The organism is Alishewanella sp. WH16-1, assembly GCF_001441695.1.
Classification (GTDB): domain Bacteria; phylum Pseudomonadota; class Gammaproteobacteria; order Enterobacterales; family Alteromonadaceae; genus Alishewanella; species Alishewanella agri.
Genome location: NZ_LCWL01000123.1, coordinates 1 through 51,575, shown reverse-complemented (window position 1 = coordinate 51,575; position 51,575 = coordinate 1). Strand labels below are relative to the sequence as shown.

The following is a 51,575-nucleotide window of genomic DNA, read 5'->3' as shown; positions in this document are numbered from 1 at the left end:
CTTGTGATCAAGAGACAGGCTTTACCGGGGCTTTTTTATTGCTAAAGTCAGCACCAAAGTTGCAAGGCTCCCGGCCTTGCAGTAAGGTAGCGCCGCGCTATGACTCTGATCAGGTAGATATGATGTCCAGACCCTTTGCTACTGTTCTGTTACTTGCCAGCCTGTTTGTTGCGGGTTGCGATCAATTGAAAACCCTGACCGAAGCCGAGCAGATCGCGCGCAGCATTCAACAGGAAGTTAAACGTAACGAACAGGGTCTGGATGCATTGATCGCAGCCGCAGATAACACCACCTATGATGGTTTCGCCTGGCGGCGCGGCGAACGCATTCAGATCCGCCAGCGCCTGACTGAGGGGGAACAACAGGGCGAGCTGCAGTTACTGGCCGAGGCAGAAGCGCCTGAAATCATTGCCACCGCGGTGGCGAATAACCTGCCCAGCTTTAGTATAGTGCGCTATCAGCAAGGCTGGCTGGTGGTGTTTAATACCTATCTGACCGAACATTGTCAGGCGGTTTATGCCTATGCCTACCGCGGCCAGTTACCTGAGGTGCCGTCTTGCAGCGAAGAGCGCTTTGCCGAAACGGCCAATGGCCAGTGCCAAAGTCCGATCACGGCCAATTGGCAGCTATTTAAAGAATGGTTTTTTGCCGAGTCGCTGGTAGCAGAAGGTAACCCCAAATGCATCAGCAAAGCCGAACAAGGCTGGCGGGTTAGCGGCAATTAATTTTGCAACCCGAACCGACGCCGCAAAAACGCCCCCCAGCTGTGCTTGAACCGCTATCAAAAGCAAGACATTAGCGACGCTGTAACTCCTGGCGCAATAACGCCGCTCCGGCGCTAAGCGCAGCCAGCTTTTGCCGGGCAATATGACGCGGCAAAGGTGCCATACCGCAATTGGTGCATGGATACAGCTTATCAGCATCAACATACTGCAAGGCACTGCGTAAAGTCGCTGCGACCTCGGCAGGCGTTTCAATCTGATGGTTAGCAACATCAATGGCACCTACCATGACTTTTTTACCTCTTACCAATTCGAGTAACTCCAATGGGACGCGAGAGTTGTGACATTCCAGAGAAACGATATCAATATTTGATTCTTTTAACTTGGGTAAGATTTTTTCGTACTGGCGCCATTGCTCACCTAAGGTATTTTTCCATGCGGTGTTGGCCTGAATTCCATAACCATAACAAATATGCACCGCGGTTTCACAGCTTAGCCCCTCGATAGCCAGCTCAAGTGCCTCAATGCCCCAATCATTGACGTCGTCAAAAAATACATTAAAAGCCGGTTCATCAAACTGGATGATATCCACTCCAGCCTCAACTAAATCTCTCGCCTCTTGATTTAAGATGCGGGCAAACTCGAAGGCTAACTGTTTCCGGCTGTGATAATGCGCATCATACAGCGTATCAATCATCGTCATCGGGCCGGGTAGTGCCCATTTAATTGGCTGGCGGGTTTGCTGACGCAAAAAGCGGGCATCTTCAACAAAAACAGGAGCTAAGCGTGCTACTGGCCCCACGACTGTCGGGACACTGGCATCATAACGATTACGGATCCGTACTGTCTGACGCTGCTGAAAATCAACACCCGCCAGATGCTCGATAAAGGTGGTGACAAAATGTTGTCTGGTTTGTTCACCGTCACTAACGATATCAATACCCGCTTGCTGCTGCTCCTGTAACGTAATTCTGAGCGCATCTTGCTGTGCAGTCAGTAAATCATCACCCGTCAATTTCCAGGGCGACCACAAAGTTTCGGGCTCTGCCAGCCAGCCAGGCTTAGGTAAACTGCCTGCAGTCGAAGTAGGAAACAGAGGTGTTGCTGCAAAATCAGGATTCGTCGCATAGTTTTGGTTCATAATTAACACTCCACCTGCGTCACCCACTGCGCCAAAGTCTGCTGATAGGGTTTCAGCAGATGCTGTTCGACATAATGCCCCTGACTTAATGCCAACGCGCGCCGTTCATCGCGGTCATACTCGACTGAAGTCGGCACATACGCGTTAGATGCTAATCGTGGGCAGTAGCGGACATCGGCTCTGCGAAGCGCATTATAAATTTCCGGCCGGTAAATTTTTTGGAAGGTTTCCATAGTACTGATGGTGCTGGCTAACTCTAAGTTGGTGTAATCATTAAGTAAGTCACCAAAGAAATAAAACGCCAGTGGTGCCACACTTTGCTCGGGCATAAAATAGCGTACCTGCAGCCCCATTTTTTGGAAATACTGCTCGGTTAACGATGGTTCTGTTGGCACATACTCTAGTCCCAGGATGGGGTGTTGATTACCATTTCGCTGATATACTTTGTTTTCAGATACGCTGATGCAAATCACCGGTAACTTAGAAAAATGCTGCTGGTAAGCCTCAGAACGTACAAAGTGTTGAAACAGCTGGCCGTGTAACTCACCAAAATGTTCAGGCACCTGAAACCTTGGCCGATCTTTGTTGTGCCGCGCCAGCAAAACGCTAAAGTCATAGTCTCGAATATAGGACGAAAAATTATTCCCCACTACGCCGTCAAATCGTTGCTGTCGCAGGTTGTCGACGATCTGTGTTTTCAGCACTTCGATGGCAGGAAACGCCGGACTAATGCCTGCGATATGCAAATCAACTGAAACGATTTCAAGCTCAACGCGGTAACGATCGGCGTGTGGATTGTCCCAGTTCACCAACGAGTTAAAGCGCTGATTAATCATATCTAAAGCGGTGCGCAGATTCTGCTTACGTCCCGGGCCTCTGGCTAAATTGGCAAAGTTCGTTGTTAAGCGCGTATTGGCTGCTGGCTGATAATCGTCATCAAATGTAATAGTTCGGATACTGTAGCTTAGTGCGGGGTTACGCATGATGTTCACCTTAGCTTTGCTGTAAAACAAAATAGATGTTTAGATGTCTACAATGCTAAGCGTGGTCATTGATGAAGAAAAATGGTATTTTCTCATTAAACCATGAAAGGAAATCATCATATGCTAGAACGTCATCACCTTGCTATCGTCAGAGCCGTTGAGCAACAAGGCTCATTAACCGCAGCCGCCAGCAAGCTTTGCCTTACGCAATCGGCGCTGAGTCACACAATGCGAAAACTGGAACAACAACTCGGTACCTCCATTTGGTTACGTGAAGGCCGCCGCCTTAAGCTCACGCAAGCCGGACAATATCTCTTAGCCGTAGCCAATCGTGTGTTACCACAGCTGGAACACGCACAGCAACGACTGGCCCAATTTGCCAGTGGCGAACGAGGTACATTACGCATCGGTATGGAGTGCCACCCTTGTTATCAATGGCTTCTGAAATTAGTGAAACCCTTTTTAGCAGCTTGGCCGGCAGTGGATGTCGACGTGAAGCAAAAATTTCAGTTTGGTGGTATTGGGGCTTTATTTGGATTTGAAATTGACCTGCTGGTAACGCCAGATCCTCTCTTTAAACCAGGACTCTATTACCAACCGGTGTTTGCCTATGAGCAAGTACTGGTGCTATCAACGCAGCATCGCTTGGCCAATGCCACCCAGGTCATGCCTTCAGATCTCAGTCAGGAGATATTGATAACCTATCCGGTCAGCACAGACCGCCTGGACATTTTCAGCCAATTCCTGACGCCCGCCGGTATTGCGCCGAAGCAACATAAAACCATTGAAGACACCGATATCCTGCTACAAATGGTGGCAAGTAATCGCGGTGTTGCCGCACTTCCTCGTTGGTTAGCGGAGGAGTCCGCAACACAATACACCATCCGCAGTGTGCGACTTGGCGAGGTCGGCATTCACAAACACATATATCTGGGTGTACGGGAAACCGATCTTGATGTGGATTACCTGAAAAGTTTTATTGCTATGGCTAAAGCATACAGCAACCTTTAACCAGAGCTGCCGAGGTCAGATAAAGCCTTTCAAACCTTAACCCGCTCAGACGAACGAAAGTAGTCATATTGTTTTTTAAACACCATGGGGCAGCGCAATTTATGCGGAAGCCCCCTAAAACACAGTTTACAACGCCGTTAACCACAGTACCTGATAAGGCTGCAGCTCAAGCCGGGTGCCTTGATATAGGTTACCACTTAACTCATCCCGCCACTGGCTGCTGGCCGGCATCGCCAGTGTTTGGCTGTGTTCGCTAAAATTGACCACACACAGCAAACTTTGCTGATCCTGATAACGACGATAGCTAAACAGATGTGGATTGGCGCTGGCCAGAATTTCGGTTTTGCCCTGCCCCAGTAGCGGCAAGTGCCGCCTTACGCCCAGCAGCTGCTGCAGTTGCTGATAAATTTTACCGGACAGCTTAGTACTGTCGGTGGCGCTTTCAAGCTGCTGCTCGTTAACCGCCACCCGGTTCACCCAGCGGCTGTCATCTTTTTTCGCTGCATCCTGCTGATAGCTGTAATCATTTAACAGGCCCAGCTCATCGCCCATATACAGCAGCGGCAAACCGCCGATACTCAGGATCACGCTATTAAGCAGGTAAATACGGGCCAACGCATGCTGTAAATGCACCGTATTACCGGTTTTCAGAGCCTGCTCAACGCCGGTCAATGACGCCAGCATGCCGGCAACGCGGCAATCGCCGGTTTGCGGATTTTGCTGAAACGGCACCCCGCTGGCAAAGCTACCGGCAAATTGCCCGGTATAGAACTGATTTAAAAACTGCCGGTGATGCTCCGGGTTAATCCCCAGCTGCCAGGCGACATTATCGTCAAAGGTCCAGCCGATATCATCATGACAACGGATATAGTTAACCCAGCTACAATGCGGGTCAATCGCAAAGCGCCGCTGTAACGACTCGGTCAGCAGGCGGGTTTTACGGGTCGCCAGACTATTCCACAATAAAGCCATTAACAGCGGGTTGTATGACAGCTGACATTCCTCCGGAGCGATATATTTTACCACCTCATCCGGATGCACTATGGCTTCTGATTTAAACTGTAGCGCCGGTGCCGCGATCCGTGCCACCTGATTAAAGGCACGGATCAAGGTGTGTGCCAACGGCAGATTTTCGCAGTTAGTACCTGCCTCTTTCCAGACAAAGGCTAACGCATCCAGGCGCAGTACGGCAGCACCCTGATTGGCCAAAAATAGCATTTCTTCCGCCATCGCATTAAATACCGCCGGGTTAGCGTAGTTCAGATCCCACTGGAAACTGTTAAAGGTTGTCCAGACCCAGCGCCCGGAATTGGCCTCCCGCGTAAAACAACCGCGGCGGACTTCCGGAAAAATTTCCCGTAAATAAGGCGCGTAGCGATCGCGTTCCGCTTCATCAAAAAAGAAGTAATAATCCTGATATTCAGTTTCGCCCGCTTTGGCTTTTTGCGCCCAGCGGTGCTCATCTGAGGTATGGTTAAACACAAAATCCAGCACCGGTCTGATGCCATGCTGATGCAGCGACTGCATCAGATCCGCCAGCTCAGTCATAGTGCCAAGCTTAGGCATGGTAGCGCGGTAATCTGATACCGCATAGCCGCCATCGCTATTTGGCTCGGGCGCTTTAAACAGCGGCATCAGATGCAGATAATTAATCCCAGTTTGCTGTAAATACGGAATACGCTGCTTTAACCCCTGAAAATCGCCGGCAAACAGATCGACATAACAGGCCGAGCCAAGCGTCTGCTCCGATTGATGCCAATCCTGCGGCGCAGCATCTTCGGCCAGCAAATAATCCGGCCGCTGCGCTATGGCTTTGGCCAGAATTTTTAGCAGCTGCTCCAAATGATAATAGGCATCAAAGCGTGCGCCATAAAGCGGCAGATACAATGCCAGCAAAGCCGGTAATTGCTGCCGTAAGCGCTCTGCCAGCAGCGGCCAGCGGCCCTTCGCCAGCGTTTTTAGCGACGAACTATAACGTTTAAGTAAAATATCAGAAAAATGCGCTAATTGTGCAGGATCAGCTGTCGTGGAGCGGGTCAGATACTGTGGCATAAGCAAGGGTCCAAACCAAAGTTTTATTCGCTATATTTGCCTTATTTTTGCTGCATTGCAAGCCTTTGCTAAAAATTTAAGCAATTTTAGCAAGCGTCCAATTTACAACAGCTGGCGAATAGGCTAGCTTAAGCTTAAACATTTAAGTTAAATCTTTGCAGGTACCCTAATGTCGCTACCAGTCTATTGTTTTGGCGAAGTCTTAATTGACTTCTTACAGGATCCACAACAAGCCGGTGTCTTTCGCCGCTTCGCCGGCGGCGCACCGGCAAATGTTGCCGTAGCCGTAGCGAAACTGGGTGGCGATGGCCGCTTTGTCGGCATGCTGGGAGCCGATATGTTCGGGGATTTTCTGCAAGCCGAGCTGGAGCATTATGGCGTGAATGTCAGCGCCTGCGCCCGCACGGCAGAGGCAAAAACCGCGCTGGCCTTTGTCGCGCTCAATGCCGACGGCGATCGCAGCTTTTCATTTTACCGGCCACCGGCAGCAGATTTGTTGTATCGGCTCAGCCATTTGCCGGTGGATTTCTGGCAGCAGCGATCTATTTTGCACTTATGCTCGAATAGCCTGACCGATAGCGCCATTGCCGATACCAGTTTTGCACTGATAGCCGAGGCCAAACGCCACGGGTGGTTAATTTCTATCGATGCCAATTTGCGGCATAACCTCTGGCCAACCGGGCAAGCCAACCGCGAGCTGGTGCGACAACTGCTACAACAGGCTGACATCATTAAACTCAGTGACGATGAACTGCGTTATCTGGCCGCGGATGGCGATGAGCAAAGCTGGTTAAGCGCGTTAAATGCGCACAAGCAGCGCTGGATAGTGGTTACCGCCGGTAGCGCAGCAGTGCAGAGTTATAGCAAGCTTAACCTGAGCATCCCGGTGCCGCCGGTAAAAGTGGTCGACACCACTGCCGCCGGCGACGCCTTTGTCGGTGCCTGGTTATATCAGCTTAGCCAAACTCTTATCTATCAAGACTGGCAAAGTCTATTGGCCGATCAGGTGTTACAGCAGCTGATATTACAAAAAGCCATTAAAGCCGGCTCCCTTACCTGTCAGCATTTTGGGGCCTTTACTGCCCTGCCCACCCGCTTTGAATGGGATGCTGGTTAGTCGTAGCAAATCGGCCGTGCTGGTCAGAGCGCAGGCATAAAAAAGGGCTGTCATTAACAGCCCTTTCGATTCTAATGCAGGTTAGCCTACAAAGCGCTGATAACCATACCAGGCGGCTACAGCAACGATGATCAGCAACAGCAGATACAACGTCCAGGGCCGTTTTTTCTCAGCAAAAGGATCATGCAAGGAGCGTTTGGCACCTTTCGGCAGATGCGCCAGTCCGGTCAGCGAGGCACCAAAAGGCACATTAATTTTCGCCCGGGCATTCACTGCCCAGCCATTAGCATCCAATAAGGGGCCAATATTGCGCCGGCGTAGTGTCAGATACGCCAGTAACATCGATGGTGCCGAAATCAGCAGCATTACCCCGAGTAATACCAGCGGAATTTGCCACCAGCTCAGCGAAAACAAGCCCGCCACTATCGCCGCCAGTGCCGTGCCTAAAGCGCCTAACGCCAGGCCAAAGGCCGCAAAAATACCGGCGAATTTGGCAATATCAAAGTTGCTGGGGGCCGCGGCAGGTGCAGCGGCAGCATCTGCTACGCCGCTGGTGGTTTTCGCTTCAATATCTTTATCGCGGGAGGCGGCAAATTTCTGGATCTGACCTTCAATAAAAGCAGCAACCCGCTTATAGGGTGACCAGAACGCCTGACGGATACTGACTGGCTGAGCTACAACTTTAGTCACTGTTGCTCGCCAGTCACGGCCCTTGCGGTCATAAAAGATACCGTTACGACCAGCCACCATCAGCTCATCGACATCACCACCGGTTAGTGCCGCAACAATATTAATCGGCGCTTCACCCTGACGCATACAGCTGCAATATACCAGGTAACAACCGCTAAAGGGTGCCATAGTGGCATGCCGGCCCTGATCGGCAACCTGCATCACCAACTCACAGCTGCGCTGATCCAGATACAGGGTACCCGCTTGGAAAATCGCTTTATGTTCGCCCTGATAGAAATCGCTGAGACTGACAAAGTTACGCAGCAAGGTCACCAGATCCCGCTGATAACGCAGCAATTTTTCCAGTGCTAACAGATTATCGGCAAAGGTACTAGCCGCCAGATCGTCCTGAATTAAGGCTTCCAGTCGGGTTTTAGTATCACTGGCAAGAAGCTGCTGCAGATACGCCAGCTCTAACGCATGCAATGCAGTAGCCGGCTTAGCGGCCTGCCAGCTGCGCCAGGCAGCAAGTTTAGCTGAAACCTGCTGCCAGTCGGCGGCGGTTAATACCTCATAGTCTGCCCCCAATAACGGCGCCAGTACTTTCTCTTTTAAACTGGCGATAGCGCCAGCCCAGGCCGGGTTAATACCCAGCGTCAGATCCAGTGGCCGCTCAGCAGCAATCACGGATAGAGGCAGAGCGGCAATATCCTGATCCGCACCGGCCACGACCCGGTTCGCCAGTACTTCATAGACTGCCGGGGCAGGATTAAGGCTATCAGTCGCCCTGTTATCAAAGGCGGCCAGCTGACAGCGAACAAAATAATCGTCGACTTTGGCTTGTACGGCTTCAAAGGCAGCAACGGCATCGGCAGTAGAGTCGGCCAGCGGGCAAAGCTGACTTTGCTCTGCGGCAAAAGCCGCATGCCAGCTGATTACCGCTTCGGCCTGACTAAAAAATGCGGTCAGGGTATCCTGCGTTACACCCAGACCACCGCTGCGATCTGCCACACCCCCCTGGGTTTCCACGATCTGCAGCAGTACCGATTTTAAACTTTCATCGGCGGTCAGTTCCGGCATAACCACGCCATCGCCATTAAAGTGATCAGCCGAGAATAACCGTGTTGTATCCAGCACATCCGCCACTTGCAGGCTCTGCTCCGCTGTTTTATCGCTATAGCGCAGTACCAGTTCGGCGGCATGTTTAATGCCGGCACCTTCGGCGTCCTGATCAGCAATCGCAGCAAGCGGCAAGCCAGGTGATGCAAACATAATGCTGGCATCCGTCAGGCGCTGGCAACTCCAACGCACTGCCGACAGGATCTCCGGTACCCGGATTTGGCCGTCGCCGTCACCATCCATTAGCGCCAAGGTGCGGTTGTCAAATTCCAGGCCCGTAGTTGGGCAATTTAAGACTGTCCAGAGTTTCGGATCAAGTTCGGCCAGATGGTGTAAATCACCTGCAGTTTCAATCGCGACCTGGTCAAAACCGCCAGAGCGGAAGAAACGCCATTGATGGGGTTTGGTTGCAGCAGTCAAGGTTTCTCTCCGTGAAGTGTTATTTTCGCTCTCAGCATATGCCAGCTGAGGCAAAGTTGCCAATAACTAACGCAAAAACAGCCAAAGCATTAGAGCCTGTTGACGTTTTTCACAACGGTTTTATGCTAGGCTAAGTCAAATTTGTTGACAGGAGTATCAGGGTGCAGATCGTTATTCAACCAGATGCACAAGCCGTGGCCCGTTATGGTGCCGCTGCAATTATCCGGCAAATCAGGCAACACCCTGCATCTGTGCTGGGGCTGGCGACAGGTGCGACACCCATTCTGCTGTATCAACAATTAATTACTGCCTATCAGCATGGCGAGGTGTCATTTCAGGCCGTTAAAACCTTTAATCTGGATGAATATATTGGTTTAGCGGCAACGCATCCACAAAGCTACCGCTATTTTATGCAACACCACTTGTTTAATCACATTGATATTCAGCCAGAAAATACCGCAGTGCCAGAGGGTGACGCCGCAGATCCGTTACTTGCCTGCGAGCAGTATGAGCAAAAAATCATGGCTGCAGGTGGTATCGATATACAGCTGCTGGGCATTGGTCGTAATGGCCATATTGGCTTTAACGAACCCTCGTCCGGATTGCGTTCACGCACCAGGATTAAAACCCTAACACAGCAAACCATCGCCGATAATGCCCGTTTCTTTGCGCCCGGTGAATATCAACCACATCTATCAATCACTATGGGCATCGGCACCATTCTGGATGCTCGCAAAGTGCTGTTACTGGCAACGGGTAAAGCTAAATCTAAGGCAGTAAAAGCGATGGTAGAGGGGCCACTGAGTGCCAGCTGTCCGGCATCAGCTTTACAGCTGCACCAGCAGGCTACAGTAGTACTGGATGAGGAAGCCGCCAGTGACTTAGAGCAACTGGCATTTTACCGCCATATTGAACAGGAAAACGCGGCACTGTTGCGCCGCCTGAATCGTGATTAGCCGCCGTTGTTATGACCAGCGTCGTAGCTTATGGCCTTTCATCGCATAAAATAAGATATAAAGATAGGCCGGAATGAGAATCCAGTACGCACCCTGGCTATTGCCGGACTGTTCGGCCAGATAACCATAACTTAGTGGTAAAACCGCGCCACCGGCAATACCCATTATCAGCAAGGCTGAGCCGGTAGCGGTTAACTTCCCGAGGCCTTCCAGCGCCAAGGGCCAAACCGCCGGCCATACCAACGCATTGGCCAACCCCAGTAAGGCAACGAACACCACGGTATCCGGCACCAGCGGAATACCCAACCAACCAAATAACCAGGCTGATAATTGCTGACTCTCGGTTGCGCCAAACAGGACACCTAAACTTAGCAAGACGCCCGCGACCGTCGACAACTGCAGCGCCCGGCCTTGTGACAAGTAGCGCGGGATTAGTAATACGCCAAGGAGGTAACCCAACACCATAAAACCCATGGTATAAGAGGTCAGCACACCAAAATGTGCTACGCCCAGTTGCTTACCATAGAGCCCGATCGTATCGCCAGCAATCACTTCGACGCCGACGTAACAAAACAGCGCTAATACACCCAGCACCAACTGCGGATAGGCCAATACTGCTTTTACGGCCCGCAACTCAATACCACGATCATTTTGCTGATCGGGCAACTCGGGTAAGGGCGCAAACCAGATGAATACCGATAACAGCAACAGCATCAACGTCATATAGATGTACGGCAGCACTAACCGATTCGATAACTCCGCCAGCAGCACCTGCTGCTCTGCCGCAGGCAATAGGGCCAGCGCGTCAGCACTATATTGTTCAATATTGGTCAGCACCAGGGTGGCAAATACCATCGGCACTACTATACCGGCAGCTTTGTTAACCAAACCCATAACACTGATCCGCATCGCAGCACTGTCGCGCGGACCTATACAAACCAGATAGGGGTTAGTTGCGGTTTGCAAAATCGTCAGGCCAGTACCCAGCATAAATAACGCCAACAAAAACAGTTGGTAAGCCGCTATTTTCGCTGCCGGAATAAACAGCAAAGCGCCAAAGGCCATAATCAGTAAGCCAGCCAGCATGCCCTTTTTGTACCCCAGATAGTTCAGTAAAAACGACATCGGGATCGCCATGACGGTGTAAGCGATATAAAATACAAAGGTCACCAACAGTGCCTGAAATTCGTTTAACTGACAGACAATCTGCAAAAATGGAATAAGTGCACCATTAAGCCAGGTCACAAAACCGAACAGAAAAAACAGCACCGCCAGAATCAGCATTGGTACCAACACCTTGGGTGCTGGCGTGGTTGGAGTGTTGGGCATCTTCGGATCCTTATTGTTATTTTTATTGCCGTTACCAGCTTAGATTACCGGCTTAACCCAGTTGCGCTTCGCCGTTAATCCAGCATTGTTGTACCTGTAGTTGCGCGTTCAATTGCACCAGATCAGCCCTATGGCCGGGTTGTGCTTGGCCGCGGTCAGCCAGCCCCAGCGCCTGCGCCGGATATAAGGCTGCCATGCGCAAGCTCTCTGCAAGGTCAAGTTCTAAGGTATTTACCGCATAACGTACCGCCGCTGCCATATCCAGCACTGAGCCGGCCAGTGCGCCGCTACTGTCAGTCAGCTTATTACCCTGGCGGATCACTTTACCAGCGAAGAAATCAAATTCGGTCTCGTCGGTACCAACCGGCGACATCGCATCTGTGACTAACAGCACCTTGCCGCGGGGTTTGGCTAAGACTGCCAGCTTTGCCGCTAACGGATGCAAATGTAAACCATCCAGAATCAAGCCACACCAGCTTTGGCTATCGGTAAGAGCAACACCCACCATTCCAGGCTCTCGCGAAGTCAGTGGTGACATTGCATTATATAAATGGGTAAAGCCCTGCGCGCCGGCAGCGAGGGCCTGCAGAACCAGCTCCGCGCTGGCATTGGAATGACCAAGCCAAACTTTAACGCCAGCTTCTGTGAGACGTTGAATTTGCTCTGGTGCGACATTTTCCGGCGCCAACGTAAGCAAAACCTGACCGAGATCCTTACGCAGATAAAGCTGCATCTCTGCCTCTGTCAGCGGCCGGATATGCTGTAGCGGATGCACCCCTTTTTTCGGTGCCGATAAATGCGGTCCTTCGAAATGAATTCCCAAAATACCCGGCTCGCCAGCAGCAACTGCTGCGGCAATCACATCGGCACTTTGCTGCATCACCGCCAGTTGGTCGGTGATCAGGGTTGGCAGCAGTGCCGTGGTACCAAAACGGCTATGGGCTTGTCGCATCCGGCGAAGCGTGTCAATCGTCGGTGCGTTATTAAACAGCACGCCGCCACCGCCATTCACCTGTAAATCAATAAACCCCGGCACCAAATAGGTTGCCTGTGGCGTATCACGACAGGGTCGGATGTCTGCAATACGACCGTTTTCAATCAACAACTCGACATTTGACTGCCAGACAAAACCATCAAAAAATTGGGCAGCGCTTAATACTTGCTGCATAAGGAACCTGTAAGGAAAGACGTTATGCCATCTAAACTAACGCCTATGCGCGAAAAGCTCAAGTATTCGCGATGGGGACCCGTCCCGCTTTCACAAACCCAGACCACAGGCGCGGTTGTGGTGCCAACACAAAAAGATCGCCGTTTTGCCCCAGCAGTTGTTGCGGTACCCCAACCTCGCGGGCAATGGCAGCATTGGCTTGCATATGCGCAGCTTCGCCATGCACCGGTATCGCCAAGGCCGGTTTTACCGCCTGATACATTTCAGCCAATTCGCCCTGATTCGGATGACCGGAAACGTGGATTGGCAATAAGGTATCCGCCGCTTGCAGCACCTGCAGCTGTTTGGCTTTCAGTTTATCCACCAGCCGGCTGACTAGCATCTCATTGCCCGGAATGAGGTTAGCACTAAAAATCACCAAATCGTCTTTTGCCAGCAGTAGCTGCGGATGGCGATCTTCAGCCAGTTTAGTCAGGGCGGCTCTGGGTTCGCCCTGACTACCGGTTGCCGCCACCAGCACTTCTTCCGCTGGCAAAAAACCGATATGGGCGTTATCAATCAGCGGCAGATCCTCCGGCCAATAGCCGCAGGCCCGCGCCGCGCCGACCATATTCTCCATCGCCCGACCAAACAGTGCCAGGTACCGGCCGGTGTGCTGGGCAATGCGCCCCAGGCTAATTAAGCGGCCAATATTACTGCTAAAACCGGTGACCAGCACCCGCTTTGGAGCCTGACTGACCACCTCACGCAGTGCATGAAAGCAAGCCGTTTCCGACAGCGAAAAGCCACTTTTCAGCGCATTGGTTGAATCACAAACCATGGCAGTAACACCTTGCGCTGCCAGCCGTTTAAATACCTGCGGTTTAAATGGCCGGCCCAGCATAGGTGCCGGGTCCATTTTCCAGTCGGCAGTATGAAACACCTTACCGGCTGGGGTGCTGATTAACAGCGCCTGACATTCCGGGATCGAGTGAGTGATATTCAGCCAATTGACCAAAAAAGGCCCGATCTGACAGGTGCCGCCGGGCGGGATTTCGATAATGGGCATCTGCTCGATAAGGTCGGTACGCGCCAGTTTGCGGCGCAGCACCTCAGCGGCAAAAGGCGTGCAATACACCGGCGCCTGTAAGCGTGGCCATAAATAGGGCAAGGCACCTATATGATCTTCGTGGGCATGGGTAATAACAATACCGCACAGGTTTTCGCGTTGTGCGGCAATAAAGCTGGGATCGGCCGCCTGCACTTCGGCCGTAAGCTGAGCTGGCTGTGTCTGCGGCTGTAGCGGATTATAAAAGGTGACGCCGCAATCCACCATTAACCAGCGCCCGGCATGACCGTATAAATTAAGGTTCATCCCAATTTCGCCGCAACCGCCAAGCGGCAAAAACCAGAGATCCTGCTCGCCGGCTAAGGTCATTTCAGCGCTCGAACGGCTGGCCATGTCACCTCGTATTACGCTACTATCAACTGCTAGGTGCTACGTATGATACGCCATTCACGTTCACAGACCCAGCAGACATTTCCGCTATCAGCGACGGGGTGGCAACATTTTTAGCAGAGTGCGATCTTTTAAATGATAGTGATGGTAAAGCGCGGCCGCGGCATGCCCCAAAATCAATAGCCACACCAGATAAGCTCCGCCCTGCTTATGAATAAAATCTATCGGCGCTTCAAATTGCTCAAAGGTTAGTCCCATACCATCCGCAACCAGCGCCTGAAACAACCAGGTATCGGCAAATTTCGGGATCTCAAATAAAAAGAAAAACTCGGTCGCCACACCGGTACCTAAATAGCCGGTCAATGGCATTACAATCAGCACGCCATACAATACCAGATGCCCCAGATGCGCAGCCTTTTGCATCAACGCCGAACCCGGCTCAGCCGCAGGCTGAACATTAGTCAGCCGCCAATAAAGCCGCAGCACTACCAGTACCGCGATAGTCACGCCAAAGGATAAATGCAGTTGCAGTGCGGTCCAGTTTTCAGGTGTTTGCGCTTCAGTAAACCATTGCCGGTAGTACACCGAACAATAAGCGAGTAAAAACAACAGTGCGGTGAGCCAATGTAAGGTGCGGGCCACCTGGCCATAATGTGTTGTCGAGTTTTTAAGCATGTGTAAGCCCCCAAAATTGCCACATCCAAATCTGCGGCTAGTTTGCCTGCGAATGACCGGCAGCAACAACCCAAGATATCGGCTGCAATGATGCAGAAATTCGAACACAGTTTTTGCAACAAAAAAATCAGCTTAATGTTTTCTTAAGCTTCGCCACCTAACCTGCCAGCATCGAGGTTAAACCGGAGCGTCTTATGTCTGAACCCTTATTACTGGCACCACCCGCTACCGCTATGCCGCTGCTGTGTAGCCTGGGAAATATGACCAGTAAACTGACTTTGCTGGCAAGACAGGAGGCTGGCCGCGCTGAAGTAGAAACCCTTATCGCACGCGAGTTTCAGCGCAAGCATCGGGCCGAAATCCGCTACTTTCTGCCACAATTGCTAAGTTTACGCTGCGCCGGAACCCTGACCGCAGCGGTCGGGTTACAGGCCGCAGCGCAAGGCCCGCTGTTTCTGGAGCAATATCTGCCACAGCCAATTGAACAGCTGCTGTCAGAACAATCCGGGCAAGAGGTAAAACGCGGGCAGATTCTGGAAATCGGTAATCTGGTATCGGCACGCGCCGGCAGCAGCTTGCTGCTCATGGTTGCCTTGAGTGAACTGATTGCCGCTAGCCGCTTTCGCTGGGTGACCTTTACCGCAACCGATGAAGTGCAATCCTTGCTAAGCAAGCTGCATTATCAACCCATGCTTTTAGCCGCAGCCAATGCCGATAAGCTGCAGCACCCCCAAGTCTGGGGCGCGTACTACCAAAAACACCCGCAAGTGATGGCAGGTATGGCCTTACCGGCCATTACCAGCGCCCGGCGTTTGCCGCGCTATCAGTTGTTACAGCAGTTATTGGCTCCACAGCTGACTGAGCTGCAACCGCAATTGGCGCGGCTAACGGAGGCTGGTCATGGCTAAGTTGGTACCTTTGGATTTTCCTAGCCTGCGCCAGTTTGCCGACCGCCCGGCGTTAACTGACGGTCAACACAGCCTGAGTTATCAGCAACTCGCTGCACAGGTATCTCAACTGGCCAACTGGCTACAACAACTGCCGGCACAGCGCTTTGCCATTAGCGGCCCGAACAGCATCAGCTGGATTATTGCTGATTTGGCACTGGCCGTGAGCGACAAAATTTGTGTTCCACTACCACGTTTTTTCTCAGCCGCGCAGCAAGCCTATATGCTTGATACCGCCGCGATCGAGATCGTACTGGAGACCGAGCCACTTGCCGGCAGCATAGCCAGCACAGTGCCTGGTTTATGGTATCGGCAGGTGCCGCAATCAGGTACTCACGACGTGCCAACCTTTCCAATATCCAGCGGTAAAGTCACCTTTACCTCTGGCACTACCGGCAGCCCGAAAGGCGTATGTTTAAGCTGGGCACAGCAAGCGGCGACCTTAGCCGGCTTAGTTAAAGCACTAGGCGCAGAATTTAGTGCAGAGGCACAACAGCAACAACTGCGACATTACTCTCTGCTGCCCTTATCTACCCTGTTGGAAAATCAGGCCGGTGTATATTTACCACTGGCTCTGGGGCAGCAAATTATTGTGCTGAACGAATCGCAAAGCGGTTTGAGCGGAAGTTCAAAGCTCGATTTAGCGCAATTGGCACACAGCCTGGCACAGTACCAGCCGCATAGCCTGATCCTAACGCCACAGTTGCTGCAGGCGCTGCTGTTGATTTGCCAGCAGCAACCGGCACTGGCAGCAAGTTTTCGTTTTATTGCCGTTGGTGGTGCGCACTGTGCACCGGCATTACTGGCACAGGCCGCACAGCTGGGGCTACCTGTCTATCAGGGCTACGGTTTATCCGAAGCTGGCTCAGTGGTGGCTTTAAACTTACCTGCGGCGAATCGGCCCGGTAGCGTCGGCAAAGCGCTACCTCATATACAACTGCGGATTAACGCGGGCCAGATTGAAGTAAAAGGTCAGCTTTATGCTGGCTATTTAGGTGAAGCACCGCGCGACGCCGACTCTTGGTTAGCGACCGGCGATTTGGGGCAACTGGACAGCGAAGGTTATCTGAAAATTGAAGGGCGCAGCAAACAACTGTTGATCAGCAGCTTTGGCCGTAATATCTCGCCGGAATGGCTGGAAGCTGAGCTACAGCTTTGCCCGGCGATCGCTCAGGCCATGGTATGCGGTGATGCCAAGCCCTGGCTAAGTGCACTGATAGTGCCGAGGTCGGCCAGGCAGTTGACCGAGCTTAGCGCCCAGCTACAGGCACTTAACGCCAGACTACCGGATTATGCACAAATTCGTAGCGCCTTGCTGCTAAATGAACCCTTTAGCAGCCAAAACCAGCAACTTACCGACAACGGCCGGCTGCGCCGGCAACATATTCTGGCGCGGTACCAACAACCTATTGAGCAACTTTACCACCTTACCCCAACAACGGCAGAGCCAGTGCTTGTGCCGCTAAACCAGGAGCATCGCGATGAGCTTTTATCAGCAATTAATTGAGCAAACCCAGGCCGAACGCGAGTATTTGTTAAGTGCACCGCTGATCCAGCGCTGCCTTAAGCAACAAAGCTTTACGCTCGCCGAGTATCAGGCGTTTCTAACGGAAGCTTACCATCATGTTAAGCACACAGTGCCATTGCTGATGGCTGTTGGCAGCAGGCTAAGCAGTGCCCAGGAATATTACCGCGTAGCCATTGCTGAATATATCGAAGAAGAGCTGGGTCATCAGGAATGGGTGCTGAATGATATTGCAGCGACCGGCGCCGACAAAGAGCAAGTGCGCCACGGCACACCGCGCCTTGCTACCGAACTGATGGTTGCCTACGCCTATGACACTGTGCTGCGAGGCAACCCGCTGGCGTTTTTTGGTATGGTGTTGGTACTGGAAGGCACCAGCGTTAACCTCGCCACCGGTGCCGCTGAGATTATTCAGCAGCAGCTACAGTTACCCAACAAAGCCTTTAGTTATTTACGCTCGCACGGCAGTTTGGATATTGAACATCTGAGCTTTTTCGAAAAACTGATGGACACCATTAGCGATGCAGCCGATCAGCAAGCGATTGTGCATGCTGCTAAAGTGTTCTATCAGCTGTATGGCAATATTTTCCGCAGTATTGAAGCGGCGCCTGCGGCTAAGGTGGCGGCATGAGCGCCGCTACCCTGCGGGGCCAAACACTGCTGCTACTCGGTGCCAGTGGCGGTATTGGTGCCGCACTGGCGAAACAACTCGCAGCACAGGGCGCGAACCTGATTATTACCGGGCGCAATCTCGTCCCCCTGCAGCGGTTAGCAACGCAACTGGCCACTAAAACCCAGTGTGTGGCCGCCGATCTCAGCAATTTGGCTGGCCGCGAGCAACTTTTGCTGGCGCTACCGGATAAGCTGGATGGCGTGGTCTTCGCTGCCGGCAGTAACGATTTTGCCCTGTTCGAACAGCAGGACCCCTGCAAAATTCGCCAGTTGTTCGAACTTAACGCCTTGCTCCCTATCCTGCTCACCCGCGCCCTGCTACCCCGGCTGACACCACAGGCGCGCTTAGTTTATGTCGGCTCGACACTGGGTGCTATCGGCTATCCGGGCTATGCCGCCTATGGCGCCAGCAAAGCCGCGCTAAAGCATTTTGTGCAGGCGCTGCGCCGGGAAATGGCCGATACCGCCCTGCAATTTTGCTATATCGCACCCCGGGCTACTCAAACCAGTATGAACACCCTGGCAGCACAGCAGTTGAATCAGGCGTTGGGTAGCAAAACCGATCAACCAGATTGGGTAGCCGAACAGATCCTAACCCAGTTAACAGCAACACGAATGCAGGATAAAAACCTTGGCCTGCCGGAGCGACTGTTTATCCGGCTCAATGCGCTGCTGCCATCTTTACTGGATAAAGCACTACGCAAACAACTGACGACCATCAAACAATTCGCCCGACGGCAAGCCCCAGGGTTAACCCACAATGCGCTGGCCGAAGTGAAAAACGTCCCTGCCAGCGATAAAGGAGCATACAAATGAAAAAAACCTCTTCACTTATTGCCCTAAGTTTACTGAGCGCCAGCTTACTGCTGGGGTCAGTACAGGCCGAGAGCTCGCTCTCCGCAGTACCAAGCGAACTAAGTCAGATTCAACAGCAATGGGCCAGCGTTAAGTATCAGCAAAGTGGTAAACCCCAGCAGCAAGCCTTTGCCGAACTGGTTAGCGCCGCCCAGGCCGCAGTAAAGGCCCACCCAGATGATGCCCGCTACCTGATTTGGGAAGGCATTATCCGCGCCACCTATGCCGGCAGTGTCGGCGGTTTGGATGCGCTTAGCGAAGTTAAAACCGCGAAAAAGCTATTTGAACAGGCGCTAAAGCAAGATGAGAAAGCGCTGGATGGCTCGGCCTATACCAGCCTGGGCTCACTGTATTATCAGGTTCCAGGTTGGCCTGTCGGCTTTGGTAGCGATAAAAAAGCCCGCGAATATTTACTAAAAGGCCTGGAGGTTAACCCTGACGGTATCGACAGTAATTATTTTTACGGTGATTTCTTACTGCAACAAAAAGAATATAAAGCCGCCGTAGCGGTACTGGAAAAAGCCTTACTGGCGCCGCCGCGCCCCGGCCGTGAAGACGCCGATGCCGGACGCCGGCAAGAGATTGAACTGGCGCTGAGTAAAGCGCGTAGCAAAATTAAAAGCTAAACCCGGTGCGGGCAAAATCTTAGAAGCAAAGGTTAGCTGTAGCTTAAAACGTAAAATGCCGGTTTAGCCGGCATTTTTATTTGGGCCCACCGCCATCACTCTGTTACTAAGCGATAGCGCTGCTCCCGATATAACCAGGACGGCAGTAACACCTGCGCCAGTGCCCGGCGCTGTGCTGCCGGCTCGGCAGCAGCATCTGTTAGCACCAGTTGTTTATCATTCAGAAAATAGCGCGCGGCAACACTGCTACCATCCGGTTTTAATATCGTCACTGCCGCTTCGTTGGCACTTTGCTGCTCTAACAGTGCAAAGTACTGATCAAACTGCAGCAGCGCCCGGCCCGGCGACTCAGCATCCAGGCTAAAATCCCGGCCAAGCAGCGGCGTTCGTGCACTGATGCCCATTAAAGATAAGATCGTAGGTGCTAAATCAATCTGGCTGGCCAGGCTGCTAATAGTTTTTGGCTTCAGATCCGCACCTAACATCAGCGCCGGGATCTGAAATTTATGTACCGGTACCAAACTATTACCATACACCCGGTTATCGTGGTCGGCGACGATAACAAACAGCGTATTGTGCCAATACGCTTGCTGTTTTGCCTGTGCAATAAATTGGCCCAGCGCATAGTCGGCATATTTTACTGCATTATTGACGGTCGCTTTCTCGCTATCATACAAAGCAATTTTGTCATCTGGAAATTCAAAGGGTTCGTGATTGGACGAGGTAAAAATCAAACTGAAGAATGGCTTTTGCTGAGCGGACATGTCCGCTAAATGTTTAGCCGCCGCGTTAAATAAATCTTCATCACTGGCGCCCCAGCTGCCAACAAACTCCGGCTTCGTCATTTTCGGTAAATCGATCACTTCGCTAAAGCCATTACCGGTAAAAAAGCCGCGCATATTGTCAAAATGCGCCTCGCCACCATAGACAAAGCTGGTATGAAAACCTTGCTGCTGCAAGGTGCTGGCCAGAGTATAGAAGCCTTGCTGCGCGCCGGAGAGTTTTACCACGCTTTGCGCCGGCGTCGGCGGAAAACCAGACACCACAGCTTCAATACCACGCACCGAGCGGGTGCCGGTGGCATACATATTGTCAAACCACCAGCCTTCGTCTTTAAGCTGTTCCAGCTCCGGCGTCACCGGCAAGCCGCCCAGACTTTTCACAAAGGTAGCGCCCAGGCTTTCTTCCAGAATAATTACCAGATTAAGCGGCTGCGCACGTTCCATTGCCGGCTGGCGCAGTGCCAGAGTAGGCAATTGTGGATCCTTAAATTCCAGCTGTTTTAACCACGGCCAATCCAGCGCCAACTCAAGCATGTCCTGCTGCGGCAACTTGCCATAGATCTCACTGGAGCGGGCTTCATGTTTCAGGCTATAGATAGCATACAGCACCGAGTACGGCGAATTGATAATTAGCGAGTTCACCATCGCATCGCCGGTAATGGCAAACAGCGCCGGATTAGCTGGGCGGTGCTCTGTGGTAGAGCGGATAGCTGCAAAGGCGACAAACACCAGCAGCGGCCAGCTAATAAGCAAAGTGCGGTAGCGGGCAAAAGGTCGGGTTTGCACCAGTACCTGCCGCAGCGCCAGATTGCCCAGCCATAATAGAACTAATAAGGCCAGCACACCGCCAAGCAGCATGCCACGATAGCCTTGCCAGAGCGTACTAAACACCTCTTTCGGATATTTTAAATATTCGATATACAGCCGGTTAGGTCTGACATCGTATTGCAGAATAAACTGCGGCGTAGAGACTTCAAGCAACAGCACCAGTGCCAGCCCCAGCAACAACCAGAGATGATTTAGCTTTAGCCAGACCTTAAAACTGCCCGCTCGCGCCAGCAAGGGGGCAAGTAATAACGGTATTGCCAGCCACAGGCCAATAAAAATCAGATCGGCTCTGACTCCCTGCAGTAATATGATGCCAATATCAGCTGCAGCCGTTACCCGGTCGAATTGCCAAAGCACTAAGCCAAGCCGGCTAGCGCTTAACAGCAGTAGCGTCACCACCATAAAAACCAGTAACGGCAAATAAGGGCCGGCGCGTTTTATCGGCGGCAGTACGCGAGTCATAATCTAAGCTCCAACAAGAAGTTGGCGCCAGCTTAGGATGAAAAACTTAAGAATTTCTTAAGTAAGTGAGGTTAATCTGGTTATAGTTAACAGACTGACCGTAAACGGATAAATGGCATGCGGATCTTACTGGTAGAAGACGACAACTTGCTGGCACAGGGCATAGTTACAGCCTTGGCGCGGGCCAGTTATCAAACCGAACATTGCCGCACCGGTAAGCAAGCGCTACAAGCGCTGGATAATGCGGAGTTTGATTTAATGATCCTGGATTTAGGCCTACCCGATGGCTTTGCCGGTAAAATCTTACAACAGCTACGCGCACAACAGCATCAACTGCCGGTGCTGGTACTGACGGCGCTGGATCAAATTGACACCAAGCTGCAACTGTTAAACGACGGTGCTGATGACTATATGGTAAAACCCTTTGATGTGCGGGAGTTGGAAGCGCGGATCCGGGTACTGTTACGCCGCAAAGCCGAGCGGCGGCATGATGTGCTGCAGCATGGCGAACTGCTACTCGATTTAGTGAAACATAGCTGCGAATATGCCGGGAAAACCGTGAATTTAACCCGGCGCGAATTTTTACTGTTAAAAGACTTTCTGCAGCATAAAGATAAAATTTTAAGCCGCCAGCATCTGGAAGAGCTGAGTGTGGGCTGGGATGGCGATACCGAAAGTAATGCCATTGAAGTGCATATTCATAACCTGCGCAAAAAGCTGCACCCGGAGCTGATTAAAACCGTGCGCGGTATCGGCTATCTGCTGCCGGGGCAAGTATGAAGCCACTGAGTATTCAAACCCGGTTAGTTTTACTGCTAAATTTGTTGGTGATCGCGGTATTAAGCCTGACCGGCTATATCAGTTATCAGCAAAGCCTGCATGAAATCGATGAAGTTTTTGATGCCCAGTTGGCGCAAAGCGCCCGCTTAACTGCGGGTGTATTACAAGCCAATCCCACTTTATTACAGCAAGATACACCGGTACTGATCCCGGTAGCGCATTTGGATGAACTGGTCAAAGGCCAGGCAGAACTGAGTGAGCGCTTTCTTACCGGCTACAAATATGAGAGTAATATCGCCATTCAAATTTGGCGCAATGATCAGCAGCTGATTTTACATACCGCCAACCTGCAACAGCCGATGCGGCCGGTGCGTAAAACCGGTTTTAGCGAATATCACACTGAAAATGGTGATCTGTGGATCAACTTTACCCTACGTCTGGATGAGCTGGGGGTGCAAATCGTTAGCAGCCAACGCGAAGCGGTACGCGAGGAACTGAGCTATAGCATCGCCCTAACCCAGATCCGCCCTGTTCTGTTTTTGATCTTACCACTGAGTCTGCTAACCCTTTATCTGGTGCGGCGCGGCTTAAAGCCGTTAAAACAACTGCAACAGCAGCTCAGCCATACCAAACCGGAGCAGCTGCAACCGATCAATAGCCCGATGCCGGCTGAACTGACTCAGGTTGTCACCGCGATTAACCAGTTGTTAGAGGCGATTGAGCAACATATGCAGCGCGAGAAACGTTTTATTGCTGATGCCTCGCATGAACTGCGCACGCCACTGAGTATTATCAGTTTGCATGCCCAAAATCTGGCACAAACACCACTTACTGCGGAACAGGATGCCGCGGTGACTGCCATTAAACAAGGCAGTGAACGGATGAGCCATCTGACCAATCAACTGCTGGCGCTGGCGCGATTAGAACACCCGAAACTGGCGTTACGTTCACAACCGCTGGCGGACTTACTGGAAGCCAGCCTACACCAGGTTGCACCTGCCCTGCTGCAAAAAGTGATCTGGCAATTAGACGACCTTGATGCTTGCCGGGCTGCGGGTTATCAGGTGCAGGCTGACACGACACTGTTACAGGTAGCGCTGCGTAACCTGTTTGAAAATGCGGCCAAGTATGCGCCTGCTGATACTGAAGTGGTGCTAAAGATAACCTCATTGACCCAGCAGAAACTGGAACTGGCTTTAAGCAACAACTGCTCGGTAATACTTGATACTCCCCGGCTTGGCGAGCGCTTTTACCGAGCTCCGGAACACCAGCAACTGACAGGTTCAGGGTTAGGCTTGTCGATTGTGCAGCGGATCCTGGAGCTACATCAGTGGTCATATCAAACCCGGCAAGTCGGCCAAACATTCAGCATCATGCTGCAGCTCCCATTACAGCAATAAATTGCGACGCCAGCATCTGCTCTGCATGGCGCCGCTTTTATAACGTTAAGTAGGCAACAAGGCGCGACTACTGCCCCTGCCCCAGTGCGAAGCCGCGCTCACCGTTAAAGCTAAACAGATTTTCAATTTTTATCACATCTAACCCCAGCTCAGTCAACACCGAGAGCAGCTTAATCAGATCGCGCTGACTCACCGGCTGCTCTGGCGTCTGAGCCATAAATCTGCAGCGCCAGTGGTCAGTGCAAAAGGTTTCCGGATAACCTTGTGGCCAAACTTTGACACCACGATTGGTAATCATCTGCAGATGTAACACACCATCGGTTAAGTTGAGTAGCCGACTTGCCAGCTGCTCTGGTGAAAACTGACTTTCATGTAAAAACACATCCACCCCCAATAACACTTTTTGCGCCGGCTGTGCGCGCTGATATCGGAAAGTCGGTTGAATTGGCTCAGCAGCATTTTGATAACTCACGGCCTTAAAGCTCTCTGGTAGTTGACCCAAGCGCTGAATCACCGCCTCAGCAAACTCGTTAGTACTGACCAGGCGCTGACTATTCTTGCTGTGCAAATCAGCGGTATGGATCCCCTCTTCCAGGGTGGCTAACCAGGCATTATGAATGCGCGCTGCCACTTCGGCTTGTTTGATATGCACCAGCATCATCACCGCTGCCAGTAATAAACCGCTGGGATTGGCGATGCCTTGGCCGGCAATATCGGGTGCGCTGCCATGTATTGCCTCAAACATCGCGATACTATCACCAATATTGGCACTGGGTGCCAGCCCAACGCTACCCGTCATTTCGGCAGCGATATCACTGAGAATATCGCCATACAAATTGGGCGTCACAACGACATCAAAACGCCCGGGCTGGGTAGCTAAACGTGCAGCACCAATATCAATAATATAGCGTTCTGCCACGATCTCCGGGTATTCGACGGATATCTCCTGAAACACTTTATAGAACAGGCCATCTGTCATCTTCATAATATTATCTTTGACCATGCAGGTAACTTTTTTCCGGCCGTGGCTGCGGGCATAGTCAAAGGCGTAGCGCACAATCTTTTCGCAGCCCGGGCGGCTAATCAGCTTTAAACACTGAAACACCTCGTCAGTCTGCCGATGCTCAATACCAGCGTAAAGATCCTCCTCATTCTCCCGCACTATGACGATGTCTAACTGCGGATGCAGAGTCGCCACAAAGGGCGCATAACTGACGCAGGGCCGCACATTAGCATACAAGCCCAGGGTTTTACGGATGGTCACATTCAGACTTTTATAGCCGTCGCCACTTGGTGTTGTCACTGGACCTTTCAGAAATACCCGGTTACGGCGTAAGGAAGTCCAAGCCTGTGGCGCTATGCCAGAGCTATGGCCGGCGAGATAAAGCTGCTCACCAATATCGATATATTCCGGCGCGATCCGCGCCCCAGCTGCCGTTAGAATTTTCAGCGTCGCCTGGACAATTTCCGGCCCTATGCCATCGCCCAACGCTACGGTTACCGGTACCTTTTCGCTCTGCTCTATTGCCTCTAAGTGCATGTGTTGCTTAGCTTGCATCTCAACTTCTCCGACTGTGGTTGCTATGCCGGCACTGTAGAGCAGTTAAATCATTAAGAAAAATATTTAGTTTTAATCTTATCCATAGCTTAAAATCTATAGGTTACCAAGCCGGAGCCAACTTACCGATGCCAGCCAGTACCCTCGCCCGTTTTCAACGTATTACGCCGCAACAACTGCGCGCCTTCGAAGCCAGTGCCCGCTTGTTATCGGTAACCCAGGCTGCGCGTGAGCTCTTTGTTAGCCAGCCTACGGTATCAGTGCAACTGAAAGAGCTGGCAGAAACCCTGGGTGAGCCGCTATTTGAGCAAAGTGGCCGTCAGATCCGTTTAACTCAGGCCGGTAAATTACTGTATCAAACGGTACGCGAGCTCGCTGGCTGCTGGCAGCGGCTGGAATCCGAGCTGGCGGCAATTCATGGTTTGGTGCGCGGCAAGCTAAAAATTGCCGCGGTCACCACAGCCGAATACTTTGTCCCGGATCTGCTGGGCCCTTTCGCGCGCGCCTATCCAGGCATTGAAATTGAGCTAAGTGTTGAAAACCGCGATCGTATTGTGCAGCGACTAAGCCAGGGACTGGACGATCTGACGGTAATGATGCTACCGCCAGCAGAGCTGGATTTGGACAGCCAGGCCTTTCAAACCAACAACTTGATTGTTATAGCCCCGGCGAACCATCCGCTAAGCAATAAAAAGTTGCGCCTAAACGAACTTAGCAGCGAACGCTGGTTAATGCGGGAAGCCGGCAGTGGTACCCGCAAAGTCACGGCGCAATTTTTTGCCGAGCAACAATTTCAGCCGAATATAGTGATGAGCCTGGGCAGTAACGAGGCAATTAAACATGCGGTAGCGGCCGGGCTTGGTATTGCGGTGCTGTCAGATTTGGCCGTCAATCAACCGGCCTGGTCAAACACTGCTAATGGACTAACGACACTGGATGTCGCCGGCTTCCCAATCGCCCGGCAATGGTACCTAGTCTGGCGCCGGGATACCCCGCAAAGCGCGACGGCGCGGGGCTTTATCAGCTATCTGCAGCAACAAGCTAAAGAATAGAATTTAGCGGACTGGCGCAACATTCAGCGCCGTGCTAGAGTGCGCGCGATCCGGTTCCGGCTCAATTCAACCCTCAAATCCTAACACCATTCAGGTATTCAAAAACTATGTTCACTTATGTCGTAAACAAGTGCGCTGCCGTGCGTCTAAGCTTGTTGTTAATAGCGGCGTTATTGTTAAGCGCCTGTGTTGCGCCAGCCTTGTTATTATCACCTCAGGGCCAGCTGATGTGGGCCATGATTAAACCCATGGTGGGCCTCGATCCTAAAGAGGTAAATTTATTTGAGCAACCACTGATTAAAAACCGGTTGGAACCCTTACTGGGCGAGCATTACCAAACGGCAGTATCTTTGCTGAACACGGCAGATGAGATCAAACAGCAAGGGCCGCTGTTTTATGTTGCGTCCAACTATACGCCGCTACCGCAGCTGGCTGAAAAAGCGGGCTTTGTCTGGAATGCCGAAACCAACCAGATGGCGGTATTAATCAGTAAAGGCGGCGCTACAAAGATTTTTGCCGAAGCGGTAGAGAAAAAGGCGAAAACCGTGCTGCCAGTGTGGCCAGATGAGCTGGTAGATTACGCCAAAATGGCCAGCAATCCGGAAAAGTTACTGCAACAGCAACTGGAACAGCAAAAACAACAATTACTTGAACAGCCGCAACAGCAGCTGCAGCAAGCTATTGAGGCACAAAAACAGCAGCTAATTGACGCGCCTAAACAACAATTTAAGCAAGCGATAGATGCGCAAAAGCAGCAATTAATTGAAGCGCCCAAGCAGCAACTTGAGCAAGCCATTGATGCGCAAAAACAGCAGCTAATTGAAGCGCCCAAGCAGCAACTTGAGCAAGCCATTGATACGCAAAAACAGCAGCTAATTGATGCACCCAAGCAACAGCTGCAGCAGGCTATCGAAGCACAGCAACAACAGTTAAGCGAGCAGCCGGAGCCGCAGCTGAAAAAGCTGGCAGCACCAGTACCAAAACAGGATTAAAGGGCTTTTTGCATAAAAACGCTAAGCGGGTCCGGCTGATAATCGGCAAAGGGCCCGCAAACCTGATAACCATGGCTTAGGTACAGCTGTCGTGCTGCGGTAAAATATGGCTCCGCGCCGGTTTCCAGATACAGCATACTAACGCCCTCTGCTATAGCAAACTGCTCTAAGTGGTCCAGCAGGGCTTTTGCCACGCCTTTACCACGGGCGGCTTTGGCAGTGCGCATCGATTTAATTTCTGCCATAGCAGCAGTGTGGTGCTTAAGCGCAATACAGCCCAGCAGCTGCCCGCCCTGCCGGGCGCTCCAAAACATAATATCAGGTGCTTTTAACCGTTCGATATCCAGCGCATGCACACTCTCTGGCGGCGACGTCGCATACATATCAGCAAGATGTTCATTCAGCAGATCCCGAATATCCTGACTAGTGAGCGGATCACGTTGTATTTCAATCATAAATTTCTCTGCTTAACACGCAGCCAGGAGCGCGATAACGCCAGGCTGACACCGGCACAAAACAAGGCCGCTTCTAACATCGCACTTAGATGCACCCACCCATTGTGCCCCTGATTTCGTAGCAAGGCTTCACTCGCCACGGTCGCCAGCGCGGCATCAGGAAACTGTGCCGCCAGTTGTACCAGGCTGCCCGCCAGTAACACACCGCCATTTTGACTCAGGATTAACGCGATAAGCAGCGCCGGCAACACCGCATATAAGCCATGCCATTTGCCGGGAAAGCGCAGTAACAACAGGCAACTGAGCGCGGTTGCCAGTCCAATCGCCGCGCCTTCGCCGGCGCCGGTAATTTGTGCCGGACTGCGGCCAAAAAACAGTTGCAACACTTCATGCAACAACAAGCTGACAAAGCTACCCACCAGCAGCCCACCACTAACACCGCTGAGCAGGATAACGGCTGCCCGGGCTTGCCCCCACACCATTGCCGCGCTGAGCGCGGCAGCGACGGCGCCACCAGCCAAAAGTGCCAGCAATAGCGTAATACTGAGTAAAACCAGTCCCAGCGCTGTGGCCTCGCGACCAGCAAAAGACAATTGTGTAGCAGCCAGTAAACCATATACGGCACCGCCAAACAGCCCGGCAATAGCCGCCCCCGCCAATCCCTGCGCTAAATGCTGCCAGAACTGTAGTGAGGCGACGACATCCCTCTTGACTGGCACCTGTTCAGCTAACAGACTCGCACTGCTATCAGCGGCGCTTTGCCAGCTTACGGCAGCGATAAAGCGATAACCATGTTTAGGCACGGTTTCAATAAAACGCGGCGCACTGGCGCTATCCTGCAATACCCGACGTAGTGTGCGGATACACTGGGTGAGTGCTTCATCACTCACCACCAGGCCGGGCCAGACTTGCTCAAAAAATTGTTGTTTACTAACCAGTTTACCGGCGTTTTGCAGTAATAACTGCAAGGCATCCAAATAACGACTGTTTAGCTCAACCGGCACCCCGGCACAGCGTAACTGGCGCTGCGCTGGCTCTAATTCAAATTCTGCGAACTGATAACACTGTGCCACCATCAGGCTGTTTGACTCCATCAAAAAACCGCTGCACCATCATTTTCACTATTATGCCTCAGTTGCGGTCTTGCTGGCGCCAGAATTTCGCAACAGACCCGCAGCTAACAGCCATAGCAACATAAAGGCGACATTAATCACCGGCGCGGCGCCCAACCCCGCCAACTGAATCACGATTTCCACCCCCAGTTGCAGCCCAGCCGTCAGATAGAGCACCCGGCTCATGGCCTGCGCCTGAAAGCGCACCCATACCGCGCCAAGGACTACCGACGCCAACACGATCAGATAAAGTAGATTAGCCGGATTATCTTCACTGCCTATAATGCCAACAGCCAGATTAATCCAGATGAGCACTAAGGAGGTCAGCACCAGTAGCGCCCAACCGGCGCGTCCGGACAGGTCGGCACAGCAACGACAACCCAGTTCTATCAGCAAGGCGGTGCCGCCAAGTAAGATCCCGGCAATCACAAAGTCTGATCCGGTCCAGTTCACTTCAGTCGTAAATTGCATCGCTATCAAAGGTAACAGCAGCAAGGAAACAACAGTTCCCCAAAGTATCATCCGCCAGGGGTTACGCCAAAAATGCGTTAGGTGCTGCAGCATAGTCATAGTTCACTCCAAATCGAAAGTTAGCAAGCATGCTGAGTCTGCGGGCTTAGCGGCGAAAAGACATGAGGAAAAGCTGAGCAAGCGCTGATTTTTTAGTGAATTCAGTGCAGCTGAGCAGGCGGGATAGTACCAGCCCGCTAAACCGCTGGCTGGTACTATGCTGTTATAAACGGGCCTGGAGTTGTTGCCGCTGCTGTTCCAGTTGCGCCAGCCGGTGCAGATAATCGTCACAGGGTGGCATTGAGACGCGATTGATCATTTTACCCAGTGGATTATAGAACCACTGATACCAGCTTAGCTCAGCTACCACCTCTGTTTGCGGACAGCTCAGCAGCAAAGCTAACTCGTTACTGCTGGCTTGCGGTTGGTATAACGGGCGAACCAGAGTTAAACCAAGTTTCTCTAAAAAGTTTAAATCCGACGTATCATACAGCGCCGCGGTAATACCTTGCTCTGTTAGCCGCCACTCGCCAGCCAGCGCCTTGCTTAAACTGAGTTCAGATTCAGTAAAAGGTTGCTGCCAGGGCGTGATGTTAAATGGCGTCTCTGCCGGCTTTGGTATGTTGGTAAGCTGAAGCGCCAGATTAAAATGACGCTCGATGGCGGCACTACTAATCATCTTGGTTAACAGGTAACGATTCTCGGTCAGTAGATTGCGCCAGAACTTAAGATCGGCCGCTAACAGCTGCTCAACCTGCAACCAGTGACCTTGCTGTGCCAATAGATAAATCTGAAGCAAATTCAGGCGCTGCCCATTTAATAGCGGTTGAAAAGCCGGCAGTTCATCGGCACTGGCAAGCACTGGCTCTTGCCAATGGTTGCTGCTTAGCAACTGCTGATAGAACGCCAATAAAGTCGTGTTCTCCAGTAGCAGCTGCTCAAGTTGCGTCGTGTCTGCAGCCGCTAAGGCCGGGCAACCTGCCTGGTTACAACCGGCAAATAATTGCTGCAGCGTAGTGTTATCCTGGGTTTTCAAAGCCGCTTGCTGCGCCTGATAGCGCTGATAGCCATTGCCAGCGACCGGCTCTGACAGCAACTGTTGTTGCAACGCCAGTGCCGGAGCTGACGGTGCTTCGTCTTGCCAGTTTAACGCCAGTAACAATAAGTAGCCCAACCCGCCGACGACAAATAGGGCCAACACCAGCTTGATAACTATTTTGCTCAGGGTAATAACAGCTGACATCCATATCTCCTTAAAACCAAGGTAACCGTTACCTTAGAACATTTTATCTAACTTTACCAGTTAGTTAACCTTAGCCAGCCAGCGCTCAACGCCCGTTGACTTGAACAGCTCGGGTGCCGGGTGCCCAATGGTATCGGGTTGTTAACTCTCGAACCGGCTAAGCGGGATAGAAGTGAAATAACAATAACAGCCAGAGCGGTAGCGTCAAACACCCCAGCATAGTGGACTGAGCAATCACGGTGGCAACAGGCTGACGATCGGCACCATAAACCGACGCCAACACATGCGCTGCAGAAGCAGTGGGCAAGGCGGCAAATAAAATCAATACCATCGCCGGACCACTGGGTACGGCCAGCCAGTAACAAACTACCAACATAGCTGCCGGCATCAGCACTAACTTGATGCTGTTTAGCGCAGCTGCAAACCGGCCCAGCCGCCACAGCGCCTGCCACTGCATAGCAGCTCCAATTGATAACAGCGCTAGCGGAATCGCGGCTTGTGCCAGTTTTTGTAATGCCAACATCAGAATATCAGGCAGTGACAGCGCAAACAGCGAACAGCATAAACCAGCCAGACTCGCCAACAGAAAAGGGTTTGTCGCAATCAACCTAACCGATTTCGTAAACCCCAATCCCTGACCACGCGATAACACCCCAACGGCGAGAATATTGGCTACCGGTACTGCTAAACCAATCGCGATCGACATCAGCGCCCGATGCTCGGCTGGCAATGCTTGCACCATCACCATCGCCAAAGCCGTATTAAAGCGCCATGCGGTTTGCCACAGTGCGGCAAAATCCAGAAACCGCCCAGGCCCCCAGCCGCGCACCAGCCAACCGAGCAGGCAGGCAAACAACATAATGCCCCAGATCCCAGGTGCCAGAATCGCGATATCAGCGCCTGCCGGTGGTGCCCCCAGCGCACTGACAAAGATCAACGCCGGAAACAACAAATAAAAATTCAGCGTATCCAATGCCTGCCAGCCGCCGACAGGTAGCACCCGCCGCAACGCAGTACCACTTAAGAGCAGCAAAAAATCCGGCAATAACGCAAGCAACACCATCCCAACCCCACTTATCCACACGTCTCCGGTACCGGCCCGACCAGTTTATCCACAGGTCTCCGGTACCGATAGGACCAGCAACACCGAATAATTCATTAACACCGCCTCGAGATGCCGACTTTATTCAACCCGCACCAGAGTTTCACTTCGCTATCGCTGAAAACTGCTATAAAATGCGCCACCCTTTGTCGTCCGACGCTTAATATGCAGGCTACTAACGCACTCTACACCGATTTGTCGGGCTATTACGACTTAATGTGTTGTGATATTAACTATTTACAGCAAAGTCATGGCATCATCCGCTTACAGCAACTCTTTGGCAATAGCGGTATTCAACATCTGGATCTGGCTTGTGGCACCGGACCACATATCCGGCATTTCCTAGATGCCGGTTTTACGTCGCAAGGATTAGATTTAAATCAACCTATGTTAGCGTTAGCCCAGGCACGCTGCCCTGAAGCGACATTTAAACTCGGCGATATGTGTACCTTCGAACTTAGCCAGCCAGTTGATTTAATTACCTGCTTTCTTTACTCCATCCATTACAGTGGTAGCGTTGCGCAGCTGAGTGCTTGCATCAAGCAAGCCTGGCAGGCATTAAACGCGGGTGGCATATTTTGTTTTAATGCCGTTGATAAAGATAAAATCTGTAACCTTAGTGCGGTTAGCCACAGTACCTCATATCAAGATAGCCGTTTCGACTTTGCGTCGGCCTGGTACTACAGCGGTAACGGCGAACAACAAGCTCTTAAACTACAAATCAGCAAAACAACGGCGTCAGAGCATCAATATTGGCAAGACGAACACCCGATGGTTGCTGTGAGTTTTACCCAACTGCAAGCGCTACTTGCCCCCTACTTTAAGATTCATATTCTGGCGCATGATTATGAGCGGATCCAACCCTGGGATCAGCAAGCGGGCAATGCGCTTTTTGTCTGTATTAAGCGGGATTAAGCATTGCAGACTGGTCAGACCGGTACCGGAGACGTGTGGATAAACTGGTCGGGCCGGTACCGGAGACGTGTGGATAAAGTGATCGGGTTGGGAGTTGCTGGCGTTACGTTGTTAATTCTGTTTTAGTTTTCCCGTCCCGAAAAAATATAAATCTGATCCTTTTTTCAACAACTGGCGTTTTATTACCCGAACCTTGTGGCGCGAACGCCTGTTGTATGCGCCCGAACCCAACCTAAGTTGAAAAAGGAAACGTTATGAAACTGTCACACTTGATCGCTTGTTCACTCTTTGCCGGCTCATTACTGTTTACTGCTCAGGCACACAACCACAAAGCAAAAGCCGACATCGTCGATACTGCTGTAGCTGCAGGTAGCTTCACTACGCTGGTCACTGCAGTGCAAGCGGCTGAGCTGGTTGATACCTTAAAAGGCAAAGGTCCGTTCACTGTTTTCGCCCCAAATGATGCCGCCTTTGCCAAGATCCCTGCGGCTGATTTAAACGCGCTGGTAGCCGATAAAGCCGCATTGACCAATGTCCTGACTTACCACGTGGTAGCCGGTAAAGTGATGGCCGCTGATGTGGTTAATCTGACATCCGCCAAGACCGTACAGGGGCAGGACCTTAACATTGAAGTGAAAGACGGCAATGTATTTGTTAACGGCGCCAAAGTTATCGCTACCGACATAGAGACCAGCAATGGTGTGATCCATGTGTTAGATACCGTGGTAATGCCATCTAACTAATTCTGCATCCTCTACCGCCGGGCTAACCGGCGGTACTTCAAAGCTTTACCTCTGGCGACTGACCGGCTAAAGTGAGTTTTCACCCGTTAGACTCCTGGCAAAAAAATGGACTTTAGTCACAACACGACATCATCAGCCGGCCGTTGCTGCCGCCGTCATGAAAAACTTGGTTTATGGTTATACCAACAAAGCATGGCTGTCGAAGCTTACTGCTATGGTCTGCGCCGCAGGCAGGCTGATATTGGCGAGCTGACCATCAGCTATTACTGGTATGCCAACCCCGGTAAACCAACACTGGTATTGCTACATGGCTTTAGCGCCGATAAAAGTATCTGGCTGCGTTTTGCCCGTCAGCTGCGGCGCCACTATCAGTTATTGATCCCAGACTTACCTGGTCATGGTGAAACACCCTTCGCCGCTGATGCCAATCATAGTATGCCCAGACAAGCGGAGCGACTGGCATTATTTTTGGCGACGCTGCACCTGCCACAGGTGCATCTGATTGGGAATTCGATGGGCGGTTTTTTAGCCACCGTCTTTGCCAGCCGCTATCCGGCGCAGGTGCTCTCCCTGGCACTACAAGATCCGGCTGGGCTTAGCTCCGCTACGCCAAGTCAGTTAGAACAGCAGGTACGCCAGGGTTTAAACCCGTTTTTACAGTTAGATTTTGCCGACTTTAAGCGGTTTTACGCCCTATCGATGGCCCGGCCACCCTATATTCCACAGCTAATGCTAAAAGGCATTGCCTGCCGCTACCAACGACAACGGGCATCACTTGCTGCTATCTTTGCTGATTTTTTCGATTCCCGCTTAACAGCGGCAGAGCTGGCGCAGATTAAGGTACCGGTTTTATTATGTTGGGGCGAAGCAGACCAACTGATCGATATCAGTGCTGTAGCACTTTGGCAGCAACAGCTACCGCAACTCCAACTGCAGGTTTTTGCCGGTATTGGTCATTTACCGATGCTCGAGATCCCAAAGCAAAGTGCTACCGTCTATCGCCACTTTTTACAGCGGTGCTAGCCAGTATTAGTCACAACAACTGCTTTGTGAAGCTGAAGCCGAGGGCAAACCGAGGCAACACTCATCATATAAAAATGCTAACAAGGTCTCGACGTTGTTAAAGAGCAAACTGCAATATAAGGTGCGGCCATCCCGGCGTTGTGCCATTAAACCGACTTTGGTCATCCGGCTTAAATGATGTGACAGCGTTGAATTTGGAATATCTAAAGCCTGCTGGATCTCGCCAACCGCAACACCCTGATGACCAGCACGCACCAAAATCCGAAAAATGCCTAATCGGGTTGGATGCCCCAATTCTGCCAACTGCGCTGCAGCCAGCTCCAATTCCAGACTCATCTTTACTCCAGGTCCTGAGTTGCTAACAGCGCTAGTGTAACGCCCTCCCGAAATAATTTCCACAAACTTGGAAATATTATTTGACACTTCCATGTTTGTCGAAATATTATATTTCCACAATCACGGAAATATCTGTGTGTGCTAACTAACCTGTGGAGGTTTTATGTCAGATGCGTTTTATGCCAGTGTGCAATTTTTTATCGGTACCCTTAGCGAGCTGCTGATACTCTTTGTCTTGATTAGTATGCTGGTGTACCAGCTGCAGGATCGCTTTCCGGCACAGCGGATCCAGGCCTTATTAGCCGGTGACAAAGGTTACTTTACCGCCGCTGCCCTGGGCGCTATTACACCCTTTTGCAGCTGCTCCACTCTGCCGATGTTAGTCGGTATGCTGCGTGCCAATGCAGCCTTTGGCCCGGTGATGACCTTCTTACTCACCTCCCCCTTGCTTAATCCAATCCTGGTTGCCCTGCTGTTTTCCGTGTTTGGCGCCAAACTCACTCTGCTATACGCAACGGGCGTGCTTAGCATTGCGGTCTTGTCTGGCCTGCTGTTATCACAACTGGGCTTTTCCCGTTACGTTAGGCTACCTGCAGCAGAGCAGTCTTGCTGTAATAGCTCCCAGGCCACAGTAGCGATAAAGTATTGGTCATGGCAGTACTGGAGCCACTTATGGCTGCGGGCAATTAAAGATACCCGCAGCTTTCTGCCACATTTAATACTTGGTGTACTGGCGGGTGCGGTGATCCATGGCTATGTACCAGCAGAATTCTTTGCCAGTTTAAGTGGTAGCAATAGCCTGTACCTGATCCCGCTGGCCGCTGTGATTGGCATTCCGCTGTATGTTCGCGCCAGTTCAATGATCCCGTTGGCCCTCAGTTTAGTGGGTAAAGGAATGAGCTATGGCAGCGTTATGGCGCTGACAATCGGTGGTGCCGGTGCCAGTTTGCCCGAGCTGATTATCCTGAAAAAGATCTTTCAATGGCCACTGCTGTTGGCATTTATTGGTGTGGTGCTTGTTACTGCCTGCAGCACCGGTATTGCCATTGATCTGCTGTTACCGGTAAGGAGTCTGTGATGGCACAGTCGCTGCGAACAATCGCCACACCTCAGCAACTGGCTACTACACTGCAACCTTTGCTGATTAACGCCCGCCTGGGTTTGCAACAGGCCAAGGGTTTTGTACCGGCGCCGGTTTCACTGACGCCCTGGCAACTCAGTAGCTCGCAGTGGCAACAGGCAAGGACAGCGGCTACGCTACTTGGACGTTTGCTGGAAAGGATCGCTGGTGATCCCTGTTGGTTACTGCAACAAACCCGGGCACTTCAAGACTCGGCATCAGTGCCAGGCGAGATCTGGCGAACCTTGTCTGCGATAGAGCCAGCTCGCTTAACCAGCCGGAATCTCAACTTAAGCCGGCATGATTTGCTGTTAACTGCAGGCGGATGGCGTTGGGTCGAATCTAATCCGATTGCCGCCGGCATGGGCCCCCTTAGTGCACGCTATCAACAACTATTGGCGCCCTTATTGCCACTGCCTTATGTCGATAATCCGGCATTGGCCGCTCAAGCGAAGCTGTTAGCAGAAGCCGCTATTGCCAATGCTGCCGGACAGCCCGCGTTATTGGTTATGGTCATCGCGGAACAGGAGCAAAATATCTTTGATCAGCAATTGCTCACTGAAGCCGTCCGCCAGCACGGCGTGGCGACCGAACGGCTGACCCTAAACCAGTTACAACAAGGCCAGGTGCGGGGAGACAAAGGTTTCTATCTGACAGATGGACGGCGGGTAAGCGTATTGTACTGGCGCACCGGCTATAACCCACTGCCACAGGCAGCTGATTACTGGGCGTTTCGGGCGAATCTTGAGCACACGAATCTGCTGCAATGCCCTAATCTGGCAGGACAGTTAAGCGGCAGCAAATGGTTACAGCATCAACTGGGACTCTTGCTGCAGCAGCCTAGCGGGCGGCAACAGCTCGCTCAGCGCTTTGGACTTAGCCCGGCACAATTGCAGCTGCTGCAACAACTCATCGTGCCCAGCTTTGCCGTTGCCGACTTAACAGCGGAGGCAGTCCGCGCCAAACTAGCCGCCGGCTACTGGTACAAGACTCAACAAGAAGGCGGTGGCAATGTGGCGCGCTACGCGCAAGGCTGGCAACGCTATCAGCACTATGACAGCGCCGATCTGCTGATGGCGCCGATTAATGCTAACATTCGCCGTGAAAATGTCTTTAGCCTAAAACATGGCGAACTGCTGCAGAATAACAGCGCTGGTCAAATCAGCGAGTTGGGTATTTTTACTCTGGGCTCGGCCGCCAGCTATGGCGGATATCTTTGTCGTAGCAAAGCCAGCAGCAGCCTGGAGGGTGGGATCAGTCATGGTGCTGCGACTTTGGATTTGATTAGCCTGAAACCTTGTTGTTGCTCAGGTTTTGCCTGAGCAACAAGATCAGGATTTTACATCTTCCAGTTGTTTCTGCTTATGCTCCCAGCGGCGCTTGGCAAAGCGGCGCATGTTGGGGATATCGTCGGTCTCATCCATAATCGGCTGGCCGATAATGGCTTCAATCACATCTTCCATGGTAACCAAGCCCATCCAGCTGCCGTACTCATCGTAAACCAACGCGAGATGCTGCCGCTCGCGGATTAACTGCGACATTAACTGTTCCACACTGAGTTTATCCGGAATAATTTTTACCGGCTTCATAATATCAGCTGCGGTTTGGCCGTCAGCAAACTCCAACATATCGTAACGAAACACGATACCCAAAGGCGCTTCGTCATCATCCAGTACCGGATAACGCGAATACTGATCTTTTTTAACCCGCTACACCAGTTCAGCCAGCGGCTCATCCGGCTTAGCATACTCACAGACGGTGCGCGGCGTCATAATGTCCCGCACTTTAATATCGTGCAGATCCAGAATATTGCCAATCACCCGCTGTTCATCTTCGTCGAGTTTATTCAGCTCACGGCCTAAAATGGTCAGGGCTTTTATCTCCTGACGTAAATCATGATCGTGCTGGCCGCCACCGAATAGCTTCATAATTTGATCTGACATCCAGATAAAGGGCTTTAGCAGCAATATCATGGTGTTCAACATGGCAGGCAATACCGGCACCAGACTTGGCCAGTAGCGTGCACCAATGGTTTTAGGCAGAATTTCTGACAAGACCAAAATCAGTAGGGTCATCACCGCAGACGCGATACCCAGATAACCGTCGCCAAAGACGATAGTGACCTGTGCACCGACACCGGTAGCACCCACGGTATGGGCCACAGTGTTCAGGGTCAGAATAGCCGCCAGCGGCTGGTCAATTTTCTCTTTCAGCTGTTTTAATTTTTCGTAGCGCTTAGGCTGCACCAGCTTTTGCTGGGCGATATAGCTGGGGGTGATAGATAACAGGGCAGCTTCCAAAATGGAGCAGACAAAAGATACCGCAATGGATAATACCACAAAAGCGATTAATAAACTCATACAGGTTGGTTACAACACTCCTTTTTGCCTCGACCCGCGCAGTATATCAGTGCGAAAAACAAAAGCGAGGAGGTTTTTCGGATTTTTCCCAGCTTTTTATTCACTCATCTCACTCAGCTTCGCAACAATTCCCGCCGTTTTAATACCGATACCAGCAGCGCAGGCAGGAAGGTTAAGCTAATCAGCGTCGAAAAGATCAGGCCGCATAACACGATAATACCGACACCGCGGTACAGTTCGGTGCCCTCGCCAGGCAGCAATACCAGAGGCGCGAGACCAAACACCGTGGTTGTGGTTGACATTAAAATCGGCTTTAAGCGGGTCGCCACTGCTTGCAGCACCGCCTCGGTGACAGATACTCCTGGTAGCTGTAAATTATGCCGGCTTTGATCGACAATCAGGATCGGGTTATTCACTACTGTACCCAGCAGGATCAGGAAGCCCAGCATGGTAATCATATCAAAAGGTTGATAAAAACCGCCCAGGCCGATAGTTGAGAGCAGACCGCTGATGCCATTAATCCCCACCAGACCGACCAAAGCCCCCGCTAATCCGAGTGGCACAGTCGCCAGGATAAATAGCGGATAGCCCCAGTGGCTGAAAATTGCCACCAGCAGTAAATAAATCAGCACCACGGCAATCAGGAAATTACTGCTTAATGCGGCTTTGGTTTCATCCAGTTGATCCGACGCACCGGAAATATCCAGCATTACGCCGGGCGCGATAGCCCCCTGCTGCTGTAATGCCGGTACTAACTGTTGTCGCACGATGTCCACTGCGGTTTCTAACGCCACCGAACGCGGCGGGATAATATACAGCGTCACCGTCCGACGGCCATCTACCCGCCGCAGCGTATCGCTATCCGCCACTTCAACCAGCTCCGCCAGGCTACTTAGCGGTAACACCGCCCCTGAGGGGGTTAACACCGGCGTTTGCGCCAGTTGCGCCAGGCTCTGCCCGGCACCTGCCTGACTAAATAAAAAGATATCCACCTTATCATCGGCTAAAAAGAACTCATCGACAAAGGCGCCATCACTCAGCGCCGACACCGCGTAGCCAAAGTCGGCGGCACTAAAATTCAGCTCAGCCAGGCGCTGCCAATTCGGCCGGATTTCTATCAGCGGCTGATCCAGTGACAACGAAGCCGGCTCGGAGTTAAGTTGTGGCCGGTCAAACAAGTCGCCGGCGGCAACATAGGCCGCATCGGCAGTGGCATATAAACTCGCTAAATCCGGCCCGGAAATATCCAGCGCAACCGCCCGGGTACCGCCGTCATTGCTACTGATAATCGACCCACGTGATGAAAACGCCCGCATTCCCGGATACTGGCGGAATAATGCCGTCATCGCATCCATCATCGGTGTAATATCCTGTGGCCGCACCGGCTCACTTAACACCCGGATCCGGCCAACAGAGACACTTAACGAATAGTATTTCAGCGGCGGCATCGCCGTGTCACCCCGGTCATAGGCTGCCGGATCGGCATTGACCTGAGCAGTTAAGATGGCTTTTAGCTCCTCCGCAATCTGTGCCATTTCCGATAAGTTATAACCGGGCGGTGCAATCATTGACGAAAAGGCTTTCGGTTCCTCACCTTCAGGCAGATATTCGGCAGGTGGCATAAATAGCCAGGCCGCACCCAGTGTCAGAATGACCGTCAGGCTTAATACTAACCGTCGTGCCAGTGTCGAGTGCAACAACTTTGCCAGCAACGGCAGGATCAGGCCGTTAGCGCTTGGCGGGGCAGCAGCACCCTGCAGGGTCGTGCTGCTGCCGTTACTGCGAAACCCTAAGCGGGCAATCGCCGGCGGTACCACAAAGACCGCTACTAGCATAGAAGCAATAATCGCCGCCGCAATGGCAATGGCGATATCGGAATACAGTTGACCGGCTTCCTGTTCAATAAACAGAATGGGCATAAAAACCAGCACCGTAGTCAAAGTGGACGCCAGCACCGCCGGCCAGACATCACGCACGCCGCGGATCGCGGCCTCAATCCGGTCCAGACCGCGCTGCTTCGCCTGCTCGATACTCTCCAGCACCACGATGGTGTTATCCAGCGTCATACCTATCGCGAAGGCAATACCGGCCAGGGAAATCACATTAATGGTACGGCCAAAGGCGAGCAAACCAATAAAGGCAGCAATAGTACAGATTGGCACGCCAATCACGCCAACCAGGGTTGCGCTACCCGAACGTAAAAACAGATACATCACCCCGGTAGCCAGCGCGGCCCCCAGCGCCAGGTTAACCCAAACATTGCTAATAGAGTCTTCGACATAGCGCACATCATCACTGATTAACATCAGTTGCAAACCATTGCTGGCCAACATATCGCGGTTAATCTGGGCCACCACCTGTAACATCGCCTCTTTAATAGCAATGACATTTGAGCCGGGTTCGCGCCGCACCGACAGGCCGAGTGTTTGCTCACCATCAGCAAACGACAACTCCCGCACTTCAAAGTGATCCAGCACCAAAGTCGCCACATCTTTCAGACGTACCTGATTATCGCCCTGCTGTGTCAGGATCAAATTTTCCAGCTCAGACAGTTGTTCAAAACGCCCGACTACCCGCAACAAATAGCGCCTTTTCCCGCTATCAATATCCCCCGCTGAGCTGTCACGGTTGCGGGCACGGATCGTATCGCGCACCTGGGTTAAACTAATGCCACGCTGCGCCAGACGCGCCGGATCGACCAAGACCTGGATTTGCCGCTCGGCACCACCACTTACCCCGACTTCCGATACCCCGGGCACCCGCTCCATCTGCGGCCGGACATAATCCTCCGCATAATCGCGCAGCATATCCATATCAAGGTTCAGTGGATTACCGGCCAGTGGCATCAGTCGGAAGTACATAAAGGCGTTATTGGAAAAAGAACTGCTGAACAGCCGCGGCTGATCGACATTTTCCGGATAGGAGGAAACCTGACTTAACGCATTGCTGACCCGGATCAGCGCTTCATTCACATCGACGCCAAAGGGGAATTCCAGCTCAATTTGCGCCGAGCCGGTGCTGGCGCGTGACACCATGCGTTTCAGATTTGGCAGGGTACGTAAATACCGCTCCTGCTCAATCAGGATCTCTTTTTCGACATCCTGCGGCGTCGCCCCGGGCCAACCGGTTACCACACTGATAGTGCGGACTTCCAGATCAGGGATCATTTGCACCGGTATGCGCAGCGCTGCCACTATCCCCAGCACACACACCATTAATACGGCTACCGTCAGGATGGTACCGCGACGAATACCTGCATCCAGCATCAGTTTGCTCCCTGACGATTGGCGCCAGCTGGCGTAGGATTCAGGATCCGCACCGGCTGGCCAGCGCGCAAGGTCTCGTTACCCCGCACCACCACCGGTAAACCGGCAGGTAAGCCTGATAAAATTTCCACACCGCGCTCACTGCTGCGGCCAAGCTGCACATTAAAGCGTTCAGCCTGATTATCGCGGATCGCAAAAACGCTGAAGTTACCATCCGGATGACGTAACAATGCATCGGGTGGCACCACCAGCACCTGGCTGTCTTCACGTTCAAAATATAAGGTCGCCCGGGCTGAGGTACCGGGCAGTAACGGAGTATCGGCGGTAGTCACTTCAAGGCGGGCCAGAAAGCTGCGGGCATTACTATCGCCCACCGGCACTGTGGCCAGTAACCGGCCGCTCAGCACCTGCTGCGGCGCCAGATCCGAGCGCACTTCGATGCGGCGCAAATTAGCAAGATTGGCAAAATATTCTTGCGGCACCTGAATATCCAGTAATAACGGCGATAAACTGACCAGCTGAAACACCGGTGCGCCTAATGCTAACCACTCGCCCAGATCAGTATCGCGCCGTGCGATCACACCGGCAAAAGGTGCAGTTAAGGTATGCCGGCTGATAATTTCCCGTTGCTGCGCTAAGCGGGCATTGGCTTGTTGCAGCAAGGCTTCGGCCTCAGCTAATTGGGCGCGCCGAATTGCCAGCTCGGTTTGCGGAAACAGTTGTTGTGTGGTCAGTTGTTCCGCTTCAGCCACCAGACGTTGGCGCTCGGCTAACATAACCCGGGCCGCATTAACCGCGGCAAGCTGTTGTGCCAATTCATGCTCAGCCAGCGCCGGATCTAACTTTAACAGCGGCTGCCCGGCCTTGACCTCAGTGCCGGCATCCACCAGCAATTCAGCCACCAGGCCGGCAGTGCGGCTCGACAACTGGGCATTTTGCTGCGCCGTCAGACTGCCGCTTAACTGCAGCTGCTCGGCTAACCCCTGTTGTTGCGGTTGAACAACCTGTACCGGTAACGCCTCATCGGCAACAGCCGGTACCAATAAGCCTGATATCGTTAGCGCCAGCCAATACAGATAGATGCCACGGCTTATCATGCTACCATTCCCTTTTCATTTTTGATTATGCTTGATATTTGCAGTATGGGCTAACTTCGCTCTCAGATCACGTTAAACGACAGGGTGTCGTCAGCCAGCGATAGATTGTGTCAGTAAAATGGCCATGCTAAAGTGATGCCTCTATCATTTCTCACCGAGTTTCGCCGTGCTCCGCCAGATACTGGTTTGCCTGTTAATGCTAAGCTTATTTGTCCAGCTGTCTGGACGTCACTGGCTATTGCATAACGATAACGCCGGTATCGCCGTTGAGCATCAACACCAGACCAGCGCGGCTTTATCCTGGCATGACCTGCTGCATTTTCTTGGTAAGGCGCACCTGCACCACGCTGATGCCGAGCAAATTAGTCTGGAAAACTCTGCCGAAGCCCGCTGGCATGTGTTTGCCGATCTCTGTCACAGCGCGCAGTTACTGTGGCAAACAGTGCCCGAGGTAGCGCTTGATTTGCGTCCGGATCTGGTACTGATAACCTTCTCCGGCTGGTGGCCGCGTTCACCGCAAAACCTGCTATGGCGGCCTCCCCGCCCCTGACTCTGCTGATTAAATTTTTACTTCACTGTATTTAGCAGAGGATTTGTTATGTTTAGCTTTAAACTACAGCAGCTGACTGTCGGCTTGCTGTTAAGCGTGCTGCTCGCTGTTTTGCCTGCGTTAGCCGCACCCGGGGCACATGGCCCCAATGGCGAACACCTTGCCGGGCCCGTTGTCACTAACACCCAGCTGGCGCCGCGTTTTGAAACCTTTAGCGAGCAGTTTGAACTGCTGGCCGAACTCTACGACGATCGCCTGGTGTTACATTTGCACCACTATGCCAGCAATCAGCCCGTCGCTGATGCCAGCCTGGAGCTGGAAAGTGCTGGTTTAACTGCTCGAGCCCGCTATGACAGTGAGGCAGGTAACTATGAAATAACCGAGCCGGTACTGTTACAGCTGCTACAGCAACCGCAGCAGCATGAGCTGGTAGTGACCGTTTTGACCGCGGAATACGCTGATCTGCTGCTGGCCAGTTTTCAGCTATCCCAAACAGCCACCCCGCATGCCTCTGAGCATGATCATCAACATGAGCATGACCATCATAAACATAGCCACTATGGTCGCTGGTTAGCCGCCCTGGTTCTGCTGGCGCTGGTCGCTGGCAGCGGTTACTGGTTTGGTCTAACCCGTGCGGCGCGGAGGTTATAATGCAGCGGCTTAATCGATTTTATCTCAGCATGCTGTTCGCAGCAGGGCTGCAGGCCGCCGCTGCCAGTGCCGCCCCGGGGGCGCATGGTCCTGATGGCGAGCATTTAACCACTTCGCCCGAAACCCGTTCGCCACTGGGCCGTCAGGCGGATGGCAGTGTGGTGTTACCGATGGCACAGCAACGCTTGTTCGAGATCCGCACTCAGTTGGGGGTTAGCAGCACCGCCGCGCTAACCCGGCAACTGCATGCCGTAGTGCAAAGCCATCCGGCTGGCCGGGGCCTGGTGCAAGCCAATAGTGCCGGCCGTTTAGCGCCGCCGGCAAATGGCCTGCCCGTTGCCGGCCAGCGCGTTCAGGCCGGGCAAATTCTTGGCTACTTGTATTACCAGGATACGGCTTACGAGCAGGCCAGCCAGTTGGCAGAGCTAACTGCGCTGCGCCTCAGTGCCAGCCAGACCGAGCGTGACGTGAAACGTCTGCAGCAGTTGTCTGATTTAGTGGCGCAACAACAGCTGGAACAGCTGCAGTTGCAGCTGAACAGCCTGCGACAACAAATCCGGCAGTTAGAAGGTGGTCTGGAGCAACCAGAAGTGCTTACCGCCCCGCTAAGTGGCATTGTTCAGCCGCATCAACTGAGTAGCGGCCAGTGGCTGGCTGCCGGGCAACCGCTGTTTGAAATCCTTGATCCGGCTTTGTTACTGCTGGATGCCCGCACCACTGAGCCCGCGCTGCTCAATCAAATCGGGCACGCCTATCTGCAAGGCTGGCCGCAAGCGACGCTGGAATATATCGGCAGCACTGGGCAATACCAGCAGGGTAGCCTCAGTTTGCAGTTTAAGCTAACCCAGGCACCGCTGGCTGTCGGCCAACCCGTGACGCTGGTCGTAGCGCAAGCCGGGCAGCTCAGTGGTATTCGCCTGCCCGCCAGCGCTGTGGTCAGCAGCAGTCAGAATCTGCCGCAGGTTTGGATCAAACTGAGTGCCGAGCGCTTTTTACCGCAAATTGTGCGTTATATGCCGCTGAATGACACAGAGGTGCTGATTACCGCCGGTTTGGGAGCGGACAATCGCGTGGTGGTACAAGGTGCCAACCTGCTGAATCAGATCCGCTAAGCGGGAGGAACCATGTTTGACATTATTGTACGCCGCAGCCTGGAGCAGCGGCTGTTGGTGCTGCTGGCTGCCCTGCTGCTATTAATTTACGGCCTGTTCAGCGCCAAATCGCTGCCGGTCGATGTGTTCCCGGATCTGAATAAGCCGGTTATCACTATCCTGACGGAAGCCGGAGGTATGGCACCGGAAGAAGTGGAACAGTTGGTCAGTTTTCCACTGGAAAACCTGCTGAGCGGTGTTACCGGCGTCAGCCGGATCCGTTCCACCTCCGGTATCGGACTTTCGCTGTTATATGTCGAATTTGACTGGGATACCGATATCTACCGTAATCGGCAACTGGTGGCAGAGCGCCTGACCCTGGCACAGCAACAACTGCCGCGACAGCTTACGCCGGTCATGGGGCCGGTATCGTCTATTATGGGCGAGATTATGTTGCTGGCATTGCCACTTAAAGCCGGCGTAGCAGAAGGTCCGATGCAGGCCCGCGAGTATGCCGACTTTGTGCTGCGCCCGCGCCTGCAGGCTATTCCGGGTGTATCTCAGGTGATCCCGATTGGTGGCGAAGTGCGTCAGTACCGGGTGATCCCGGATCTGCCGAAAATGGCGGCTGCCGGCGTCAGCTTAGCCGATCTCAAAGCAGCGCTGCAGGGCTTTGCCCGTAATGCCGGCGGCGGTTTTCTGGAGCTAAATCAACGCGAATATCTGTTACGCCATCAGGCGCTGACCACTGAGCTCTCAGATCTGCAATTACTGGCTGTCGGCTGGCATGCCGGTCAACCCATCTTGTTACAGCAACTGGCAGAGGTCAGCTATGCCGCCGCGGTAAAACGTGGTGATGCCGGCTTTAATGGCCAAAGCGCCGTGATCCTCAGCATCCAAAAACAACCTGATGCCGATACCGTTGCGGTAACCGCCGCCATCGAGCAGGCACTGACCGGGCTACAAAGTGGTTTACCTGCCGGACTGACAGCGCCGCAAGTGCTGTTCCGCCAGGCAGACTTTATCAGTGCCGCGGTGCGTAATGTCACCGAAGCGCTGCGTGATGCCGCCATTATGGTCCTGATCGTATTGTTTGTGTTTTTACTGTCCAGCCGCACCACCTTTATTTCACTGCTGGCGATCCCGCTGTCTTTTGCCGTTACCATCCTTGTGTTCCGTTGGTTCGGCATGACCATCAACGTGATGACGCTTGGCGGCCTGGCTATCGCTGTGGGTGAGCTGGTCGATGATGCGGTGGTCGGGGTTGAGAATACGCTGCGCCGGCTGAAACAGCGAGCGGCAGACAGCAAAGAATCGGTATTAGACGTGATTTGGCGCGCCAGCATGGAAGTGCGCTCCGGCATTTTGTACGCCACGCTGATCGTAGTGCTGGTATTCCTGCCACTGTTTGCGCTGCCGGGTATTGAAGGCCGGTTATTTAGCCCGCTGGGTGTGGCCTATATTGTCGCTATCCTGGCTTCGATGCTGGTCTCCATTACCGTTACGCCTGTGCTTTGCTACTACCTGCTACCGGGCCGGCCAGAGCTGCAGCGCCAGGATAGCTGGCTGATCCAGCAACTGAAACAGTGGCAGCAGCGTTGGTTGCGTTGGGCCTTTGCGCGCGCGAAAAGCCTACTCGCCGTGACCGCTGGCGCGGTACTGATTGCCCTGGCGTCCCTGACTCTGATGCCAAGAGCATTTTTACCCGCCTTTAACGAAGGCTCCCTGGTGCTGGGGGTAATATATCAGCCCGGCACTGCCTTGTCGGAAGCTAACCGGCTGAGCTTACTGGCCGAGCGCTTGCTATTAGAAATCCCGGAGGTCAGCCAGGTTGGCCGTCGAACCGGTCGCGCAGAGCTGGATGAACATGCCGAAGGCGTGCATTCCAGTGAAATCGATATCGACTTAACACCTTCCGCCCGCAGTCGCGACGCCGTACTCGCGGAGATCCGGGATAAGCTCGCTGTGCTGCCCGCTCAGGTTGCGATCGGCCAACCGATATCCCACCGCCTGGATCATTTATTATCCGGTGTCCGGGCGCAGCTGGCGGTGAAAATCTTTGGTGATGATTTAGCCGAGCTGCGCCTGACGGCTGAGCAACTGCGACAACGTCTGGCTGAGATCCCCGGGCTGGTTGATATTAACGTGGAACAGCAGGTGCTGATCCCGCAACTGTCGGTACAACTTAACCAGCGCAGCGCCGCCCAACACGGTTTAACGCCCGGGGCGGCGATCGAGCAGCTACAACTACTGACTGACGGCGAGGTCGTAGCGGAAATTATCGACGGGGTAAGACGTTTTGATGTAGTACTACGCCTGGCAGACACTGAACGTAGCCCGGAAGCGCTGCGCCGGGCGTTGCTGGATACCCCTGCCGGCCCGGTGCCGCTGGCAGCAGTGGCAGAAGTCAGTGCCAGTGACGGCCCGAATCAGATCCTGCGGGAAAATGGCCGCCGTCGGATTGTGGTGTACGCCAACGCCGACAGCACTGATGTTAAAACCTTACTGGCCGAGATCCGGCAACAAGTGGCTAGCCTTAGCCTGCCTACGGGCAGCTTTATCAGCCTCGAAGGTCAGTTTTTAGCGCAGGAGCAATCCATGCAGCTGGTGGCGGTTTTAGCCTTAGTCTCCTTCCTGCTGATTGCACTGGTACTGTATCTGCGCTATCAGTCCTGGATCTTGGCTGCCATCGTGTTTTGCACCATGCCAATGGCACTGTTGGGTAGTGTGCTGGGGATTTGGCTAAGCGGCTTATCACTGTCCGTGGCATCGGTTGTTGGCTTTATTACGCTAACCGGCATCGCGGCACGCAACGCTATTCTGAAGATCAGCCACTATATTTACCTGTGCCGGCATGAACAGCAGCATTTTAGTCAGGAAATGATTATCCGGGGTTCCGCCGAGCGTTTGGCGCCCGTTGTAATGACGTCGCTGGTAACAGCTTTTGCGTTATTGCCACTGCTGTTATCGGCCGGAGCGCCCGGCAAGGAAATTCTGTATCCGGTGGCCGTGGTAATTTTCAGCGGCTTACTCAGCTCTACGCTGCTGGATATTTTACTAACCCCCCTGCTGTACTGGCTGTATGGCCGGTCGGCAACCGAACAACTGTTACAACAGCACACTGAGGTATAACTGATGAGATTAACGTTATTGAAAAAAACGGGCTGCATTCTGAGCATGACAATGGTCTTGGCTATGGTCACCCTGTTACCGGCAACACCGGCTTTTAGCCACGGCGAAGCCAAGGCACAACACGGTGGTCAGATCCAAAGCCGGCACGATTTAGCAGTGGAGCTGGTCCGGCACAGCGAGAGTATAGAGTTGCATCTGACAGATCACGGCGATGCGATTGACCCAACAGGATGGCAGGGGCAAGTTACAGTACTTGCCGCCGGTGAAAAACGGGACATACCGCTGGTTGTAACGGGGCAGACACTCAGTGCCGGGCTAAGCCTGCCTGATGGTGCCAAGGTTGTGGTAAGTTTGACTAACCCGCAGCAGCAGCGCTTCTTGTTTCGCTACAGCTGGTAACGCATTACAACCAGGCCGGGGGTGACTGCTCAGGGTAACTGCCGCAGCGCATCTGGGGGGACGAGCTTAGCGGGTCGAAGCTACCACTTGCTGCCACAGCTCGTCACACAGTAACCCGGGTTGCTGCCAGTTACCAGCCAGTAACCAGTCTGCGACGGCGGCAGCGACGTCCGGATAAACCACCTGTACCACAGGCGCGGTTGCCAGCCATTGGGCAATCCGCTCTGTGCTAAGTTGCCGGCAGGCCTGACCGTAACCCAGTTGACTTAATGCCAAAGCATTCGAGGCTTGCTCCATCTGGCCAAACACCGGCTTCACTAAAATGCGTTTGCCCAAATGCAGAGCTTCGCTGGCTAATTCAAAGCCGGCATTACACAGTACCGAGGCCGCACTTTGCAGTTGCAATTGAAAGCTCTCGCGCCCAAAAGGATGCACCTGGATTTGGCCATACTGACCGGCTTTAAGACCATCACTAAAAAAGTGGAACTGATAATCTTTAATCGGCGCCAATAGCTGCAATATGGTATTAGGGTCTTCAAATGGCAGATAGACCAATACCTGCTCCGGCTGCACTGGCCGCTCTGGCGCGGCAACATGAATAAGGGGTGGCAGGATCGGTGCATTAAAATGATGCCAGTGCGCGCCGAGCGCAATACTGGCCGGCGCAAACCAACGCATCACCATACTGGCGACCCAGTTATCTTCCGCTCTTGGCACCGCGTATTGAAACGCATACTGATGGCCAAGGCCAATACAAGGTACGCCGGCACGACGCGCAGCCCAGGCGGTAACAGGTTCAAAATCGGTGATCACTAAATCATAGTGTTGTAGCGACAACTGCTTGATATCGCGCCACAAGGTTAACAAACTGGCCTCTATAGCCGTTTTGGCGTAATTGATCTTTCCCGCTTCAGTGGCAAAGGTCAGACCGCGTAGTACCTGGTAATCGCCAAACTGAGCCATGTCAAATAACTTATCTTTAGCACGACCGGAAAAAACGTAATCTACCTCAATATTGCGCTGCGCCAACGCCTGTTGCATCACTCTGGCCCGGGTAATATGGCCATTGCCGGTCGCCTGTACGCCATACAGAATTCTCATAGGCCCAGTTTTCATAGACTCATTTTTCATAAGCCCACTTTTCATAAAGCCACTTTTCATAAACCCATAGTCCCTTGCGCCCAATTAGCCACCGTTAAGCCTAATATTGCGCCGACCAAAGTATCCGTTGGGAAATGCACGCCCAGAAATACCCGGGACATACCAATTGCTGCCGCCCAACTAAACCAGAACAGCAGTGCTTGCGGGAATAGCAACACCATAAAAGATGCGAATAAAAAGGCGCAGGAGGTATGGCCGGAGGGAAAACTGAAACGATCGGACGGTCGGATAAAACTGTGAAAATCACCAAGTGCGTCCTGCGGCCGGTTACGTTTAAATAAATTCTTGGCCAGCAGATAGATGGCGCGCTCAATACTGACGGCCAATAACATCGCCTGTAACAGCCCCGCTGGCAACTCTTCTTCCAGCATAAATAACAGGGCAGTTAAAATAACGTACCAGGGCCCATCCGCTGACGCAGACAAGTAGCGGCTAAACCGCGTCAGACGCTCACGTTGTTTTAAACTCATACACCAGATAAAAGTTCTCACATCCAGCGCATGAATTGAGGCTATCAGTTGTCGGGCCATTGCAAAGTCTCCTCAACACTCTGAAGCTGAGTGTGTGGAAAACAGATGACATTGCTGTGACCCTGAAATTAAGCTTTTATGACAACGCACCTCATTTGGGCTGAATTAGATCCCACTTATTGCCATACAAATCGGAAAACACCACCACGGTCGCATAAGATTCTTCGCGTGGTTCCTCATGAAAGGTCACCCCGTTGGCACGCATTTGCTGATAATCCCGCCAAAAATCGTTGCTTTGCAAAAACAGAAACACGCGACCGCCAGCCTGGTCGCCGACCTGCTGCAACTGTTGCGGATTACTGGCTTTTGCTAACAATAATGCGGTTCCGCCTGAGCCTGGTGGCGCAACCCGTACCCAGCGCTTACCGCCTCCTAAGTCGGTATCTTCAAGCAGGCTGAAAGCCAATTTTTCTGTGTAAAATGCTATCGCCTCATCATAATCGGCTACCAGCAAGGCAATGCAGGCAATCTGTTGTTTAATCTCAGCTGTCATTTAAAGGTCCCAGGCGTAGGTTGGATATAAAGGTTAAAGCGCAGCAACCAGATAATCAACAAAGGCCATAGCGGCAGCTGTTTTGGCTTTACTGTTGGCATACAGCACATTCACCGGCGTTTGGCTGGCCGGATAATCCGGCAATAAGCTGAGCAGTTGCCCTGTGGCAAGATATTCCGCCACCATAAAATCAGGTAGCAACCCTATCCCTTGCCCAGCCAGCACTAACTGACAGGCGTTAGACATATTACCGGCTGCGATCTGCCAATTTACGCTGACCGAAATATTATTCTCAAACTGCCATTTATCCAGCGCGGCAGACAATACCACACATTGCTGCCGTCTCAGATCGTCCGGAGTGACCAGCGTTTCCGATTTTGCAAGATAAGCGGGAGCAGCACAGAGGATCCGTCTGACAGTACCAATTTTGCGGCACAACAATTCAGAGTCAGCCAACTCCCCCATTCTGATGGTAAGATCGAGCCCATCCTGCACAATGTGGCTGCGTTGCTCACTTAGCTTTAATTCAATCCGGACCCTGGGATACGCAGTAAGAAAGCCCGGTAGCAGCGGCGTAATCCGATGCTGACAGTAGCCAGTGGTGGCACCAATCCGGATCAGGCCTGCAGGCTCGGCATGTTGCTGCAGCAAGCTCTGCTCTGCCAGCTCAAATTCGTCAATTAAGCTGACAACGCTGGCATAGTATTCCTGCCCCAAATCGGTTAGCGACAACGCCCGGGTGGAGCGGTTTAGTAACCGGTTGCCAAGTCGCAGCTCCAGAGCTGATAATTGCCGGCTTAGGGTTGCCTTTGGCAAATTCAGTACCCTGGCTGCGGCAGAGATACTGCCCATTTGCACAATCTTTACGAAATACCGGGTCGCATTTAAATCCATGACTAGCTCATCTTCAGGCTGGCAAAACGTGCCCGGCAGCGGGCATTACCGTTACACAGCATAGTTCAGCTTAGATCTTAAACCCAGCTATAGTCTGTCTCTTATACACAAAT

Annotated in this window: 45 protein-coding genes and 1 pseudogene; 23 read left to right on the top strand and 23 right to left on the bottom strand. The window is 52.6% G+C overall.

Annotated elements, in window-relative coordinates:
• Nucleotides 1-725 (top strand): hypothetical protein (locus tag AAY72_RS16865; RefSeq protein ID WP_369815366.1); only part of this gene is annotated, 725 nt, incomplete at its 5' end.
• 70 nt (nt 726-795) lie between these two features.
• Here AAY72_RS16865 and AAY72_RS13410 read toward each other — a convergent pair.
• Together AAY72_RS13410 and AAY72_RS13405 are read right to left on the bottom strand one after the other, a co-directional pair.
• Nucleotides 796-1,863, bottom strand: a complete 1,068-nt coding sequence (locus AAY72_RS13410) for a methionine synthase (protein WP_057788155.1) — start codon at nt 1,861-1,863, stop codon at nt 796-798.
• A gap of 2 nt (nt 1,864-1,865) precedes the next feature.
• The gene (locus tag AAY72_RS13405; RefSeq protein WP_057788153.1) at nt 1,866-2,846 is read right to left on the bottom strand and encodes a putative oxygenase MesX; all 981 of its coding nucleotides are present in this window, start codon (nt 2,844-2,846) and stop codon (nt 1,866-1,868) included.
• Between the two features lie 120 nt (nt 2,847-2,966).
• Here AAY72_RS13405 and AAY72_RS13400 point away from each other — a divergent pair, with 120 nt between their 5' ends.
• Nucleotides 2,967-3,857: a LysR family transcriptional regulator gene (locus tag AAY72_RS13400; RefSeq protein WP_057788151.1), complete on the top strand. Its 891-nt coding sequence runs from the start codon at nt 2,967-2,969 to the stop codon at nt 3,855-3,857.
• A 126-nt stretch (nt 3,858-3,983) separates the two neighbouring features.
• On the opposite strand, the gene AAY72_RS13395 is transcribed toward AAY72_RS13400, so the two are convergent.
• Entirely contained in the window at nt 3,984-5,909 is a 1,926-nt protein-coding gene (locus AAY72_RS13395) for an amylosucrase (protein ID WP_057788149.1), read from the bottom strand.
• 169 nt (nt 5,910-6,078) lie between these two features.
• Between AAY72_RS13395 and AAY72_RS13390 the strand changes: the two genes are divergently transcribed.
• Complete coding sequence (locus tag AAY72_RS13390) at nt 6,079-7,026, top strand: carbohydrate kinase (RefSeq protein ID WP_057788147.1); 948 nt, start codon at nt 6,079-6,081, stop codon at nt 7,024-7,026.
• A gap of 81 nt (nt 7,027-7,107) precedes the next feature.
• Here AAY72_RS13390 and AAY72_RS13385 read toward each other — a convergent pair whose 3' ends face one another.
• On the bottom strand, nt 7,108-9,234 hold the full coding sequence (locus AAY72_RS13385) for a hypothetical protein (protein WP_057788145.1): 2,127 nt from the start codon (nt 9,232-9,234) through the stop codon (nt 7,108-7,110).
• 161 nt (nt 9,235-9,395) lie between these two features.
• Here AAY72_RS13385 and nagB point away from each other — a divergent pair, with 161 nt between their 5' ends.
• Nucleotides 9,396-10,190 (top strand): glucosamine-6-phosphate deaminase, encoded by a 795-nt coding sequence (nagB, locus tag AAY72_RS13380; RefSeq protein ID WP_057788143.1) that lies wholly within the window; start codon nt 9,396-9,398, stop codon nt 10,188-10,190.
• 9 nt (nt 10,191-10,199) lie between these two features.
• On the opposite strand, the gene AAY72_RS13375 is transcribed toward nagB, so the two are convergent.
• The 4 genes from AAY72_RS13375 to AAY72_RS13360 all read right to left on the bottom strand — a co-directional run bounded on the left by AAY72_RS13375 (nt 10,200) and on the right by AAY72_RS13360 (nt 14,800).
• The gene (locus tag AAY72_RS13375) at nt 10,200-11,519 is read right to left on the bottom strand and encodes a sugar MFS transporter (protein ID WP_057788141.1); all 1,320 of its coding nucleotides are present in this window, start codon (nt 11,517-11,519) and stop codon (nt 10,200-10,202) included.
• A gap of 52 nt (nt 11,520-11,571) precedes the next feature.
• Nucleotides 11,572-12,687 (bottom strand): N-acetylglucosamine-6-phosphate deacetylase, encoded by a 1,116-nt coding sequence (gene nagA / locus AAY72_RS13370; protein ID WP_057788139.1) that lies wholly within the window; start codon nt 12,685-12,687, stop codon nt 11,572-11,574.
• A 58-nt stretch (nt 12,688-12,745) separates the two neighbouring features.
• Nucleotides 12,746-14,128, bottom strand: coding sequence for a ribonuclease J (locus AAY72_RS13365; protein ID WP_057788137.1), 1,383 nt, complete (start codon nt 14,126-14,128; stop codon nt 12,746-12,748).
• An 87-nt stretch (nt 14,129-14,215) separates the two neighbouring features.
• Nucleotides 14,216-14,800 (bottom strand): cytochrome b, encoded by a 585-nt coding sequence (locus AAY72_RS13360; protein ID WP_057788135.1) that lies wholly within the window; start codon nt 14,798-14,800, stop codon nt 14,216-14,218.
• Between the two features lie 194 nt (nt 14,801-14,994).
• Between AAY72_RS13360 and AAY72_RS13355 the strand changes: the two genes are divergently transcribed.
• From AAY72_RS13355 to AAY72_RS13335, 5 genes are read left to right on the top strand one after another with little or no spacing between them, the layout of a single operon-like run.
• On the top strand, nt 14,995-15,708 hold the full coding sequence (locus AAY72_RS13355) for a thermostable hemolysin (RefSeq protein ID WP_057788133.1): 714 nt from the start codon (nt 14,995-14,997) through the stop codon (nt 15,706-15,708).
• On the top strand, nt 15,701-17,254 hold the full coding sequence (locus tag AAY72_RS13350) for an AMP-binding protein (RefSeq protein WP_057788131.1): 1,554 nt from the start codon (nt 15,701-15,703) through the stop codon (nt 17,252-17,254). The genes AAY72_RS13355 and AAY72_RS13350 overlap by 8 nt, the downstream gene beginning before the upstream one ends.
• On the top strand, nt 17,229-17,903 hold the full coding sequence (locus tag AAY72_RS13345; RefSeq protein WP_057788129.1) for a TenA family transcriptional regulator: 675 nt from the start codon (nt 17,229-17,231) through the stop codon (nt 17,901-17,903). The genes AAY72_RS13350 and AAY72_RS13345 overlap by 26 nt, the downstream gene beginning before the upstream one ends.
• Nucleotides 17,900-18,760 carry an SDR family oxidoreductase gene (locus AAY72_RS13340; protein WP_057788127.1) on the top strand — a complete coding sequence of 287 codons (861 nt, stop codon included), beginning with the start codon at nt 17,900-17,902 and terminating at the stop codon, nt 18,758-18,760. Before AAY72_RS13345 ends, AAY72_RS13340 begins: the two co-directional genes overlap by 4 nt.
• Complete coding sequence (locus tag AAY72_RS13335) at nt 18,757-19,425, top strand: tetratricopeptide repeat protein (RefSeq protein WP_057788125.1); 669 nt, start codon at nt 18,757-18,759, stop codon at nt 19,423-19,425. The genes AAY72_RS13340 and AAY72_RS13335 overlap by 4 nt, the downstream gene beginning before the upstream one ends.
• A gap of 95 nt (nt 19,426-19,520) precedes the next feature.
• Here AAY72_RS13335 and AAY72_RS13330 read toward each other — a convergent pair whose 3' ends face one another.
• Nucleotides 19,521-21,497 (bottom strand): LTA synthase family protein, encoded by a 1,977-nt coding sequence (locus tag AAY72_RS13330; RefSeq protein ID WP_057788123.1) that lies wholly within the window; start codon nt 21,495-21,497, stop codon nt 19,521-19,523.
• Nucleotides 21,498-21,614: 117 nt separating this feature from the next.
• On the opposite strand from AAY72_RS13330, the gene AAY72_RS13325 reads away from it, so the two are divergent.
• Nucleotides 21,615-22,277 carry a response regulator transcription factor gene (locus AAY72_RS13325; protein ID WP_008983998.1) on the top strand — a complete coding sequence of 221 codons (663 nt, stop codon included), beginning with the start codon at nt 21,615-21,617 and terminating at the stop codon, nt 22,275-22,277.
• Nucleotides 22,274-23,677 (top strand): HAMP domain-containing sensor histidine kinase, encoded by a 1,404-nt coding sequence (locus tag AAY72_RS13320; protein WP_057788121.1) that lies wholly within the window; start codon nt 22,274-22,276, stop codon nt 23,675-23,677. The genes AAY72_RS13325 and AAY72_RS13320 overlap by 4 nt, the downstream gene beginning before the upstream one ends.
• 67 nt (nt 23,678-23,744) lie before the next feature.
• Here the strand turns inward: AAY72_RS13320 and AAY72_RS13315 are convergent, their stop codons facing one another.
• Nucleotides 23,745-25,235 carry an NADP-dependent isocitrate dehydrogenase gene (locus AAY72_RS13315; protein ID WP_057788119.1) on the bottom strand — a complete coding sequence of 497 codons (1,491 nt, stop codon included), beginning with the start codon at nt 25,233-25,235 and terminating at the stop codon, nt 23,745-23,747.
• Between the two features lie 128 nt (nt 25,236-25,363).
• On the opposite strand from AAY72_RS13315, the gene AAY72_RS13310 reads away from it, so the two are divergent.
• Together AAY72_RS13310 and AAY72_RS13305 are read left to right on the top strand one after the other, a co-directional pair.
• Entirely contained in the window at nt 25,364-26,287 is a 924-nt protein-coding gene (locus AAY72_RS13310) for a LysR substrate-binding domain-containing protein (RefSeq protein ID WP_057788117.1), read from the top strand.
• Nucleotides 26,288-26,394: 107 nt separating this feature from the next.
• Complete coding sequence (locus tag AAY72_RS13305; RefSeq protein WP_057788115.1) at nt 26,395-27,279, top strand: hypothetical protein; 885 nt, start codon at nt 26,395-26,397, stop codon at nt 27,277-27,279.
• Here AAY72_RS13305 and AAY72_RS13300 read toward each other — a convergent pair.
• From AAY72_RS13300 to AAY72_RS13280, 5 genes are all read right to left on the bottom strand, one after another.
• Nucleotides 27,276-27,734 carry a GNAT family N-acetyltransferase gene (locus tag AAY72_RS13300; protein WP_057788113.1) on the bottom strand — a complete coding sequence of 153 codons (459 nt, stop codon included), beginning with the start codon at nt 27,732-27,734 and terminating at the stop codon, nt 27,276-27,278. The two genes, AAY72_RS13305 and AAY72_RS13300, sit on opposite strands and share 4 nt — an antisense overlap.
• Nucleotides 27,731-28,828 (bottom strand): transcriptional regulator, encoded by a 1,098-nt coding sequence (locus AAY72_RS13295; protein ID WP_197408420.1) that lies wholly within the window; start codon nt 28,826-28,828, stop codon nt 27,731-27,733. Before AAY72_RS13295 ends, AAY72_RS13300 begins: the two co-directional genes overlap by 4 nt.
• Nucleotides 28,829-28,858: 30 nt before the next feature.
• On the bottom strand, nt 28,859-29,416 hold the full coding sequence (locus AAY72_RS13290) for a hypothetical protein (protein ID WP_008984005.1): 558 nt from the start codon (nt 29,414-29,416) through the stop codon (nt 28,859-28,861).
• A gap of 163 nt (nt 29,417-29,579) precedes the next feature.
• Nucleotides 29,580-30,599, bottom strand: coding sequence for a hypothetical protein (locus AAY72_RS13285; protein ID WP_057788111.1), 1,020 nt, complete (start codon nt 30,597-30,599; stop codon nt 29,580-29,582).
• Nucleotides 30,600-30,756: 157 nt separating this feature from the next.
• The gene (locus AAY72_RS13280) at nt 30,757-31,662 is read right to left on the bottom strand and encodes an AEC family transporter (RefSeq protein ID WP_057788109.1); all 906 of its coding nucleotides are present in this window, start codon (nt 31,660-31,662) and stop codon (nt 30,757-30,759) included.
• A 204-nt stretch (nt 31,663-31,866) separates the two neighbouring features.
• Between AAY72_RS13280 and AAY72_RS13275 the strand changes: the two genes are divergently transcribed.
• From AAY72_RS13275 to AAY72_RS13265, 3 genes are all read left to right on the top strand, one after another.
• Nucleotides 31,867-32,616: a class I SAM-dependent methyltransferase gene (locus AAY72_RS13275; protein ID WP_197408419.1), complete on the top strand. Its 750-nt coding sequence runs from the start codon at nt 31,867-31,869 to the stop codon at nt 32,614-32,616.
• 254 nt (nt 32,617-32,870) lie between these two features.
• Nucleotides 32,871-33,359 carry a fasciclin domain-containing protein gene (locus AAY72_RS13270; RefSeq protein ID WP_008984010.1) on the top strand — a complete coding sequence of 163 codons (489 nt, stop codon included), beginning with the start codon at nt 32,871-32,873 and terminating at the stop codon, nt 33,357-33,359.
• Between the two features lie 192 nt (nt 33,360-33,551).
• The gene (locus AAY72_RS13265) at nt 33,552-34,382 is read left to right on the top strand and encodes an alpha/beta fold hydrolase (protein ID WP_057788162.1); all 831 of its coding nucleotides are present in this window, start codon (nt 33,552-33,554) and stop codon (nt 34,380-34,382) included.
• A 6-nt stretch (nt 34,383-34,388) separates the two neighbouring features.
• Here the strand turns inward: AAY72_RS13265 and AAY72_RS13260 are convergent, their stop codons facing one another.
• Complete coding sequence (locus AAY72_RS13260; protein WP_057788106.1) at nt 34,389-34,718, bottom strand: helix-turn-helix transcriptional regulator; 330 nt, start codon at nt 34,716-34,718, stop codon at nt 34,389-34,391.
• 163 nt (nt 34,719-34,881) lie between these two features.
• Between AAY72_RS13260 and AAY72_RS13255 the strand changes: the two genes are divergently transcribed.
• Both AAY72_RS13255 and AAY72_RS13250 read left to right on the top strand, forming a co-directional pair.
• Entirely contained in the window at nt 34,882-35,796 is a 915-nt protein-coding gene (locus tag AAY72_RS13255; protein ID WP_057788104.1) for a permease, read from the top strand.
• Nucleotides 35,796-37,160 (top strand): glutathione synthase, encoded by a 1,365-nt coding sequence (locus AAY72_RS13250; RefSeq protein ID WP_057788102.1) that lies wholly within the window; start codon nt 35,796-35,798, stop codon nt 37,158-37,160. Before AAY72_RS13255 ends, AAY72_RS13250 begins: the two co-directional genes overlap by 1 nt.
• A 9-nt stretch (nt 37,161-37,169) precedes the next feature.
• Here the strand turns inward: AAY72_RS13250 and AAY72_RS13245 are convergent.
• The 3 genes and pseudogenes from AAY72_RS13245 to AAY72_RS13235 all read right to left on the bottom strand — a co-directional run bounded on the left by AAY72_RS13245 (nt 37,170) and on the right by AAY72_RS13235 (nt 42,561).
• Nucleotides 37,170-38,198: pseudogene (locus AAY72_RS13245) on the bottom strand (CNNM domain-containing protein).
• Nucleotides 38,199-38,311: 113 nt separating this feature from the next.
• Nucleotides 38,312-41,464 (bottom strand): efflux RND transporter permease subunit, encoded by a 3,153-nt coding sequence (locus tag AAY72_RS13240; RefSeq protein WP_057788100.1) that lies wholly within the window; start codon nt 41,462-41,464, stop codon nt 38,312-38,314.
• A complete protein-coding gene (locus AAY72_RS13235; protein WP_057788098.1) occupies nt 41,464-42,561 on the bottom strand; it encodes an efflux RND transporter periplasmic adaptor subunit in 1,098 nt (365 codons plus the stop codon). Before AAY72_RS13235 ends, AAY72_RS13240 begins: the two co-directional genes overlap by 1 nt.
• Nucleotides 42,562-42,757: 196 nt before the next feature.
• On the opposite strand from AAY72_RS13235, the gene AAY72_RS13230 reads away from it, so the two are divergent.
• From AAY72_RS13230 to AAY72_RS13210, 5 genes are read left to right on the top strand one after another with little or no spacing between them, the layout of a single operon-like run.
• Nucleotides 42,758-43,111 carry a hypothetical protein gene (locus AAY72_RS13230; protein WP_008984017.1) on the top strand — a complete coding sequence of 118 codons (354 nt, stop codon included), beginning with the start codon at nt 42,758-42,760 and terminating at the stop codon, nt 43,109-43,111.
• 48 nt (nt 43,112-43,159) lie between these two features.
• Nucleotides 43,160-43,762 carry a hypothetical protein gene (locus AAY72_RS13225; protein WP_057788096.1) on the top strand — a complete coding sequence of 201 codons (603 nt, stop codon included), beginning with the start codon at nt 43,160-43,162 and terminating at the stop codon, nt 43,760-43,762.
• Nucleotides 43,762-44,874 carry an efflux RND transporter periplasmic adaptor subunit gene (locus tag AAY72_RS13220; RefSeq protein WP_057788094.1) on the top strand — a complete coding sequence of 371 codons (1,113 nt, stop codon included), beginning with the start codon at nt 43,762-43,764 and terminating at the stop codon, nt 44,872-44,874. The genes AAY72_RS13225 and AAY72_RS13220 overlap by 1 nt, the downstream gene beginning before the upstream one ends.
• Nucleotides 44,875-44,886: 12 nt before the next feature.
• The gene (locus tag AAY72_RS13215) at nt 44,887-47,985 is read left to right on the top strand and encodes an efflux RND transporter permease subunit (protein ID WP_057788093.1); all 3,099 of its coding nucleotides are present in this window, start codon (nt 44,887-44,889) and stop codon (nt 47,983-47,985) included.
• Nucleotides 47,986-47,988: 3 nt separating this feature from the next.
• On the top strand, nt 47,989-48,384 hold the full coding sequence (locus tag AAY72_RS13210; protein ID WP_057788091.1) for a hypothetical protein: 396 nt from the start codon (nt 47,989-47,991) through the stop codon (nt 48,382-48,384).
• Between the two features lie 66 nt (nt 48,385-48,450).
• Here AAY72_RS13210 and AAY72_RS13205 read toward each other — a convergent pair whose 3' ends face one another.
• The 4 genes from AAY72_RS13205 to AAY72_RS13190 form a co-directional block, all read right to left on the bottom strand.
• A complete protein-coding gene (locus tag AAY72_RS13205) occupies nt 48,451-49,485 on the bottom strand; it encodes an MJ1255/VC2487 family glycosyltransferase (protein WP_057788157.1) in 1,035 nt (344 codons plus the stop codon).
• A gap of 56 nt (nt 49,486-49,541) precedes the next feature.
• Nucleotides 49,542-50,075: a phosphatase PAP2 family protein gene (locus AAY72_RS13200; protein ID WP_057788088.1), complete on the bottom strand. Its 534-nt coding sequence runs from the start codon at nt 50,073-50,075 to the stop codon at nt 49,542-49,544.
• A 91-nt stretch (nt 50,076-50,166) separates the two neighbouring features.
• On the bottom strand, nt 50,167-50,568 hold the full coding sequence (locus AAY72_RS13195) for a VOC family protein (RefSeq protein WP_057788086.1): 402 nt from the start codon (nt 50,566-50,568) through the stop codon (nt 50,167-50,169).
• Nucleotides 50,569-50,601: 33 nt separating this feature from the next.
• Nucleotides 50,602-51,462 (bottom strand): LysR family transcriptional regulator, encoded by an 861-nt coding sequence (locus tag AAY72_RS13190; protein ID WP_008984025.1) that lies wholly within the window; start codon nt 51,460-51,462, stop codon nt 50,602-50,604.
• Nucleotides 51,463-51,575: the final 113 nt, after the last annotated feature.

What these genes read in the sequence shown, in the direction of transcription:
- AAY72_RS13395 (WP_057788149.1), bottom strand. Translation starts at nt 5,909, where the DNA reads ATGCCACAGTATCTGACCCGCTCCACGACAGCTGATCCTGCACAATTA.
- AAY72_RS13230 (WP_008984017.1), top strand. Translation starts at nt 42,758, where the DNA reads ATGCTAAGCTTATTTGTCCAGCTGTCTGGACGTCACTGGCTATTGCAT.
- AAY72_RS13305 (WP_057788115.1), top strand. Translation starts at nt 26,395, where the DNA reads ATGTTCACTTATGTCGTAAACAAGTGCGCTGCCGTGCGTCTAAGCTTG.
- AAY72_RS13300 (WP_057788113.1), bottom strand. Translation starts at nt 27,734, where the DNA reads ATGATTGAAATACAACGTGATCCGCTCACTAGTCAGGATATTCGGGAT.
- AAY72_RS13195 (WP_057788086.1), bottom strand. Translation starts at nt 50,568, where the DNA reads ATGACAGCTGAGATTAAACAACAGATTGCCTGCATTGCCTTGCTGGTA.
- AAY72_RS13365 (WP_057788137.1), bottom strand. Translation starts at nt 14,128, where the DNA reads ATGGCCAGCCGTTCGAGCGCTGAAATGACCTTAGCCGGCGAGCAGGAT.
- AAY72_RS13350 (WP_057788131.1), top strand. Translation starts at nt 15,701, where the DNA reads ATGGCTAAGTTGGTACCTTTGGATTTTCCTAGCCTGCGCCAGTTTGCC.
- nagA (WP_057788139.1), bottom strand. Translation starts at nt 12,687, where the DNA reads ATGCAGCAAGTATTAAGCGCTGCCCAATTTTTTGATGGTTTTGTCTGG.
- AAY72_RS13405 (WP_057788153.1), bottom strand. Translation starts at nt 2,846, where the DNA reads ATGCGTAACCCCGCACTAAGCTACAGTATCCGAACTATTACATTTGAT.
- AAY72_RS13390 (WP_057788147.1), top strand. Translation starts at nt 6,079, where the DNA reads ATGTCGCTACCAGTCTATTGTTTTGGCGAAGTCTTAATTGACTTCTTA.
- AAY72_RS13330 (WP_057788123.1), bottom strand. Translation starts at nt 21,497, where the DNA reads ATGACTCGCGTACTGCCGCCGATAAAACGCGCCGGCCCTTATTTGCCG.
- AAY72_RS13340 (WP_057788127.1), top strand. Translation starts at nt 17,900, where the DNA reads ATGAGCGCCGCTACCCTGCGGGGCCAAACACTGCTGCTACTCGGTGCC.
- AAY72_RS13270 (WP_008984010.1), top strand. Translation starts at nt 32,871, where the DNA reads ATGAAACTGTCACACTTGATCGCTTGTTCACTCTTTGCCGGCTCATTA.
- AAY72_RS13200 (WP_057788088.1), bottom strand. Translation starts at nt 50,075, where the DNA reads ATGGCCCGACAACTGATAGCCTCAATTCATGCGCTGGATGTGAGAACT.
- AAY72_RS13255 (WP_057788104.1), top strand. Translation starts at nt 34,882, where the DNA reads ATGTCAGATGCGTTTTATGCCAGTGTGCAATTTTTTATCGGTACCCTT.
- AAY72_RS13220 (WP_057788094.1), top strand. Translation starts at nt 43,762, where the DNA reads ATGCAGCGGCTTAATCGATTTTATCTCAGCATGCTGTTCGCAGCAGGG.
- AAY72_RS13285 (WP_057788111.1), bottom strand. Translation starts at nt 30,599, where the DNA reads ATGTCAGCTGTTATTACCCTGAGCAAAATAGTTATCAAGCTGGTGTTG.
- AAY72_RS13345 (WP_057788129.1), top strand. Translation starts at nt 17,229, where the DNA reads ATGAGCTTTTATCAGCAATTAATTGAGCAAACCCAGGCCGAACGCGAG.
- AAY72_RS13275 (WP_197408419.1), top strand. Translation starts at nt 31,867, where the DNA reads ATGCAGGCTACTAACGCACTCTACACCGATTTGTCGGGCTATTACGAC.
- AAY72_RS13290 (WP_008984005.1), bottom strand. Translation starts at nt 29,416, where the DNA reads ATGACTATGCTGCAGCACCTAACGCATTTTTGGCGTAACCCCTGGCGG.
- AAY72_RS13315 (WP_057788119.1), bottom strand. Translation starts at nt 25,235, where the DNA reads ATGCAAGCTAAGCAACACATGCACTTAGAGGCAATAGAGCAGAGCGAA.
- AAY72_RS13240 (WP_057788100.1), bottom strand. Translation starts at nt 41,464, where the DNA reads ATGCTGGATGCAGGTATTCGTCGCGGTACCATCCTGACGGTAGCCGTA.
- AAY72_RS13295 (WP_197408420.1), bottom strand. Translation starts at nt 28,828, where the DNA reads ATGGAGTCAAACAGCCTGATGGTGGCACAGTGTTATCAGTTCGCAGAA.
- AAY72_RS13265 (WP_057788162.1), top strand. Translation starts at nt 33,552, where the DNA reads ATGGCTGTCGAAGCTTACTGCTATGGTCTGCGCCGCAGGCAGGCTGAT.
- AAY72_RS13210 (WP_057788091.1), top strand. Translation starts at nt 47,989, where the DNA reads ATGAGATTAACGTTATTGAAAAAAACGGGCTGCATTCTGAGCATGACA.
- AAY72_RS13250 (WP_057788102.1), top strand. Translation starts at nt 35,796, where the DNA reads ATGGCACAGTCGCTGCGAACAATCGCCACACCTCAGCAACTGGCTACT.
- AAY72_RS13335 (WP_057788125.1), top strand. Translation starts at nt 18,757, where the DNA reads ATGAAAAAAACCTCTTCACTTATTGCCCTAAGTTTACTGAGCGCCAGC.
- AAY72_RS13320 (WP_057788121.1), top strand. Translation starts at nt 22,274, where the DNA reads ATGAAGCCACTGAGTATTCAAACCCGGTTAGTTTTACTGCTAAATTTG.
- AAY72_RS13310 (WP_057788117.1), top strand. Translation starts at nt 25,364, where the DNA reads ATGCCAGCCAGTACCCTCGCCCGTTTTCAACGTATTACGCCGCAACAA.
- AAY72_RS13410 (WP_057788155.1), bottom strand. Translation starts at nt 1,863, where the DNA reads ATGAACCAAAACTATGCGACGAATCCTGATTTTGCAGCAACACCTCTG.
- AAY72_RS13355 (WP_057788133.1), top strand. Translation starts at nt 14,995, where the DNA reads ATGTCTGAACCCTTATTACTGGCACCACCCGCTACCGCTATGCCGCTG.
- AAY72_RS13225 (WP_057788096.1), top strand. Translation starts at nt 43,160, where the DNA reads ATGTTTAGCTTTAAACTACAGCAGCTGACTGTCGGCTTGCTGTTAAGC.
- AAY72_RS13280 (WP_057788109.1), bottom strand. Translation starts at nt 31,662, where the DNA reads ATGGTGTTGCTTGCGTTATTGCCGGATTTTTTGCTGCTCTTAAGTGGT.
- AAY72_RS13375 (WP_057788141.1), bottom strand. Translation starts at nt 11,519, where the DNA reads ATGCCCAACACTCCAACCACGCCAGCACCCAAGGTGTTGGTACCAATG.
- AAY72_RS13235 (WP_057788098.1), bottom strand. Translation starts at nt 42,561, where the DNA reads ATGATAAGCCGTGGCATCTATCTGTATTGGCTGGCGCTAACGATATCA.
- AAY72_RS13325 (WP_008983998.1), top strand. Translation starts at nt 21,615, where the DNA reads ATGCGGATCTTACTGGTAGAAGACGACAACTTGCTGGCACAGGGCATA.
- AAY72_RS13400 (WP_057788151.1), top strand. Translation starts at nt 2,967, where the DNA reads ATGCTAGAACGTCATCACCTTGCTATCGTCAGAGCCGTTGAGCAACAA.
- AAY72_RS13205 (WP_057788157.1), bottom strand. Translation starts at nt 49,485, where the DNA reads ATGAGAATTCTGTATGGCGTACAGGCGACCGGCAATGGCCATATTACC.
- AAY72_RS13360 (WP_057788135.1), bottom strand. Translation starts at nt 14,800, where the DNA reads ATGCTTAAAAACTCGACAACACATTATGGCCAGGTGGCCCGCACCTTA.
- AAY72_RS13190 (WP_008984025.1), bottom strand. Translation starts at nt 51,462, where the DNA reads ATGGATTTAAATGCGACCCGGTATTTCGTAAAGATTGTGCAAATGGGC.
- AAY72_RS13215 (WP_057788093.1), top strand. Translation starts at nt 44,887, where the DNA reads ATGTTTGACATTATTGTACGCCGCAGCCTGGAGCAGCGGCTGTTGGTG.
- AAY72_RS13260 (WP_057788106.1), bottom strand. Translation starts at nt 34,718, where the DNA reads ATGAGTCTGGAATTGGAGCTGGCTGCAGCGCAGTTGGCAGAATTGGGG.